This window comes from Kineosporia sp. R_H_3, from assembly GCF_002198675.1.
Lineage (GTDB): Bacteria > Actinomycetota > Actinomycetes > Actinomycetales > Kineosporiaceae > R-H-3.
In genome coordinates this window covers 112,094-168,738 of the sequence record NZ_MWLL01000191.1, presented here as the reverse complement: position 1 = coordinate 168,738, position 56,645 = coordinate 112,094, and the positions used below count along the sequence as shown (strand labels likewise).

The 56,645-nt window shown below is 73.8% G+C and carries 51 protein-coding genes and 1 pseudogene (2 of these 52 running past the window's edge); 33 read left to right on the top strand and 19 right to left on the bottom strand.

Annotated elements, in window-relative coordinates; genetic code table 11:
- The 7 genes from ECOMGDLI_RS23460 to ECOMGDLI_RS23430 all read left to right on the top strand — a co-directional run.
- Nucleotides 1–761: the 3' portion of a zinc-binding alcohol dehydrogenase family protein gene (locus ECOMGDLI_RS23460; RefSeq protein ID WP_088319260.1), read on the top strand. 271 nt of this gene lie to the left of the window's left edge; only the last 761 of its 1,032 coding nucleotides appear in the window; its start codon lies beyond the left edge, outside the window; its stop codon occupies nt 759–761.
- Nucleotides 758–1,075, top strand: a complete 318-nt coding sequence (locus tag ECOMGDLI_RS23455; RefSeq protein WP_088319259.1) for a UxaA family hydrolase — start codon at nt 758–760, stop codon at nt 1,073–1,075. The genes ECOMGDLI_RS23460 and ECOMGDLI_RS23455 overlap by 4 nt, the downstream gene beginning before the upstream one ends.
- Nucleotides 1,072–2,280 carry a UxaA family hydrolase gene (locus ECOMGDLI_RS23450; RefSeq protein WP_198955122.1) on the top strand — a complete coding sequence of 403 codons (1,209 nt, stop codon included), beginning with the start codon at nt 1,072–1,074 and terminating at the stop codon, nt 2,278–2,280. Before ECOMGDLI_RS23455 ends, ECOMGDLI_RS23450 begins: the two co-directional genes overlap by 4 nt.
- The gene (locus ECOMGDLI_RS23445; protein WP_143447876.1) at nt 2,277–3,722 is read left to right on the top strand and encodes a mannitol dehydrogenase family protein; all 1,446 of its coding nucleotides are present in this window, start codon (nt 2,277–2,279) and stop codon (nt 3,720–3,722) included. The genes ECOMGDLI_RS23450 and ECOMGDLI_RS23445 overlap by 4 nt, the downstream gene beginning before the upstream one ends.
- Nucleotides 3,723–3,816: 94 nt before the next feature.
- The gene (locus tag ECOMGDLI_RS23440; RefSeq protein ID WP_233153600.1) at nt 3,817–4,413 is read left to right on the top strand and encodes a bifunctional 4-hydroxy-2-oxoglutarate aldolase/2-dehydro-3-deoxy-phosphogluconate aldolase; all 597 of its coding nucleotides are present in this window, start codon (nt 3,817–3,819) and stop codon (nt 4,411–4,413) included.
- Nucleotides 4,410–5,519 (top strand): sugar kinase, encoded by a 1,110-nt coding sequence (locus tag ECOMGDLI_RS23435; protein ID WP_233153599.1) that lies wholly within the window; start codon nt 4,410–4,412, stop codon nt 5,517–5,519. Before ECOMGDLI_RS23440 ends, ECOMGDLI_RS23435 begins: the two co-directional genes overlap by 4 nt.
- 110 nt (nt 5,520–5,629) lie before the next feature.
- A complete protein-coding gene (locus tag ECOMGDLI_RS23430; protein ID WP_158221116.1) occupies nt 5,630–6,637 on the top strand; it encodes an aldose epimerase family protein in 1,008 nt (335 codons plus the stop codon).
- A gap of 6 nt (nt 6,638–6,643) precedes the next feature.
- On the opposite strand, the gene ECOMGDLI_RS23425 is transcribed toward ECOMGDLI_RS23430, so the two are convergent.
- Nucleotides 6,644–7,630 carry a LacI family DNA-binding transcriptional regulator gene (locus ECOMGDLI_RS23425; RefSeq protein ID WP_088319306.1) on the bottom strand — a complete coding sequence of 329 codons (987 nt, stop codon included), beginning with the start codon at nt 7,628–7,630 and terminating at the stop codon, nt 6,644–6,646.
- Nucleotides 7,631–7,864: 234 nt separating this feature from the next.
- On the opposite strand from ECOMGDLI_RS23425, the gene ECOMGDLI_RS23420 reads away from it, so the two are divergent.
- The 9 genes from ECOMGDLI_RS23420 (at nt 7,865) to ECOMGDLI_RS23380 (ending at nt 19,219) form a co-directional block, all read left to right on the top strand.
- On the top strand, nt 7,865–8,539 hold the full coding sequence (locus ECOMGDLI_RS23420; RefSeq protein WP_088319256.1) for an L-ribulose-5-phosphate 4-epimerase: 675 nt from the start codon (nt 7,865–7,867) through the stop codon (nt 8,537–8,539).
- Between the two features lie 8 nt (nt 8,540–8,547).
- A complete protein-coding gene (gene araA / locus ECOMGDLI_RS23415) occupies nt 8,548–10,068 on the top strand; it encodes an L-arabinose isomerase (protein ID WP_088319255.1) in 1,521 nt (506 codons plus the stop codon).
- Nucleotide 10,069: 1 nt separating this feature from the next.
- Nucleotides 10,070–11,650 carry a xylulokinase gene (locus ECOMGDLI_RS23410; RefSeq protein ID WP_088319254.1) on the top strand — a complete coding sequence of 527 codons (1,581 nt, stop codon included), beginning with the start codon at nt 10,070–10,072 and terminating at the stop codon, nt 11,648–11,650.
- Between the two features lie 273 nt (nt 11,651–11,923).
- Entirely contained in the window at nt 11,924–12,931 is a 1,008-nt protein-coding gene (locus tag ECOMGDLI_RS23405) for an ABC transporter substrate-binding protein (RefSeq protein ID WP_088319253.1), read from the top strand.
- Nucleotides 12,932–12,999: 68 nt separating this feature from the next.
- Nucleotides 13,000–14,580: a sugar ABC transporter ATP-binding protein gene (locus ECOMGDLI_RS23400; protein ID WP_088319252.1), complete on the top strand. Its 1,581-nt coding sequence runs from the start codon at nt 13,000–13,002 to the stop codon at nt 14,578–14,580.
- Nucleotides 14,580–15,638 carry an ABC transporter permease gene (locus ECOMGDLI_RS23395; protein WP_088319251.1) on the top strand — a complete coding sequence of 353 codons (1,059 nt, stop codon included), beginning with the start codon at nt 14,580–14,582 and terminating at the stop codon, nt 15,636–15,638. Before ECOMGDLI_RS23400 ends, ECOMGDLI_RS23395 begins: the two co-directional genes overlap by 1 nt.
- Complete coding sequence (locus ECOMGDLI_RS23390; protein ID WP_088319250.1) at nt 15,635–16,648, top strand: sugar ABC transporter permease YjfF; 1,014 nt, start codon at nt 15,635–15,637, stop codon at nt 16,646–16,648. Before ECOMGDLI_RS23395 ends, ECOMGDLI_RS23390 begins: the two co-directional genes overlap by 4 nt.
- A gap of 62 nt (nt 16,649–16,710) precedes the next feature.
- A complete protein-coding gene (locus ECOMGDLI_RS23385) occupies nt 16,711–18,183 on the top strand; it encodes a sugar ABC transporter ATP-binding protein (protein WP_198955120.1) in 1,473 nt (490 codons plus the stop codon).
- Nucleotides 18,176–19,219, top strand: a complete 1,044-nt coding sequence (locus ECOMGDLI_RS23380) for a LacI family DNA-binding transcriptional regulator (protein ID WP_088319249.1) — start codon at nt 18,176–18,178, stop codon at nt 19,217–19,219. Before ECOMGDLI_RS23385 ends, ECOMGDLI_RS23380 begins: the two co-directional genes overlap by 8 nt.
- Before the next feature lie 27 nt (nt 19,220–19,246).
- Here the strand turns inward: ECOMGDLI_RS23380 and ECOMGDLI_RS23375 are convergent, their stop codons facing one another.
- On the bottom strand, nt 19,247–19,711 hold the full coding sequence (locus ECOMGDLI_RS23375; protein WP_088319248.1) for a phage tail protein: 465 nt from the start codon (nt 19,709–19,711) through the stop codon (nt 19,247–19,249).
- Nucleotides 19,712–19,919: 208 nt separating this feature from the next.
- On the opposite strand from ECOMGDLI_RS23375, the gene ECOMGDLI_RS23370 reads away from it, so the two are divergent.
- Nucleotides 19,920–21,143: a DivIVA domain-containing protein gene (locus ECOMGDLI_RS23370; protein WP_088319247.1), complete on the top strand. Its 1,224-nt coding sequence runs from the start codon at nt 19,920–19,922 to the stop codon at nt 21,141–21,143.
- Nucleotides 21,144–21,159: 16 nt separating this feature from the next.
- Here ECOMGDLI_RS23370 and ECOMGDLI_RS23365 read toward each other — a convergent pair whose 3' ends face one another.
- Nucleotides 21,160–21,831: an alpha/beta fold hydrolase gene (locus tag ECOMGDLI_RS23365; RefSeq protein WP_088319246.1), complete on the bottom strand. Its 672-nt coding sequence runs from the start codon at nt 21,829–21,831 to the stop codon at nt 21,160–21,162.
- Between the two features lie 160 nt (nt 21,832–21,991).
- Here ECOMGDLI_RS23365 and ECOMGDLI_RS23360 point away from each other — a divergent pair, with 160 nt between their 5' ends.
- Together ECOMGDLI_RS23360 and ECOMGDLI_RS23355 are read left to right on the top strand one after the other, a co-directional pair.
- Nucleotides 21,992–22,693: a response regulator transcription factor gene (locus tag ECOMGDLI_RS23360; protein ID WP_233153598.1), complete on the top strand. Its 702-nt coding sequence runs from the start codon at nt 21,992–21,994 to the stop codon at nt 22,691–22,693.
- A 2-nt stretch (nt 22,694–22,695) separates the two neighbouring features.
- The gene (locus ECOMGDLI_RS23355; RefSeq protein ID WP_198955119.1) at nt 22,696–24,387 is read left to right on the top strand and encodes an ATP-binding protein; all 1,692 of its coding nucleotides are present in this window, start codon (nt 22,696–22,698) and stop codon (nt 24,385–24,387) included.
- Nucleotides 24,388–24,410: 23 nt separating this feature from the next.
- Here the strand turns inward: ECOMGDLI_RS23355 and ECOMGDLI_RS23350 are convergent, their stop codons facing one another.
- From ECOMGDLI_RS23350 to ECOMGDLI_RS23325, 6 genes are all read right to left on the bottom strand, one after another.
- Nucleotides 24,411–25,349, bottom strand: a complete 939-nt coding sequence (locus ECOMGDLI_RS23350; protein WP_088319244.1) for a TIGR03619 family F420-dependent LLM class oxidoreductase — start codon at nt 25,347–25,349, stop codon at nt 24,411–24,413.
- Between the two features lie 19 nt (nt 25,350–25,368).
- Nucleotides 25,369–26,361, bottom strand: a complete 993-nt coding sequence (locus tag ECOMGDLI_RS23345) for an LLM class flavin-dependent oxidoreductase (protein ID WP_088319243.1) — start codon at nt 26,359–26,361, stop codon at nt 25,369–25,371.
- A gap of 134 nt (nt 26,362–26,495) precedes the next feature.
- Nucleotides 26,496–28,049, bottom strand: coding sequence for an AMP-binding protein (locus ECOMGDLI_RS23340; protein WP_088319242.1), 1,554 nt, complete (start codon nt 28,047–28,049; stop codon nt 26,496–26,498).
- Between the two features lie 117 nt (nt 28,050–28,166).
- Entirely contained in the window at nt 28,167–29,222 is a 1,056-nt protein-coding gene (locus ECOMGDLI_RS23335) for a GGDEF domain-containing protein (RefSeq protein WP_088319241.1), read from the bottom strand.
- A gap of 129 nt (nt 29,223–29,351) precedes the next feature.
- Nucleotides 29,352–29,918 (bottom strand): HD domain-containing protein, encoded by a 567-nt coding sequence (locus tag ECOMGDLI_RS23330; RefSeq protein WP_088319240.1) that lies wholly within the window; start codon nt 29,916–29,918, stop codon nt 29,352–29,354.
- Nucleotides 29,919–29,982: 64 nt separating this feature from the next.
- Nucleotides 29,983–30,753, bottom strand: coding sequence for a FadR/GntR family transcriptional regulator (locus ECOMGDLI_RS23325; protein ID WP_088319303.1), 771 nt, complete (start codon nt 30,751–30,753; stop codon nt 29,983–29,985).
- Between the two features lie 162 nt (nt 30,754–30,915).
- Between ECOMGDLI_RS23325 and ECOMGDLI_RS23320 the strand changes: the two genes are divergently transcribed.
- The 8 genes from ECOMGDLI_RS23320 to ECOMGDLI_RS23285 all read left to right on the top strand — a co-directional run bounded on the left by ECOMGDLI_RS23320 (nt 30,916) and on the right by ECOMGDLI_RS23285 (nt 38,789).
- Nucleotides 30,916–32,064, top strand: coding sequence for a mandelate racemase/muconate lactonizing enzyme family protein (locus ECOMGDLI_RS23320; protein ID WP_088319239.1), 1,149 nt, complete (start codon nt 30,916–30,918; stop codon nt 32,062–32,064).
- Complete coding sequence (locus ECOMGDLI_RS23315) at nt 32,061–33,002, top strand: amidohydrolase (protein ID WP_088319238.1); 942 nt, start codon at nt 32,061–32,063, stop codon at nt 33,000–33,002. The genes ECOMGDLI_RS23320 and ECOMGDLI_RS23315 overlap by 4 nt, the downstream gene beginning before the upstream one ends.
- A complete protein-coding gene (locus ECOMGDLI_RS23310) occupies nt 32,999–34,024 on the top strand; it encodes a zinc-binding dehydrogenase (protein WP_369812784.1) in 1,026 nt (341 codons plus the stop codon). The genes ECOMGDLI_RS23315 and ECOMGDLI_RS23310 overlap by 4 nt, the downstream gene beginning before the upstream one ends.
- Nucleotides 34,017–34,793, top strand: a complete 777-nt coding sequence (locus tag ECOMGDLI_RS23305) for an SDR family oxidoreductase (protein ID WP_088319237.1) — start codon at nt 34,017–34,019, stop codon at nt 34,791–34,793. The genes ECOMGDLI_RS23310 and ECOMGDLI_RS23305 overlap by 8 nt, the downstream gene beginning before the upstream one ends.
- Nucleotides 34,794–34,882: 89 nt before the next feature.
- Nucleotides 34,883–36,130, top strand: coding sequence for an ABC transporter substrate-binding protein (locus ECOMGDLI_RS23300; RefSeq protein WP_088319236.1), 1,248 nt, complete (start codon nt 34,883–34,885; stop codon nt 36,128–36,130).
- A gap of 10 nt (nt 36,131–36,140) precedes the next feature.
- Nucleotides 36,141–37,091 (top strand): carbohydrate ABC transporter permease, encoded by a 951-nt coding sequence (locus tag ECOMGDLI_RS23295; protein WP_088319235.1) that lies wholly within the window; start codon nt 36,141–36,143, stop codon nt 37,089–37,091.
- Between the two features lie 16 nt (nt 37,092–37,107).
- Complete coding sequence (locus ECOMGDLI_RS23290) at nt 37,108–37,974, top strand: carbohydrate ABC transporter permease (RefSeq protein WP_088319301.1); 867 nt, start codon at nt 37,108–37,110, stop codon at nt 37,972–37,974.
- Between the two features lie 53 nt (nt 37,975–38,027).
- Nucleotides 38,028–38,789 (top strand): SDR family oxidoreductase, encoded by a 762-nt coding sequence (locus ECOMGDLI_RS23285; RefSeq protein ID WP_088319234.1) that lies wholly within the window; start codon nt 38,028–38,030, stop codon nt 38,787–38,789.
- A gap of 89 nt (nt 38,790–38,878) precedes the next feature.
- On the opposite strand, the gene ECOMGDLI_RS23280 is transcribed toward ECOMGDLI_RS23285, so the two are convergent.
- From ECOMGDLI_RS23280 to ECOMGDLI_RS23255, 6 genes and pseudogenes are all read right to left on the bottom strand, one after another.
- Nucleotides 38,879–39,883 carry a sugar phosphate isomerase/epimerase gene (locus ECOMGDLI_RS23280; protein ID WP_088319233.1) on the bottom strand — a complete coding sequence of 335 codons (1,005 nt, stop codon included), beginning with the start codon at nt 39,881–39,883 and terminating at the stop codon, nt 38,879–38,881.
- A 1-nt stretch (nt 39,884) separates the two neighbouring features.
- On the bottom strand, nt 39,885–41,105 hold the full coding sequence (locus tag ECOMGDLI_RS23275) for a Gfo/Idh/MocA family protein (RefSeq protein ID WP_088319232.1): 1,221 nt from the start codon (nt 41,103–41,105) through the stop codon (nt 39,885–39,887).
- Nucleotides 41,102–42,166 carry a substrate-binding domain-containing protein gene (locus ECOMGDLI_RS23270; protein ID WP_088319231.1) on the bottom strand — a complete coding sequence of 355 codons (1,065 nt, stop codon included), beginning with the start codon at nt 42,164–42,166 and terminating at the stop codon, nt 41,102–41,104. Before ECOMGDLI_RS23270 ends, ECOMGDLI_RS23275 begins: the two co-directional genes overlap by 4 nt.
- 104 nt (nt 42,167–42,270) lie before the next feature.
- Nucleotides 42,271–43,218, bottom strand: coding sequence for an ABC transporter permease (locus ECOMGDLI_RS23265; protein ID WP_088319300.1), 948 nt, complete (start codon nt 43,216–43,218; stop codon nt 42,271–42,273).
- Between the two features lie 107 nt (nt 43,219–43,325).
- Nucleotides 43,326–44,837 (bottom strand): sugar ABC transporter ATP-binding protein, encoded by a 1,512-nt coding sequence (locus tag ECOMGDLI_RS23260; RefSeq protein WP_088319299.1) that lies wholly within the window; start codon nt 44,835–44,837, stop codon nt 43,326–43,328.
- A gap of 38 nt (nt 44,838–44,875) precedes the next feature.
- A pseudogene (locus ECOMGDLI_RS23255) lies at nt 44,876–46,009 on the bottom strand (ROK family protein); the annotation flags it as partial.
- 139 nt (nt 46,010–46,148) lie between these two features.
- On the opposite strand from ECOMGDLI_RS23255, the gene ECOMGDLI_RS23250 reads away from it, so the two are divergent.
- From ECOMGDLI_RS23250 to ECOMGDLI_RS23235, 4 genes are read left to right on the top strand one after another with little or no spacing between them, the layout of a single operon-like run.
- The gene (locus ECOMGDLI_RS23250) at nt 46,149–47,453 is read left to right on the top strand and encodes an ABC transporter substrate-binding protein (protein ID WP_088319229.1); all 1,305 of its coding nucleotides are present in this window, start codon (nt 46,149–46,151) and stop codon (nt 47,451–47,453) included.
- Nucleotides 47,450–48,481 carry a carbohydrate ABC transporter permease gene (locus ECOMGDLI_RS23245; protein WP_198955117.1) on the top strand — a complete coding sequence of 344 codons (1,032 nt, stop codon included), beginning with the start codon at nt 47,450–47,452 and terminating at the stop codon, nt 48,479–48,481. The genes ECOMGDLI_RS23250 and ECOMGDLI_RS23245 overlap by 4 nt, the downstream gene beginning before the upstream one ends.
- Nucleotides 48,478–49,368: a carbohydrate ABC transporter permease gene (locus tag ECOMGDLI_RS23240; protein ID WP_088319228.1), complete on the top strand. Its 891-nt coding sequence runs from the start codon at nt 48,478–48,480 to the stop codon at nt 49,366–49,368. Before ECOMGDLI_RS23245 ends, ECOMGDLI_RS23240 begins: the two co-directional genes overlap by 4 nt.
- 25 nt (nt 49,369–49,393) lie before the next feature.
- Nucleotides 49,394–51,694 carry a beta-glucosidase gene (locus ECOMGDLI_RS23235; protein ID WP_233153596.1) on the top strand — a complete coding sequence of 767 codons (2,301 nt, stop codon included), beginning with the start codon at nt 49,394–49,396 and terminating at the stop codon, nt 51,692–51,694.
- 24 nt (nt 51,695–51,718) lie between these two features.
- Here the strand turns inward: ECOMGDLI_RS23235 and ECOMGDLI_RS23230 are convergent, their stop codons facing one another.
- The 4 genes from ECOMGDLI_RS23230 to ECOMGDLI_RS23215 all read right to left on the bottom strand — a co-directional run bounded on the left by ECOMGDLI_RS23230 (nt 51,719) and on the right by ECOMGDLI_RS23215 (nt 55,420).
- Entirely contained in the window at nt 51,719–52,699 is a 981-nt protein-coding gene (locus ECOMGDLI_RS23230) for a LacI family DNA-binding transcriptional regulator (protein WP_088319296.1), read from the bottom strand.
- A gap of 77 nt (nt 52,700–52,776) precedes the next feature.
- Nucleotides 52,777–53,679, bottom strand: a complete 903-nt coding sequence (locus ECOMGDLI_RS23225; RefSeq protein WP_198955115.1) for a helix-turn-helix transcriptional regulator — start codon at nt 53,677–53,679, stop codon at nt 52,777–52,779.
- A 158-nt stretch (nt 53,680–53,837) separates the two neighbouring features.
- Nucleotides 53,838–54,791 carry a cold shock domain-containing protein gene (locus ECOMGDLI_RS36955; RefSeq protein ID WP_088319226.1) on the bottom strand — a complete coding sequence of 318 codons (954 nt, stop codon included), beginning with the start codon at nt 54,789–54,791 and terminating at the stop codon, nt 53,838–53,840.
- 140 nt (nt 54,792–54,931) lie between these two features.
- The gene (locus ECOMGDLI_RS23215) at nt 54,932–55,420 is read right to left on the bottom strand and encodes a DinB family protein (protein WP_143447874.1); all 489 of its coding nucleotides are present in this window, start codon (nt 55,418–55,420) and stop codon (nt 54,932–54,934) included.
- 405 nt (nt 55,421–55,825) lie between these two features.
- Between ECOMGDLI_RS23215 and ECOMGDLI_RS23210 the strand changes: the two genes are divergently transcribed.
- Nucleotides 55,826–56,398 carry a SigE family RNA polymerase sigma factor gene (locus ECOMGDLI_RS23210; protein WP_158221115.1) on the top strand — a complete coding sequence of 191 codons (573 nt, stop codon included), beginning with the start codon at nt 55,826–55,828 and terminating at the stop codon, nt 56,396–56,398.
- Nucleotides 56,388–56,645, top strand: partial view of a non-reducing end alpha-L-arabinofuranosidase family hydrolase gene (locus tag ECOMGDLI_RS23205; RefSeq protein WP_088319223.1) — the beginning only. It continues 1,215 nt past the right edge of the window; 258 of the gene's 1,473 nt are visible here — the first part of the coding sequence; the start codon lies at nt 56,388–56,390; its stop codon lies off the right edge, out of view. Before ECOMGDLI_RS23210 ends, ECOMGDLI_RS23205 begins: the two co-directional genes overlap by 11 nt.

Below are 56,645 nucleotides of genomic sequence, written 5' to 3'. Positions count from 1 at the left end.
GTGCGTGCGTCGCCTGCCGGCGAGGCCGCAGCAACTGCTGCGAACGCATCGAGGTGCTCGGCGTGACCCGTCCCGGCGGTCTGCGCGAGCGGATGCTGCTGCCGGCGGCGCAGCTCTTCCCGGGCGACGGGCTCGCGCTGGAGCAGCTCGTCCTCGTCGAGACGCTCGGGATCGGCTGGCACGCCGTGCGACGGGCGGCCCCCGGCCCCGACGACACGGTGCTGGTCCTCGGCGCGGGACCGGTCGGGCTCGCGGTCGCGCAGGCCGCGCGGCGGACGGCGGCGCGGGTCCTGCTGGCAGACCCCGTGCCCCGGCGGGTCGGCTTCGCGGCAGGCGCCGGGCTGCACGCCTTCGTCGTCGGCGGCGACCTCGTCGCGCGGGTCCGGGAGCACGCCGCCGGTGAGCTGCCCTCCGTGGTGTTCGACGCCAGCGGGAACCACGCCTCGATGGAGCGGGCGTTCGAGCTCGTCGGCCCGGGCGGCCGGCTCGTCTTCGTCGGGCACACCCGGGGCGTCGTCACCTTCGCCAACCCGCGCTTCCACGCGAGCGAGGTGACGCTGCACGCGTCCCGCAACGCGACGGCGCAGGACTGGGAGCAGGTGCTCGCCGCCGTCCGCGACGGGTCGCTGGACGCCACCGCCTGGGTCAACCACCGCAGCACGCTGACTTCCGTCGTCGACGACCTGCCCCGGCTCGCGTCCTCGCCGGGCCACGTCGTCAAGGCGGTCGTCGACCTCGGCCCCGAGGAGGAGCGACCGTGACCGGGTCGCCGGCCGCCGACGGCCCCTACGACCTGCTGCTGCTCGCGACCGGCGACGACGTGGCGGTCGCCGTCCGGGACCTCGCCGCGGGCCCGTGGCGGACGTCGGACGGCCGGGTGCTGCGCACGACCGGGCCGCTGCGCCTGGGCCACAAGGTCGCGGTGCGGGCCATCGCCGCCGGCGAGCACGTCGTCCGGTCGGGGATGTCCATCGGCTCGACGACCGCCCCGGTGGCCGCCGGGGACTGGGTCCACACCCACAACCTCAGGAGCGACTACATCGTGACCTTCGCGCACCGCGGCGGTGAGGAGTGACCACGCCCCCCGCGCCGTTGCTCGGCTACCCCCGGACCGACGGCCGGGTCGGCATCCGCGACGTCGTCGCCGTCGTCTACCTCGTCGAGTGCGCGCGCGCCGTCGCGGACGCCATCGCCGCCGGCCGCGACGACGTCCACGTCATCGGCTTCGGGGGCTGCTACCCGAGCAGCTACGCCCACCGGATGCTCGAGCTGCTCTGCACCCACCCGAACGTCGGTGCCGTGGCACTCGTCTCGCTGGGCTGCGAGGGGTTCGACCGGGAGGGGCTCGCGTACGCCGTGGCCGCCTCCGGCCGACCGGTGGCGACGTTCGTCATCCAGGCCGAGGGCGGCACCCGGGCCACCGTGGCCCGCGGCCGGGCCTGGGTCGACGAGACCCGGGCCCGGTCCGCGGACGCCCGGACGGTGCCGTTCACCCTGGCGGACCTCGTGGTCGGGACCATCTGCGGCGGCTCGGACGGCACGAGCGGGATCACCGCGAACCCCGTGGTCGGCCGGGTCTTCGACCGGCTCGTCGCCGCCGGCGGGACGGCGGTCTTCGAGGAGACCGGCGAGCTCATCGGGTGCGAGCAGCACATGGCCGAGCGGGCCGTCACCGCGGAGCTCGGCGCGCAGATCGTCGCCCGGGTCGAGAAGGCGGCCGCCTACTACACGGCGATGGGGCACGGCAGCTTCTCGCCCGGCAACGCCGAGGGCGGGCTCACGACGCTCGAGGAGAAGTCGCTCGGGGCGTACTCGAAGTCCGGCAGCGGGCCGATCCACGGTGTCGTCACGCCCGGGCAACGGGTCCCGGCGCCCGGGCTGTACCTGCTCGACGTCGTCCCCGAGGGCCCGCCGCGATGGGGGTTCCCGAACATCAACGACAACGCCGAGATCGCCGAGCTCGTCGCCGCCGGGTCGCACGTGGTGCTGTTCACGACCGGGCGCGGGTCGGTGGTGGGTTCGGCGGTGTCGCCGGTGCTCAAGATCTGCGCCAACCCCGAGACCTACCGCCGGATGAGCGACGACATGGACGTCGACGCCGGCCGGATCCTCGAAGGCCGCGAGGGGATCGACGACGTCGCCGACGAGGTCCTCGGCCTGCTGCACGCGGTCGCCGCCGGCCGGCCCACCGCGAGCGAGGAGCTGGGCCACCGGGAGTTCGTGCTCACCTACAAGTCGAGCGAGCCGACCGGGCCGGCGTGCCTGCCGACGGTGCGATGACCCGCCCCCCGCGGTGGACCGGATACGACCGCAGCCGGCTCCGGCCGACCGTCGTCCACATCGGGCCGGGGGTCTTCCACCGCGCGCACCAGGCGGTCTACTGCGACACCGTGCTGCGCACCGGCGAGCGGACCGGCGCCGTGCAAGGCATCTCGCTGCGCTCGCCCGCTGTGCGGGACGCGCTGGCGCCCGACGGTTTCGTCTACCACGTGGTGGAGCGCGGCACGGTGGAGCGGGTCCGGCCCGTCGGGTCGGTCCTCGACATCGCCGTCGCGTCCGAGGACGTCGGGGCGGCCCTGGCCGCGCTGACCGACCCCGCCGTGACGGTCGTGACGGTGACGGTCACCGAGCACGGGTACTGCGCGGTCGCGCCGGGCGGCCCGCTCGACGTCGACCGGCCGGAGGTCCGGCACGACCTCGGCGCGCCCACGGCACCCCGCTCGCTGCCCGGGCTGCTCGTCGAGGCCCTGCGCCTGCGGCGGGCGGCCGGCACGGCGCCGTTCACCGTGGCCTCCTGCGACAACCTGCCCGGCAACGGCGCAGCGGTCGCCCGGGTCCTCGAGGGGTTCGCGGAGTGCCTCGACCCCCGGCTGGCGGAGTGGATCCGTGGCGGGGTGGCCTTCCCGTCGTCCATGGTCGACCGGATGGTGCCGGCGACGACCGACGCCGACCGGGTCCGGCTCGCCGCCGCGGGCGTGGACGACGCCTGGCCCGTCGTCACCGAGCCGTTCTCGCAGTGGGTGCTCGAGGACGTGTTCCCGACCGGCCGGCCGCGGTGGGAGCTCGCCGGCGTCGAGCTCGTCGCCGACGTCACGGCCTACGAGCACGCGAAGCTGCGCGTCCTCAACGCCGCGCACTCGGCGTTCGCCTACTGGGGGCTGCTCGCCGGGCACCGGTTCGTGGCGCAGGCCGCCCGGGACCCGGCGCTGCTGGCCGCCGTCGAGGACCTGCTCGCCCGTGAGGTGCTCCCGACGCTGGAGTGCCCACCGGGCTGGGACCTCCCGACCTACGCCGAGGACGTGCTGCGCCGCTTCTCGAACGCGGCGCTGCCCTACACGACCGCGAAGGTGGCCGGGGACGGCTCGCAGAAGCTCGCCGTGCGGGTGCTGCCGACGGTCCGGGCGCGCCTCGCCGCCGGGCTGGCGGCACCGGTCTGCGCCCGGCTGCTCGCCGCCTGGGTGGTGTGCGTGGCGGGCCCCCGGGCGCCCGGCCTCGGCGTCGTGGACGCCGCCCTCAGGGCCGCCGGGCACCCGCCGGGCGCAGCGCCCTCCCCGGACGTCGCGGCCGACCGGCTCCTCACCCTGCCGGGTCTGCTCGACCCCGCCGACCCGCTCGAGCGGGCGTACCTCGCGCACGTGCGTAACGCCGTCCGCACGCTCTGGGACGGCGCCCCGGCGCCCGTCCCGACGGCACCCGGACCCTCGACCGTGGAAGGAAGGTAGCGCCATCACCGGTCACACCAGCCCCTCCGTCGCCCCCGTCCCGCCGGGCGCCGCCGGCGGCCCGATCACCGACCTGCTCGCCGGCATCCCCGTGGTGCCCGTCGTCGTCCTCGACTCGGCCCGCGAGGTCCCCGAGCTGGCCGCCGCGCTGCGCGACGGCGGGCTGCCGTGCGCCGAGGTCACCCTGCGCACCCCCGGTGCGCTGGACGCCCTGCGCGCCTTCGCCCGCGAGCCCGGCACGGTCGTGGGCGCCGGCAGCGTCCGGACCGGCGCCCAGGTCGACGAGGTGGTCGACGCGGGGGCGCGGTTCGTCGTCAGCCCCGGTCTGAGCGAGCAGGTCCTCGCCCGCTGCCGCGCGCGTGGCGTGCCCGTCCTGCCGGGGGTGGCCACGGCCACCGAGATCATGCGGGCGCTCGACGCCGGCGTCGACGTCGTCAAGGTGTTTCCCGCGGGCCGGCTCGGAGGCCCGGGCGGTGTGCGCGACCTCGCTGCACCGTTCCCGGGCCTGCAGGTCCTGCCGACCGGCGGCGTCCGGGCGGCCGACCTCGCCGAGTACCTCGCGGTCGACGCGGTGGCCGCGGTGGGCGGCAGCTGGATGGTGGCGGCCCCGCTGGTCCGGGCCGGCCGCTACGACGAGGTCCGGCGGCTGACGCAGGAGTGCGTCGCCATCGCCCGCGAGGTCCGGCCGTGACCGGCGGACCGGTCGTCACGACCCGGCCGCCGGACGGGTGCCGTTGGGACGCCGTGGCTCTCGGCGAGGTGATGCTCCGCCTCGACCCGGGCGAGGGCCGGATCCGGACCGCGCGGCAGCTGCGGGTCTGGGAGGGTGGCGGCGAGTACAACGTCGCCCGCGGGCTGCGCAAGTGCTTCGGGCTGCGGACGGCGGTCGTCACCGCGCTGGCGGACAACGAGGTGGGCCGCCTCGTCGAGGACCTCATCTGCACCGGAGGGGTCGACACCGCGCTGGTGCGGTGGGTGCCGTACGACGGGCTGGGGCGCTCGGTGCGCAACGGCCTGAACTTCACCGAGCGCGGCTTCGGCGTGCGGGGTGCCGTCGGCGTCTCCGACCGCGGGCACACCGCGGCCTCCCTCATGCGGCCCGACGACGTCGACTGGGACCACCTGTTCGGCGTCGACAGGGTCCGCTGGCTGCACACCGGGGGCATCTTCGCCGCCCTCGGCGAGCGCACCGCGGACGTCGCCGAGGCGGCCATGTCCGCCGCCCGCCGGCACGGCACCGTCGTCTCCTTCGACCTCAACTACCGGCCGAGCCTGTGGCGCGACTTCGGCGGGCCCGCGCGGGCCCGTGAGGTCAACCGGCGTCTCGTGGAGCACGTCGACGTCCTCATCGGCAACGAGGAGGACTTCAGCGCGGCCCTCGGGTTCGAGGTGCCCGGCCTGGACGCGAGCCTCACCGGCCTCGACGTCGACGCGTTCGCGACGATGATCGACGGCGTCGTCGCCGAGCTGCCGCACCTGTCCGTCGTCGCGACGACGTTGCGGGAGGTGCGGTCGGCGACCCGGAACGACTGGGGCGCGGTCGCCTGGGCCGGCGGCCGGCTGCACCGGGCCACGCCGCGGCCCGACCTGGAGATCCTCGACCGCGTCGGGGGCGGCGACAGCTTCGCCTCCGGGCTCGTCTACGGGCTGCTCGGCGGGCTGGACGTCGCGCAGGCGGTCGAGTACGGCGCCGCGCACGGCGCGCTCGCGATGACGACGCCGGGGGACACCTCGATGGCCACGCTCGCGGAGGTCCGGCGGCTCGTCGACGGCGGGGGTGCCCGGGTCGTCCGGTGAGGCGGCCGGTCGGGCCGCAGGATCCGGAACTGACTGTTGACGCAGGGCTGTTAGCGCTAACTATGCTTTCGCGTGCATCGTCGCCCGCGCCGACCGGAAGAGGCTGCCCCGTGCCGCACCGAGACGAGAACGAGATCGTGACCTGCTCCGCGGGCGGCGTCCTCCTGGAGACCCTGGCGACCGGGGCCCGGGTCCGGCGGCTGCGGGTCGAGGCCGGCACGGGCCCCCGCGAGGTCGTCCTGGGGCACCGGGAGGTGGCCGAGTACGCGGCGGCGGGCGACCACATGGGCGCGACGGTGGGGCGGTTCGCGAACCGGATCTCGGGGGCCCGCCTCGAGCTGGGCGGTCGCTCGTACCCCCTGTCCGCCAACGAGAACGGCAACACGCTCCACGGCGGCGCGGCCGGCTTCGGGGCCCGGGTCTGGACGGTCGTGTCGTCCACGGCGGACCGGGTGGAGTACGCGCTGACGAGCCCGGACGGCGACCAGGGCTTCCCCGGTACGGTGCACGCGACGTCCGTCTACCAGGTGCACCCGGACGGCGTCGGGCTCGAGCTGCGGGCCACCTGCGACGCGCCCACGGTCGTGAGCCTCACCAACCACGCCTACTTCAACCTGGCCGGTCGCGGCTCGATCGACGACCATCTGCTGACGGTCCCGGCCGACTCGTACACGCCCACGGACGACCTACTCATCCCGACCGGCGAGGTCGCCCCCGTCGCCGGGACGGCGCTCGACCTGCGCGTGCCGACGCGGATCGGCACGGCGGTCCGGCGACCGGACGACGACGTGCTCACCGCCCCCCGGGGGATCGACCACAACCTCGTCCCCGACGGCACGGGGCTGCGGGTGGTGGCCGTGCTCGAGGTGCCGGACCTGCGCCTGACCGTCCACAGCGACGCACCGGGGCTGCAGGTCTACACGGGCAACTTCCTCGACGGGTCCACCCGCGGGCTCGACGGTGCGCCGATCCGCCAGGGCGACGGGCTCTGCCTGGAGCCGCAGGACTTCCCGGACACGCCGAACAAGCCGGCCTTCGGGTCGTGCGAGCTGCTCCCCGGGCAGACGTGGCTGCGCCGGATCCGGTGGACCTTCGAACCGCTCGTCCCCGGCGCGTAGCGGGCGTCAGCCCCGGGGCGGCGGAGCCGTCGAGGCCCGGACGACGAGCTCGGGGCGGATCGTCGTCCGGTGCGGCCCGGTGGGCTCGTGGACGTGGCCCAGCAGGACGTCGAGCGCCGTCCGGGCCAGGGCCGCGAAGTCCTGCCGGACCGTCGTCAGCGGCGGGCGGAAGTAGGCCGACTCCGGGACGTCGTCGAAGCCGACCACGCTGACGTCCTCGGGGACCCGCCGACCGTGCTCCCCGAGCGCCCGCAGGATGCCCAGGGCCAGGTGGTCGTTCGCGGCGAACACGGCCGTCACGTCGGGCATGCGCGCGATGACCTGGCCGGCCTCGTAGCCCGCGGCCGCCGTCCAGTCCGCCGGCAGCAGCGGAGGCACCTCGCGGCCCGCCTCCTCGAGCGTGCGCCGCCAGCCCTCGATCCGGCCCGTGCTGTCGAACCAGCCGGCGGGGCCGCTGACGTGCCACACGGTCTGGTGCCCGAGCCCGAGCAGGTGCTCGGTCGCGAGCCGGGCGCCGAGCGCCTGGTCGACCGAGACGACGCTGCGGTCGACGTCCGGGCCGGCGTCGATGAGGACCAGCGGCAGGTCCCGCGCGATCGACGCCAGCGCGAGGTCCGGCGTCGCCACCGGGGCGAGGATCGCGATCCCGCAGACCTGCTGCGCCAGCAGGCTGTCGATCCCCTGCGAGATCGACGCGCCGTCGAGCTCGCGCAGGCTCGCCACGCTCACCGCGAACCCGGCGTCCGCCGCGGCCTGGCCGAAGGCGGTCTGCATGGAGGCCGGGCCGTAGAGGGTCGACCCCTGGGCGATGATCCCGACCGTGTCCGAGCGCCCGGTCGCCAGTGCCCGGGCGGCCCGGTTGGGCCGGTACCCGAGCTCCTGGATCGCCGCGAGCACCCGCAGCCGGGTGCGGTCGCTGACGTTCGGGTGGTCGTTGAGCACCCGGGACACCGTCTGGTGGGAGACCCCCGCCAGCCCTGCGACGTCGGCCATGGACGGGTCGCGCGTCTGCTTGCCGCCGGTCATGCCGGACGGCCCGGGGCGGCTCTGGGTCACGGCTGCATGATAGCCAGCCGCCTGTTAGTGCTCACTACGAGACCCGGACCGTCGTCCTGGTCCGGCCTCCGACGGCTCGCGAAGCGTTGACCGGTCGGCGATTGCTTCTTGACGACGGAATTGTCGAGCGCTAACAATCTGCGCAGGACGACCGACGCGGGACGGAGTGGCATGAGCGTGATCGCGGACGTCGCGGCGACGGTGGCGCGACTGCGGGCCGAGGTGTCGGCGCTGCACGCGGAGCTGACGCGCTACGGGCTCGTCGTGTGGACGGCCGGCAACGTGTCGGCCCGGGTGCCCGGCGCCGACCTGCTCGTCATCAAGCCCTCCGGGGTGTCGTACGACGAGCTCTCGCCGGACGCGATGGTCGTCACCGACCTCGACGGCGTCCTCGTCGACGGCGGGCGGACGCCGTCCTCCGACACCGCGGCGCACGCCTACGTCTACAAGCACCTGCCGCAGGTCGGCGGCGTCGTCCACACGCACTCGACGTACGCGACCGCCTGGGCCGCGCGCGGCGAACCCGTGCCGTGCGTCCTCACGATGGCGGCGGACGAGTTCGGCGGCGACATCCCGGTCGGGCCCTTCGCGCTCATCGGCGACGACTCGATCGGGCGCGGCATCGTCGAGACCCTGCGCGCGAGCCGCTCCCCGGCCGTCCTCATGCGCAACCACGGCGTCTTCACCGTCGGCGCGACCGCGAGGGCCGCGGTCAAGGCCGCCGTGATGTGCGAGGACGTGGCCCGCACCGTGCACGTCGCACGACAGCTCGGCGACCCGCTGCCGATCGACCAGAGCGACATCGACTCGCTGTACACCCGCTATCAGAACGTCTACGGACGCTAGGAGCCGTCGTGTCCCAGGCAAAGACGCCGAACAAGACCGTGTGGTTCGTGACCGGCAGCCAGGCGCTGTACGGGCCCGAGACGCTCGAGCAGGTCGCCGAGCAGTCGCGGCAGGTGGTCGGGCAGCTCGCGGACGGGCTGCAGGCTCCCGTCGAGCTGGTCTGGAAGCCTGTCGTCCTCACCGCTGACCAGATCCGGCGCACGCTGCTCGACGCGACGTCGGACGACGACTGCGTCGGGGTCGTCGTCTGGATGCACACCTTCTCGCCGGCGAAGATGTGGATCGCCGGGTTCGAGGTGCTGCACAAGCCGCTGCTGCACCTGCACACCCAGGCCAACCAGTCCCTGCCGTGGTCGACCATCGACATGGACTTCATGAACCTCAACCAGGCGGCCCACGGCGACCGCGAGCTGGCGCACCTCGCGGCCCGCGCCAACGTCGCCCGGACGATCGTCGTGGGGCACCCGACGAGTCCTGCGGTGGCGGCCAAGGTCACCGACTGGGCCCGGGCCGCCCTGGGCTGGCACACGATGCGCACCCTGCGGCTGGCCCGGTTCGGCGACAACATGCGCTTCGTCGCCGTCACCGACGGGGACAAGACCGGCGCCCAGCTCGCGCTCGGGATGTCGATCGAGCAGTACGGCGTCAACAGCCTCGTCGACGCCGTCGCCGAGGTGACCGACGCCGACGCCGAAGCCCTCACCGGGGAGTACGAGGAGCTGTACGACGTCGCACCCGAGCTGCGCCGCGGCGGGGACCGGCACGAGAGCCTCGTCTACGGCGCGAAGATCGAGATCGCCCTGCGCCACCTGCTCACCGCCGGCGGCTTCGGTGCCTTCACCAGCAACTTCGAGGACCTCGGCGGCCTGCGCCAGCTCCCGGGCCTGGCCGTGCAGCGGCTGATGGCCGACGGGTACGGCTTCGGCGGCGAGGGCGACTGGAAAACCTCCGCGCTGCTCGCGACGATGAAGGCGATGACCACGCCCGGCGGCGGCACGTCCTTCATGGAGGACTACACGTACCACTTCGGGCCGGGGCCGGAGCGCGTCCTCGGCGCCCACATGCTCGAGGTCTGCCCGAGCATCGCCGACGGCACGCCCCGCATCGAGATCCATCCCCTGGGCATCGGCGGCCGTGAGGACCCGGTCCGGATGGTCTTCACCGGGCGGCCGGGCCCCGGCCGGGTCGTGTGCCTCGTCGACCTGGGCGACCGCTTCCGGTTCGTCGCCAACGAGATCACCGTCGTCGCGCCGGACGAGGCGCTGCCGAACCTGCCCGTGGCCCGCGCGGTCTGGGAGCCGGCGCCGGACCTCGCCACCTCCGCCGAGGCCTGGATGCTCGCCGCGGGCAGCCATCACACGGTCCTCACGACGGACGTCCCGCTCGCGGCGGTGGAGCACCTGGCGCGGATGGCCGCCTCCGAGCTCGTGGTCATCGACAGCGGGACGACGATCCGTCGGCACCGCGCCGACCTCGAGGCGGGCGCGGCCTACCACCGGCTCGCGGCCGGGCTCACCGGGGGCCGCTGACATGTCCCGCGACGTGATCGCCGGCGGTCGCGCGGTCCTCGGCATCGAGCTCGGCTCCACCCGCATCAAGGCCTGCCTGGTCGACGGCGGAGGCGCCGTGCTGGCCACCGGGAGCCACCAGTGGGAGAGCAGCCTCGTCGAGGGCGTGTGGAGCTACTCCCTCGACGAGGTCTGGGCGGGCCTGCAGGACTGCTACGCCTCGCTCGTCTCCGAGACCGAGCGCCGGTACGGCGTCCGCCCGTCGAGCTACCGGGCGATCGGCGTCTCGGCCATGATGCACGGCTACCTGGCGTTCGGGCCCGACGACGAGCTCCTCGTGCCGTTCCGCACCTGGCGCAACACCTCGACCGCGGCCGCCTCGGCCCTGCTCACGCAGACCCTCGGGCAGAACATCCCGATGCGCTGGTCGGTGGCGCACCTGTTCCAGGCGGTCCTGGACGACGAGCCGCACGTCGCGCACCTGGCCCGTCTGACGACCCTGGCCGGCTACGTGCACGAGCGGCTGACCGGGCGCAGGGTCCTCGGGGTCGGCGACGCCTCGGGGATGTTCCCGGTGGACCCGGTCACGTGCACCTACGACGCCGGCATGCTCGCGGTCACGGACCGCCTGCTGGCCGCCCACGGGGACCTGCCGCCGCTCGCCGACCTGCTGCCCGAGGTCCTCCCGGCGGGCCGGCAGGCGGGCACGCTCACCGCTGAGGGAGCCCGGCTCCTCGACCCCGGCGGCACGCTGCGGCCGGGTGCCCCGCTGTGCCCGCCGGAAGGCGACGCAGGCACGGGCATGGTCGCCACCAACGCCGTGAACCCCCGGACGGCCAACGTGTCGGTGGGGACGAGCATCTTCGCCATGGTCGTCCTCGACGACCTCCTGACCGGCGCCGACGCCGCGATCGACCTCGTCACCACCCCGGCGGGCCTGCCTGTCGCGATGGTGCACTGCAACAACGGTGCGCACGAGATCGGTGTCTGGACCGGGCTGTTCACCGACTTCGCCGCGGCCCTGGGGCTCGACGTCGACGCGGACCGGACCTACGCCGCCCTGCTGCGCGCGGCGCTCGACGGCGAGCCCGACGCAGGTGGCGTGCTGTCGTACAACTATCTCGCCGGTGAGCCGGTCACGGGCCTGGCGGCGGGCCGGCCACTGGTCGTCCGGACGCCCGACGCGCGGTTCACCCTGGCCAACGTCATGCGTTCCCAGGTGTACGCGTCGTTCGCCACCCTCGCCCTCGGGATGCGCCTGTTGCGCAGCCGGGGTGTCAAGGTCGCCGTGATGCACGCCCACGGCGGCCTGTTCCGGACCGAGGGCGTCGCGCAGCGGCTGCTCGCCGCCTCGATCGACACCCCCGTGTCCGTCGCCCGGACCTCGGGCGAGGGCGGGGCGTGGGGGATCGCGCTCCTCGCCGGCTACCTGTCGCACGCGGCGGCGGCCGACCTCGGGACGTACCTCGACGAGCAGGTCTTCGCCGCGTCCGCCGGCAGCGTCGTCGCGCCCGACCCGTCGGACGTCGCCGGGTTCGGCGCGTTCCTCACGCGCTTCGAGGCGGGCCTGGAGGTCGAGCGCGCCGCCGTCAGGGCGCTCTAGGCACCGCCACGGTCGGCCCCGACGGCTGCCCGACGGCTGCCCGGCGGAGCGGGGTCAGGTGAGCCATCACATCGCTGATGTGATGGCTCACAAGCGATGCTCCAGCACGCGTTTGTGGCAGCGACGAGCACGAAGGTGTTACCGAAGTGTTACCGCGCACAATCTGCCGCGGGGCCAAATGTGAGGGCTAACATTCGGCAGGCGCCGAGCGCGTCAGACCCTCTTCCAGAAGGCAGTCCGGCATCGAGGCCGGTGTGACCAGGAGGTTCCACAATGAAGGTGAAGCTCTTGTCGGGAGTCGCGACCGTGGCCGTCCTGGCCATGGCGTTGACGGGCTGCGGCGGCGGGTCCTCCAGCGGCGGCGCGTCCGGCGGCGGTGCGTCCGAGGGTGGCGCGGGGGCGGCCAAGACCATCAAGGTCGGGTTCGCGCAGACCGGCTCCGAGTCGGGGTGGCGGGCCGCGAACACCAAGTCCATGAAGGAGGCCTTCTCGAAGGAGAAGGGCTTCGACCTCGTCTTCAACGCGGCCGACAACGACCCTGCGGCGCAGATCGCCGCCGTCCGCAGCTTCATCAGCCAGGGCGTCGACGCGATCGTCATCGCGCCGATCGTCTCGGACGGCTGGGACGACGTCCTCAAGGAGGCGCAGTCGGCCAAGATCCCGGTGATCCTCGAGGACCGCACGGTGAGTGCCTCGGAGGACCTCTACGCGGCGTGGGTCGGTGACGACTTCAAGAAGGAGGGCGAGACGGCCGGCAAGTGGGCCGCCGAGAACCTCGGCACGGCCGACACGAACATGGTCGTCCTCGAGGGCACGACCGGCTCCGCGCCCGCCAACGACCGCGCCGAGGGCTTCTCGTCCGCGATCGCCGGCACGAAGATCAAGACCGTCGCGAGCCAGACCGGCGACTTCACCCGGGACGGCGGCAAGAAGGTGATGGAGGGCTTCCTGCAGAAGTTCGGCGCCGACGGCATCGACCTCGTCTTCGCCCACAACGACGACATGGCGCTGGGTGCGATCGAGGCGATCGAGGCGGCCGGTGCGAAGCCGGGCACCGACATCAAGATCGTGTCCATCGATGCGGTCAAGGACGGCATGCAGGCCCTGGCCGACGGCAAGATCAACTACATCGTCGAGTGCAACCCGCTGCTCGGCGACCAGGCGGCCGAGCTCGTCAAGAAGGTCGTCGCGGGCCAGCCGGTCGAGAAGACCACGTACGCCGTGGACGGTGCGTTCGACCAGGAGGCCGCCAAGGCCGCCCTGCCGACCCGGGCCTACTGAGCCACCCGCCGAAGGCACCCCGCCCCTGCGACGAGCGGCCCGCCCGATCCAGGAAGAGGTTCCCACCGATGAACCCGGCGAACCCGACGGCTCCGGCCGCCCCCGCCGTCGCTGCGCGGCCCGTGGTCGAGATGCGCGGTATCACCGTGCGCTTCCCGGGCGTCCTCGCGCTCGACGAGGTGGACCTGCGACTGCGTCGAGGCGAGGTCCACGCGCTGCTCGGCGAGAACGGCGCCGGCAAGTCGACGCTGGTCAAGGCGCTCACCGGCGTCCACGGCATCGACGGCGGGAGCATCACCGTCGACGGCGTCGAGCGGACCTTCGCCTCCACGGCGGACGCGCAGGCGGCCGGCATCGCGACCGTCTACCAGGAGGTCAACCTCTGCCCGAACCTGTCGGTCGGGGAGAACATCACCCTGGGCCACGAGCCGCGCCGGCGCGGTCTCATCGACTGGCGGGCCGCGCACGAGCAGGCCGCCGGCCACCTGCGCCGCTTCGGCCTCGACATCGACCCGCGATCGGCCCTGAGCAGCCACCCGCTCGCCGTCCGCCAGCTTGTCGCCATCTGCCGCGCCATGGTCCTCGACGCCGGTGTGCTCATCCTCGACGAGCCGACGTCGAGCCTGGACCGCAGCGAGGTCGAGCGGTTGTTCGCGGTCGTCCGCGACCTGCGCGACCAGGGCGTCGCCATCGTCTTCATCAGTCACTTCCTCGACCAGGTCTACGAGATCTCCGACCGGATCACGGTGCTGCGCAACGGTCGCCTCGTCGGCGAGCACGTCGCCGCCGACCTGCCGCGCGGCGAGCTCGTCAGTGCGATGATCGGCCGCGAGCTCGAGGAGCTCGAGACGATCGGGCGCAGCGCCGCCCGTAGCGTCGACCGGACGACGACGCCGGTCCTGCGGGCCAGCGGCATCGCGCGCTCGCGGGCCCTCGAGCCGGTCGACGTCGACGTCTACGCCGGCGAGGTCGTCGGCCTCGCCGGGCTGCTCGGGTCCGGCCGCACCGAGCTCGCGCGACTGCTCGCCGGCGCGGACGCCGCGGACGCCGGGACCGTCGCGGTGCACGGCACGCCCGTCCGGCTGACGACCCCGCACCGCGCGCTCGCACGCCGGATCGCCTTCTCCTCGGAGGACCGCCGCGGCGAGGGGGTCGTCGGCGACCTCACGGTCGCGGAGAACATCCTGCTCGGGCTGCAGGCCCGGCGCGGCTGGCTGCGCCCCATCCGCAGGGCCGAGCGGGCCGCCGTCGTCGCCGAGTACGTCAGTGCCCTCGGCGTCCGGCCTGCGGACCCGGACATGCTCGTGCGCAACCTGTCGGGGGGCAACCAGCAGAAGGTGCTCCTGGGCCGGTGGCTCGCCACCGCCCCCGAGCTGCTCATCCTCGACGAGCCCACCCGCGGCATCGACGTCGGCGCCAAGGCCGACATCCAGCGCAAGGTGGCCGATCTCGCCGAGAAGGGCCTGTCGGTCCTGTTCATCTCCTCCGAGCTCGAGGAAGTGCTTCGATTGGCCCAGCGCATCGTCATCCTGCGCGACCGCCGCCGCGTCGGCGAGGTGGAGTCCCGCGAGACCGACCTCGACGGGCTCGTCGGTGTCATGGCCCAGACCCCGGGTGCCACCGCGGGTGTCACGAGGGAGGTGCTGTGATGGCCGGCGTCGTCCGGCACCGGCTGTTCTGGCCGGTGGTCTCGTTGCTCGCGCTCGTCGTCGTCAACGCCGCCGCGCGGCCCGGCTTCGTCAGGGTGACCGTCCGGGACGGGCACCTCTACGGCGCTCTCGTCGACATCCTGCGGCAGAGCGCGCCGCTCATGATGGTCGCCCTCGGCATGACGCTCGTCATCGCCACCCGGGGCATCGACCTGTCGGTCGGAGCCGTCATGGCCGTCTCCGGCGCGGTGGCGCTCACGCTCATCGACCGCTCGGCCGACCCCGGAGCGGTCGGCACGGTGCTCGTCGCGATCGCCGCAGGCGTCGGGATCGGCGTCGTCCTCGGCATGTGGAACGGGTTCCTCGTCACGGTGCTGCGCGTGCAGCCCATCGTCGCCACGCTCGTCCTCATGCTCGCCGGCCGCGGCGTCGCGTTGCTCGTCACGGGCGGCTTCATCACCACGGTGACGAGCCCGCCGTTGAAGTTCGTCGCCAGCGGTTACGTGTTCGGCCTGCCGTTCGCGCTGTGGCTGTCGGCGACCGCGGTGGCGGTCGTCGCCGTCGTCCAGCGCCGCACGGCCCTGGGCCTGCTCACCGAGGCGGTCGGGATCAACCCCGAGGCCAGCCGGCTCGCCGGCGTCCGGTCGCGCGGCATCGTCTTCACCGCGTACGTCGCGAGCGGTGGCCTCGCGGGGCTGGCGGGCATCCTCTACAGCTCGAACATCATGGCCGCCGACGCGAACGCCGCCGGGGAGTTCATCGAGCTCTACGCGATCGTCGCCGTCGTCCTGGGCCGCACCTCGCTGCTCGGCGGCAAGTTCAGCATCGCGGGCACCGCGGTCGGGGTGCTCGTCATCCAGACCCTGCAGTCCACCGTGCTGTTCCTCGGGGTGCCGTCGGCGCAGAGCCCGGTCTTCTTCGCGTTCGTCGTCGCCGTCGTCGTCCTCGTCCAGTCCCCGCAGCTGCACCGCCGCCTCGGGCGGCTCTCGCGCCGGCACCGCGGACCGGCGCCGGCGACCGCGCAGCAGCCCGCCCGTGACATGGAGGTGTCCGCGTGACCGTGATCGAGGCCCCCGCACCCGCCGGCCGCGCCGGCACCGTCAACCGGTTGCTCGACAGGCACGCGTCCGCGCTGCCGAGCGCGGCCGCCGTCGTCATCCTCCTGCTGCTGCTGGCCGGTGCGCAGGCGTACTTCGGCAACTTCGTCACCCCGCGCGTGCTGTCGGCACTTCTGCTCGACAACGCCTACCTCGTCATCCTCGCCGTCGGGATGACGATGGTCATCCTCACCGGCGGCATCGACCTGTCCGTCGGGTCGGTGCTGGCCTTCACCGGGATCCTCGGCGCGAGGATGCTCGCGGGCGGTACCTCCCCGCTGCTCGTGGTGGCCGTCATGGTGCTCGGCGGTGCGGCGATCGGGCTCATGATCGGCGTCCTCGTCCAGTACTTCGACGTCCAGCCATTCATCGCCTCGCTCGCCGGCCTGTTCCTCGCGCGCGGCCTGGCGTTCGTCGTCAGCCTGCAGTCGGTCAAGGTGACCAGCCCCGGCATCCTGTGGCTGCAGTCGACCCGGTTCCAGGCGGGCGACTGGTACGTCACCCCGACCGGTCTGCTGGCGCTCGCCGTCCTGCTGATCGGGGCCTTCACGCTGGCGTACACCCGGTTCGGCCGGACCGTCTACGCGATCGGCGGCGACGAGCAGTCCGCCCGGCTCATGGGCCTGGACGTCGCGCGCACACGGGTGCTCGTCTACGTCGTCAGCGGCGTGTGCAGCGGCCTCGGCGGGCTCGTGCTCACCGCCTACTCTGGTGCGGGGTACCCGCGCAACGGCATCGGCACCGAGCTCGACGTCATCGCCGCGGTGGTCATCGGCGGGACGCTGCTGAGCGGCGGTGTCGGGTACGTCCTCGGTTCGCTGGTCGGTGTGCTCGTGTATGGCACCATCAAGACCATCATCTCGTTCAAGGGGGCCGAGCAATCCTGGACCCAGATCACCATCGGGATGCTGCTGCTGGTCTTCATCGTGGTCCAGCAGGTGATCGTCGTGCGATCGGCCCGGCGACGCTAGCGACCAGCCCCTCCGCGTCGGCAGCGGCCGCGCAACCCCTGCTGGAACTGGCGGGCGCCTGCGTGGCGCTCGGCGGCGAGCTGGTCCTCCAGGACGTCGACTTCCGGCTCCTGCCCGGCGAGATCCACTCGCTCATGGGCGAGAACGGGGCCGGCAAGTCGACGCTCGTCAAGGCGGTCACGGGCGCGCTGCCGCTCGCGGCCGGCGTCATGACCCTCGACGGCCGGCCCCGCACGTTCCGCAGCCCGCAGCAGGCGCAGCAGGCCGGCATCTCCGCGGTGTACCAGGAGATCGACCTGCTGCCGAACCTCACCGTCGCGGAGAACATCTGCCTCGGCAGGGAGCCGCGGCGGTTCGGGCTCGTCGACTGGCGGGCCATGCGAGAGCGGGCCCGCGAGGCGTTGGACACCCTGGGCGTCGGGATCGACGTCACGTCGAGGCTCGGGACGCACTCCCTCGCCGTCCAGCAGCTCGTCGCGATCGCCCGGGCCGTCTCCGCCGATGTCCGGGTGCTCGTCCTCGACGAGCCGACGTCGAGCCTGGACGCCGACGAGTGCGCCGAGCTGTTCCGGGTCGTGCGGCAGTTCCGGTCCCGCGGCGCGGCCGTGCTGTTCGTGTCGCACTTCCTCGAGCAGGTGTACGACCTGTGCGACCGGGTCACCGTCCTGCGCGACGGCCGGTTCGTCGGGGAGTACCTGACCCGCGAGCTGCTCCGCAGGGACCTCGTGCAGGCGATGCTCGGCGACCGGCACATCCCGCGGCGGATGGCGCCCGCCCTGCGGGTGGCCGGCCCGCAGGAGCCGCCCTGGCTCAGCGTCCGCGGCCTCGTGGTTCCGGGCGTCGCCGGTGCCGACCTCGACCTGCTGCCGGGGGAGGTCCTCGGCGTCGCCGGCCTCCTCGGCTCTGGTCGCTCCGAGCTCGCGCGGGCGGTGACCGGCGTCGACCGGGTGCTCGACGGCACCCTGCAGGTCCGCGGGGAGGAACGGTCCTTCACCGGGCCGCGCGAGGCGATGGCCCTGGGCGTCGTCTACTCCTCGGAGAACCGTCGGACCGAGGGGATCATCGGCGACCTGAGCGTGCTCGACAACATCACCCTGGCGCTGCAGGCCGAGCAGGGCGTGCTGCGCCGCCTGCCCGAGGAGCGGCGCCGCGAGCTCGCGGCCAGCTGGGTCGAGGCGCTCGGGATCCGCCCCGCGGACCTGGACCGTCCGGCCGGCACGCTCTCCGGCGGCAACCAGCAGAAGGTCCTCCTGGCCAGGCTCCTCGCGCTCGCACCCCGGGTGCTCGTCCTCGACGAGCCCACCCGCGGCATCGACGTCGGCTCCAAGGTCGAGGTGCAGAACCTCGTCCGCGAGCTGGCCGACAACGGGGTCGCGGTGATGTTCATCTCGGTCGAGCTCGACGAGGTGCTCCGGGTCGGCAACCGGGTCGCGATCCTGCAGAGTGGGCGGGTGCTGGAGACGCTGGCGGCGGAGGACCTCACGGTCGACTCGTTGACGGCGCTCGTCACGGGAGCCGACGAGGTCGATGGCTGAGCCCGACGCGACCGCGGTGCCCGGACGCCGGGAGCGCGACGCCAACATCTTCGACGTCGCGCGCCTCGCAGGCGTGTCGCACCAGACCGTCTCGCGTGTCATCAACGACCATCCGAGCGTCCGGCCGGCGACGCGGGCCCGGGTGCAGAAGGCCATCGCCCAGCTCCAGTACAGCCCCTCGCCGGCAGCGCGGGCCCTGGTCACCCGGCGCACCCGGACGATCGGGCTCGTCACGCCCGGGGTGTCCGACTACGGGCCGACGTCGATCGCCGTGCACTTCAGCTTCGCGGCCCGGGCCGCGCGCTACCACGTGCAGTCGGTGAGCGCGCCGGACGACCCGCAGGCGGTGCGCGAGGTCATCGACGGGCTGCTGCGCCAGCGGGTCGACGGCCTCGTCCTCGTCGTGGCCGACGTCTCGGTGCTCGAGGCCGTCAAGGGTCTCGACCTGGCGGTCCCGCTCGTCGCGGCGGCGTCCACCGCCCGGCGCGGACCGCTCGTCGTGTCGATCGACCAGTACCGGGGGGCGCGGTCCGCCGTGCGTCACCTCGCCGAGCTCGGCTACGAGCGGATCCTGCACCTGGCCGGCCCGCCCACGGCGCTGGACGCCATCGAGCGCGTCCGCGGCTGGCGGGACGAGCTCGGCTCCCGCCGCCTCGAGGTGGTCGAGCCCGAGCACGGCGACTGGAGCGCCGAGAGCGGCTACCGCCTGGGCCTGCAGCAGCCGCTCGGGCCGGGGGACGCGGTCTTCGTGGGCAACGACCACATGGCCATCGGCCTGCTGTCGGCGTTGCGGGAGCGTGGGCTCGCGGTCCCGGAGGACGTCGCCGTCGTCGGGTTCGACGACGTGCCGGAGGCCGGGTACCTGTACCCGGCACTGACGACCGTGCGGCAGGACTTCGAGCAGCTGGGCCGGCTCATCATGCAGAAGGTGCTGCTGGCGGTCGAGGAACCGCTCACGGTGACCGAGGACACGCCGATCCCGACCCGCCTCGTCCTGCGGGCGTCCACCCCGGCACCGGCGCGCGGCGCTCGCTGAACCTCGCGGTCGCGTGCACCGCGCTCGTCAGTGCTCGCCCTTGATGACGAAGAACGAGCCGCGGATGGTGCCGGCCAACGTGGACCTCTGGGTCGCGAACTTGAACCGGGAGGCGAGCTCGTCGGGGACCGGCATGCCCTCGGACAGCTTGAACCCGACCGCGCGCTTGGCGCCGTCCTCGAGCCCGTACATGACGTTGACCGCGAGCCCCGACTCGTAGAAGACGTACGCGAAGCGGGTCCCGCCGGTGACGAAGGCGGAGGCCTCGAGCGGGCGCGACGCGATGACGATGTCGCGCTCGGTCTCGAGGACGCCGTGCACCCAGGCGACCGTCTCCGCCGCGTCACCCGCGGCCTCGACGGTGAAGACGTGGTCGTACTTGTTCTTGAAGTACCGGGCCTCGTTGGCCCGCAGCCCGGCGAGCGCGTCCGCGACGGGGGAGGACTCCAGGCCGGCCGTGGAGACCGCCTTGAAGTCGACGACATGCGGCACAGGGCACCTCCGAGGTCCCGGCGGCGGAGCCGGGCTCGTTCCGGGGACACGACCGCACAGATGGTAGTGGCGGCGGCTGGTGGTGGCGGCTGCGCGACGCTCTGCGGCGGACCTGTGCATCGGGGCCTGCCGGGACACCTGCCGTGGGATGCTTAACACGACGCCCCGCCGGACCCCGGGGGCGCAGCGATCTGCGAGGTGCGCGGGCGTGGACGCAACGGACAGCAGGCCCGACTTCCGGACGGTTCCCCGCGGCTACGACCGCGGTGAGGTGGACGCCGCCGTGGCCCGTCTCGAGGCGGCCGTCGCGGACGCCCGGGCGCGGGTCGAGGCGATCGACCACCGGGCCGAGGGTCTCGCCGACCAGGTGGCCCAGGCCCGCGGCCAGGTGCTCGAGGTGCAGCGGGTCTCGCGCAGCAGCGGCCTCGGCGCCGGGGTGGACCGGCTCCTGCGGCTGACCCAGGAGCAGGCCTGGGACGTCGTCCAGCTCGCTGCCGCGGACGCCGCCCAGATCGAGGGGGACGCCGCCGTCCGGGCCCGTGCCCTGCGCGACACGGCCCGCAGCGAGTCCGCGGACCTCAGGGTCGCGGCCCACCGGGAGGCCGAGCAGCTGCGCCGGTCAGCCGCCGAGCACGCCGAGCAGGTCGTCGCCGCTGCGAACCGGGAGGCGGCCGGGCTTCTCGCGGGCGCCGAGCGGGACGCGGCAGCGCTCCGGTCCGCCGCGGAGCAAGAGGCAGCCGCGCTGCGGACCGCGGTGAAGCGTGAGCTCGCCCCGCTGCGCGCCGCCGCCGAGCGCGACGTCGCCGAGCTGCGGGCGGCAGCACGCCGCGACGTCGACGCGCTGCGGACCGCGGCCGCCGCGGAGGCCGCCGAGCTGCGGGCCGCCGCCACCGCGCACCACGAGCAGACCCTCGCCGACGCGGCCCGGACGACCGCCGACCTGGAGGCCGACCTCGCCGCGCGCGAGGCGGAGGCCGACCGGCTCGCACGCGAGCGCCAGGAGCAGTCCGTCGCCGGGACGACCCGGCAGCTCGCGGACGCGACGGCGCGGCGGGAGACGGCCGAGCAGGAGGAGGCGACGGCGATCGCGCGGGCGGAGAAGGCCCGCCGGGACGCCGAGGAGTACGCGACGACCCTCGTCGCCGACGCGCAGCAGACGGCGGACCAGCTCCTCGCCGAGGCCCGTGCGCTCGCCGACCGGACGACGACCGAGGCCGACACCGAGGCCGGGTCGGTCCGCGGTACGGCCGAGGACGAGGTCGAGGCGCTGGTCCGGCAGCGGGACGAGATCGCGACGCAGATCGACCAGCTCCGCGGGATCCTCGGCCCGGCGGCGACGGTGGGTGCCGACGCGGGTGACGACGCGGGTGCCGACCCCGGTGCGGGCGGCGCCGTCGTCCTCGATCAGGAGCAGGCGGGGTCCACGGCGTAGCCGGGCCGGCGCGGCGTCACCGGGCCAGCAGCCGGGCCAGCGGACGTGGCTGCGCGAGCGCCGCGCAGTGCCCGGCGTCGAGCTCCTCCGGGACGACGCCGAGCCGCTCGCGGACGACGCGACGCTGGAAGGCCGCCGGGAAGAGGCGGTCCTGCGTGCAGAGCACGAACCGGGTCGGCACGTCCGGCCAGGCGTCGAGCGGCCAGGGCTGCGCGCAGGCGGCGGGCGACGGGTGCGCGCGCTCGCGAGCGAGCGCCTCGGTCGCGACGGCGTGCGGGACGTCGTGGTAGTAGCAGACCCGCGGGTCCTCGTGCCCGGTGAGGCCGCCGTCGGCCGCTGCCTGCTCGCGGGCTGCGTGCGCCCAGCCGGTGGCCGTCCACCAGTCGTCGGGCGGTTCACCGGGCGCGGGCACCATCCCGGCCAGCAGGACGAGCCCCCGGACCGGCAGCGCGGCCGCGACGAGCGGTGCCGTGAACGCCCCGAAGGAGTGGCCGACGACGACGACGTCCTCGCGGTCGCGTACCGCGTCGACGACGACGTCGGCGTAGTCGCTCAGCGTCGCCGTCGCGGCGTCCGCCGGGAGGTCCGGGGCCACGGCGTCGTGTCCCAGGGCCCGCAGCTCGGCCTCGAGGAGGTGCCAGTCCCAGCCGCTGCCGCCGGCGCCGTGCACGAGCGCGAAGGTGGTCATGGTCCGGCAGCCTCCTCCCGGGGGCGGTCCCCGTCGAGGGTCCGATCGTTCCTGCGCCTGCACGGACGGGCATCTCGATCACCCGGCCGCGGGCCGGCCATTGCCGCGGAGCCGCCGGCCCGGCACGATCAGGGCACGCCTCGACGGTGAGGAGGTGCCGGTGGCCGCCGCGACCCGCGTGCTCGTCGTGGACGACGACGAGCGGATCCGCACGCTCCTGTCCTGGAAGCTCGAGGACGAGGGCTACGCCGTGGTCTGCGCGGCGGACGGCGCCGCGGCGCTCGAGCGTCTCGGCGCGGACCGGCCCGACCTCGTCGTCCTGGACCTGTCGCTGCCGCGTCTGGGCGGCCTCGACGTCCTGCGTCGGGTCCGTGCCGGGCAGGACGGCGGCCCGCCCGTCATCATCCTGTCGGGGCGCAACGGCGAGACGGACCGGATCATCGGGCTGGACCTCGGGGCCGACGACTACCTCGTCAAGCCGTTCTCGCCCGCCGAGCTCGCGGCCCGGGTCCGGTCGGTGCTGCGCCGGGCCGCCCGCCCCGCACCGGCGGCGGTGCCCGCGCCGGATCCCGGTGTGGGGCTGCGGGTCGACGTCCAGAGCCGTGAGGTCTTCGTCGACGGCCGGGCCGTCGAGCTGACCGCCCGTGAGTTCGACCTGCTCGCCTTCCTCGTCGCGCACCCCCGGGAGGTCTTCACCCGGGCCCAGCTGCTGACCCGGGTCTGGGCCAGCGACGCGGGCTGGCAGGGCGAGGCGACGGTGACCGAGCACGTCCACCGGATCCGGTCGAAGGTCGAGCCCGACCCGTCCAGACCCCGCTGGCTGCGCACGGTCCGCGGGGTCGGCTACCGGGCGGAGCCCTGACGGTGACGCCCGCGGAGACCGTGCGCGTCACCGCCGCCGCGCCGGGCGGGCTGGCGCGGGACGACACGCTGCGCCTGCTCGACTCCCAGACCCGGGTCCTCGAGCTCATGGCCGGCGGCGCGGCCCTGGCCGAGGTGCTGTCGGCGGTCGTCACCGCGCTCGAGGACCTGCTCGACGGCGCGCGCTGCTCCGTCCTGCTGCTCGACCCGGCGACCCGGACGCTGCGGCACGGCGCCGCCCCGAGCCTGCCGGCGCAGTACGTCGCGGCCATCGACGGCCTGGGCATCGGCGCCGACGCCGGGTCCTGCGGGACCGCGGCCCACCTGGGGCACCCCGTCGTCGCCGAGGACGTCCTCACCGACCCGCGCTGGCAGCGCTACCGCGAGGCCGCGCGCCCGCACGGGCTGCGTTCGTGCTGGTCGACACCGATCCGGGCCCGCTCGGGCATCGTCGGCACGTTCGCCGTCTACACCGGGCAGCCGCACCGGCCGGGGCCGCGCGAGGAGCTCCTCGTCGAACGGCTCACCCACCTCGCGTCCGTCGCCATCGACCACGCCGGCCTGTTCGGCGCGCTCGCGGAGAGCGAGGAACGGTTCCGGCACGCGTTCGAGGACAACGCCGTCGGGATGGCGCTCAGCGACCTCGACGGCCGCTTCGTCAAGGTCAACGCCGCGCTCGCCAGGATGCTGGGCCGCACCGAGGGCGAGCTGCTCGGCACGGCGCTCGCGGACGTCGTGTCGCCCGTCCCCGCGGGCGAGCCCGGTGCGGCGGCCCCGGTCGCCGGGATCGTCGCGGCGGCCACGCAGGGGAGCGTGCACCTCGAGGCGCTGGCCCGCCGTCCGGACGGGAGCGTGCTGCGGCTGGCGGTCACGGCGTCCGCGGTCCGGGCGGCGGACGGTGCCCCGCGGCTGGTGAGCCTCAACCTCCTCGACGTCACCCAGCGGGAGATCGCCGAGGCCGAGCGCCGCGGCCGCCGTGAGGCCGAGGTGGCCCGCAGCGTCGCCGAGGCGGCCAGCCGGGCCAAGACGGACTTCCTCTCCGCGATGAGCCACGAGATCCGCACGCCGCTGCAGGCCATCCGCGGCTTCACCGAGCTGCTGCGCACCCTGGACCTGCCGCCGGAGCGGCGGGCCGCCGCGCTCGAGCACATCGAGGGGGCGTCCGCGCACGTCACCGCGCTCGTCGACGACGTCCTCGACATCTCCCGGATCGAGGCCGGTGCGCTGCCCGTGGAACAGGTCCGGGTCGACGTGGGACGGCTGTTCCACGAGGTGGTCGAGCTGCTCGCCCCGGTCGCCGCGGCGGCCACCGTCACGCTCGTCGTCGGGCCGGGCCCGCGCGGGCACGCCCGCGCGGACGAACGCCGGCTCCGCCAGGTGCTCATCAACCTGGTGTCGAACGGGATCCGCTACAACCGGGCGGGCGGAGCGGTGACGCTCATGGCCGCCGGGCCGGACGACGCGGGGTGCGTCGTCCTTCGGGTCGAGGACACCGGCCGCGGCATCCCCGAGGAGCTGCGCGAACGGCTCTTCGTCCCGTTCGACCGGCTCGGCAGCGAGCTGGCCGCGGACGGCGGGATCGGGCTCGGGCTCTCGCTCGCCCACGGCCTCACGACGACGATGGGCGGCCGGCTCGGGATCGACAGCGTCGTCGGCGTCGGGACGACGGTCACCCTCACGCTGCCGGCGGGCTGAGGCCCGCGACGTCTCGGCTCGGTCTACTGCGGACGGCGGACCGGGGCGAACACGTCGAGCACGTGCTCGGCGTGGTCGAGCGACGCGTGCTCGTCGGCGTCCGCGGCGCTGACCCGGGGCGAGAGGTTGAGGTCGAGGAAGACCTCGGTGACGCCCCGCGCGCGCAGGGCGGCGAGGTCGTCGAGCACCTGCTCGCGCGTCCCCTGCAGCGGTCGGCGGGTGCCGCCGGGGTCGCGGTCGACGAGGTCGACGACGCCGCGCACGACGATCCGCACCGCGCCCGGGTCCCGGCCCGCCTCGCGCGCGCCGTCGCGGACGGCCGCGACGCAGTCCGCGATCGTGGCGGGGTCGTGCCGGCTGCTGCCGATCCAGCCCTGGGCGAGCCGGCCCGCGCGGCGCAGCGCCGGCGCCGCGGTGCCACCGAGCAGCACCGGCGGGTGCGGGCGCTGCACCGGCGGCGGTCCCGTGCGCGAGCGGGGGACCGTGTAGAACTCCCCGGAGAACTCCACCGGGTCCTGCGTCCACAGCGCGAGGAGGCAGCGCAGGTACTCCTCCATCCGCGCGCCGCGGCGCTCGAACGGCACGCCGGCCGCGGCGTACTCCTGCGGCAGCCAACCGATCCCGAGCCCTGCGGTGAGCCGGCCGCCGGACACGACGTCGAGCGACGTCAGCGTCTTGGCCAGCACGACCGGCGGTGTGAACGGCGCGCAGATCGTCGCCGTCCCGAGCCCGATCCGCGTCGTCCGCGCGGCCGCGAGCGTCAGCGCGACGACGGGGTCGAGCACGGCGCGGTGCGCCGGCTCGAGGTCCGCGTCGTCCGGGCGGAGCAGACGCTGGAAGGTCCACAGCGCCGCGTACCCGAGCGCCTCGGCCCGCCGGGCGACCCGGCCGATCGTGGCCGGGGTCGCCCAGCTGCCCGCGACGGGGAGCCCGAACCCCAGCAGGGGCAGGGCATCCGTCACGCGCGTGGCCCGGTGCGGGTCAGCTCGCCTCGACCTTCGGCATGATCTCCTCGGTGAGGCGCTTGAGGTCGTCGAGCGTCTTGGAGACGGGCACGTCCTGGAACGGCGGCCACAGCAGCGGCATCGTCAGGCCCGCCTCCTTGTAGCGCTTGAGGGTGTCGGTGATCTGCGCCGCGGTGCCGGCGAGCAGGTTCGTGCCCTTGCCGGCCGGGGTCTGGTCGGTCTCGGTGTCGGTGATGACGAACCAGATCATGCTGCAGATGTCGAGGTCCTCGACCGACCGTGCGCTGCCGATGTCCTCGAGCTCGCGGTGGATCGCCGTCCGCCAGTTCGCGAGCTCCTCGGGCGTGTCCTGGATGCCGATCCAGCCCGCCAGGTCGTACTTGGCGATCCGGGCCGCCGAGCGCTTGGGGTCCTTGAGCCCGCTGAAGTAGATCGGCGGGTGCGGGTCCTGCAACGGCTTGGCGCCGAAGCCGCAGCGCTCGAAGTCGGCGAACTCGCCGTGGTACTCGAAGAGGTCGTTGCCCCAGATGCCCTGCATGATCTCGATGGTCTCCCGCACGTGCGCGTGCCGGCGGGGGAACAGGTGCGCGGCGCTGGACGCCGCGAACTCCTCGGGCATCCAGCCGGAGCCGATCCCGACGTTGAGCCGCCCGTTCGACAGGTGGTCGACGGTCGCGAGCTCGGCCGCGAGGACGCCGGGGGCGCGGTAGGGCGTGTCGATGATGCTCATGCCGATCCGCACCTTCGACGTCTTCGCCGCCAGCCAGGGGATCAGCGGCCAGCCCTGGTACCACTCGCCGCGCGAGGACACCGGCAGGGCCTTGGGGAACTCGGTCATCATCCCGAACGGGAACTGCAGCTCCCCGCGGTCCGAGGCCTCCGGGACGACGATCCGGTCGAGGGTCCAGACGGAGTCGAAGTCGAGCTCCTCGGCGAGGGCGGTCAGGTCCTCGAGCTCGGAGACCGTGACCTTGTCGCGGAAGTTGGGCAGGTACAGGGCGAGCTTCATGACGACCTCCGGACGGCGCTGTACGGGATCTCACGGCCCGGTGCTGCCACGGGCGCGACGCCCGGCGACCTGGCCTGCTGCCGGGGACATTAACAGCGCGCCCGGTGCAGCGGAACGGCCCGCGGCAGCGTTGTTCAACCGTTGAGGAAAGCGCCGCCGGCCTCGTCCCGGAGCTGCTGCCGCAGCTCCCGTTTGACCACCTTGCCGTAGTTGTTCGTCGGGAGGGCGTCGACGAAGCGGTACTCCTTGGGGCGCTTGTAGCGGGCGATCCGGTCCAGGCAGGTCCGGTCGAGGTCGGCGGGCGGCGGCGCGGCGCCGCCGTCGCTCACGACGAAGGCGACGACGGCCTCGCCCCACTCGGGGTCCGGCCGGCCGACGACCGCGGCCGCGCGCACGCCCGGGTGGGTGAGCAGCGCCTCCTCGACCTCGCGCGGGTAGATGTTCATGCCGCCGCTGATGATGAGGTCCTTGGACCGGTCGCGCAGGGTGAGGTAACCGTCGGCGTCGAAGCTGCCGACGTCCCCGGTGTGCAACCAGCCGCCCCGCAGCGTCTCGGCCGTCGCCGCGGGGTCCTCCCAGTAGCCGGCCATGACGACGTCGCCGCGGACGACGATCTCGCCGGGCTCGCCGGCAGGCAGCTCACGGTCCTCGTCGTCGACGACCCGGACCTCGACGTCGGTGCGCGGGGTGCCGACGCTCTGCATCCGCGTGCGCCAGCGCGGGTCCTCCCGGTCGGCGTGGTCGGCCTTCGAGAGCGCGGTGATCGTCATCGGGGTCTCGCCCTGCCCGTAGATCTGGGCCAGCCGCGGGCCGAAGACCTCCAGGGCGTCCTCGAGGTCGGCCAGGTACATCGGCGCCCCGCCGTAGATGATCGTCTTGAGGTGGTCCCGGGCGACGGCGGCCACGGCCGGGTCGCCGGCCAGCCGCTTGACCATCGTCGGGGCGGCGAAGAACGACGTGCCCGGCCAGCGCTGCAGCAGGGCCGCGATCTCCGCGCCGTCGACGCCGCCCGACCTCGGGACGACGCTCACGGCGCCCCGGGCCACGTGCGGCAGGCCGTACAGGCCGGAGCCGTGCGACAGCGGCGCCGCGTGCAGGACGGCGTCCTGCGCCGAGACGGGGTCGATGTCGGCGAAGTAGCTGAGGGAGGCCATGAGCAGGTTGCGCGCCGTGAGCGTGGCTCCCTTGGGCCGCCCGGTGGTGCCGCTGGTGTAGAAGAGCCACGCCGGGTCCTGCGGCCGCAGCGTCGCCGGCGGGACCGCGGACGCGGCGGTGAGCCGGGTCCATGCCTCGCCGGGGGCCACCACCCCCGCCCGCAGGGACGCGACCTCACCGACCAGCGAGCGGACGTCGTCCGCGTGCTCCTCGTCGGTCAGCACGACGGCCGCGGCGCTGTGCCCGAGGATGTACGCGAGCTCGTCGCGGTGGAGCCGGGCGTTGACCGGCACGGCGGCCAGACCCGCGTGCCAGACGGCGAACAGCGCCTCGAGGTACTCCGGCCGGTTGCGCATGACGATGGCGACCCGGTCGCCGGGCGCGAGGCCGAACCCGGTCCGCAGACCGCCGGCGACGGCGGCCACGGTCGACGCCCAGCCGGCCCACGTGGAGTGCACCTGCTCGCCCTCGGCGAGCGCCGGGCGGTCCGGCCGCTGCCGGGCGTGCCGCTCCACCCAGGAGGCCGGGTTCACCGCCGGCCCCCGGCCCCGACGGTGCAGCCCGGACGCGCATGCTGAGGTCGCCGCTCCACGAGGGGATGGTAGGGCCGCCTGTCGGCGCGCGGGAGACCCCGGGCGACGGGCGGGCGGCTACCCGGAGACCTCGGCCCCGGCGTCGGTGCCGCCGGGCCCGGGCAGGACGGTCCGGTTGCGGCCGGCCCGCTTCGCCTCGTACATGCGGGCGTCCGCCAGACGGACCAGCGTGTCGAGCAGCTCGTGGTCGTCGAGGTCGGGGGCGGCCCAGGCCGCCCCGATGCTCACGGTCACCGGGCGCAGGGCGTCCGCCTGCTCGACCGTGCGCCGGACGCGCTCGGCAGCCGCCCGTACCTGTTCCACGGGGGCGACGAGGACGACGGCCAGCTCCTCGCCCCCGAAGCGGACGACGACGTCCTCGGCCCGTACGGCAGCGGCCGTCGCCGCTGCCACCGAGCGGAGCACCTCGTCACCGGCCAGGTGCCCGAGCTCGTCGTTGATGCGTTTGAAGTGGTCGACGTCGGCCAGCAGGACGGTGACGGGCATGCCCGCCCTGCGCGCCCGGGCCACGGCCGACGGGAAGGCGGCGTCCAGCCCCCGCCGGTTGAGCAGCCCGGTCAGGGGATCGGTGACGACGGCCCGGTCCAGCTGCCGGCGTAGCAGGACCACGATGACGGCGGGGCACGAGCACGCGACGACCAGGACGGCCGTGCGGATGAGGTGGACCTCGGGCCGGGCGGGGACCAGCGCGTTGATCGCCCAGGCACTGCCCGTGGCGATCGCGATCTGGACCTTGAGCCACCGCGGTGGGAGGAACGTGCCGGTGAACAGCGTCGGCAGGCTCAGCAGGGCGCCGGCGGTCGTGCCGTTGCGGTCGGTCGACGCGTAGCCGGACAGGACGATCGCGATGTCGCCGAACAGCACGATGCCGACCATCCCCGCGCGGCCGAGGCGACCACGGCGCACGAGCAGCGCGCCCAGGACGATGCACGGCACGCCCGTCAGGCCGAAGGCCAGGGCCCAGTCACGGCGGATGTAGTCGGGGACCGCGAGGGAGAGGTAGATCAGAGCGGCCGAGGAGAACAGGAACGCGGCGGCAGCGAGCGGCGCGGCGTCCGCGTGGACGGTGCGCCGGGGCTGTCGCCGCCTCGTCGTGCTCGCCAGACCCGGCACCGTAGAGGGATCGGCGAGGTCGTGCAAGGGCTTGAGCAGGTCGCGGCCGTTCCCGCCGGTCAGGCGTACACCCCAGGTCGCGGTCGGCCGCCCCGACGGGCCCTTCCGGGGCCCGGACGGCCGACGCCGTCAGCTGATGCCCTCCTGCAGGTAGCGCGGCGCGGCGACGACGCGTCGCAGCACCGGCTCGAAGTGCTCGACGGGCAGCGTGTCGTAGTCCGGGTCGAAGCAGTTCTGGTCGTACTTCTCGCAGAACTCGGCGCACGCGTCGAAGTGCGGCGAGTCCCGGAACCGGTCGCGGGCGTTCCGGTCGGCCCCGACGTGGTGGCCGTAGTAGAAGAGCTGGAACACCCCGTGGTGCTTGACGACCCAGGTCAGCTCGGGGCGGACGTACGGCTTCAGCACGGCCGCGGCGAGCTCGCCGTGGGTGTACGGCGCGAGGTCGTCGCCGATGTCGTGCAGGAGCGCGGCGACGACGTACTCCTCGTCGCGGCCGTCGCGCTCGGCCCGCGTCGCCGCCTGCAGCGAGTGCTCGAGCCGGGTGATCCGGTACCCGCCGAGCGAGGACCTCAGCGCGTCGAGGGCTTCGAGCAACCGGTCCGGCAGGGCGGCGACGAAGCCGTCCTCGTGCTTCTTGAGCAGGGCGTAGTCCTCCTGCGTGCCGTCGGCCATGGCGGTGAACGAGACGGTCTCCATGCGCCCAGCCTGTGCCCCCGACCGGCCCGGCACAAGGTGTCGGCCCGCGCGGCCGCCGTCCGCCTCAGCGGGCCAGCCTGGTCGCGTCCCCGCGGCCTTCGCGCCGGACGAGCCAGGCCTCGGTGATGTGGGTGAACATCGCCTCGGACGCCTGCTCCGACCGGTGGGCGGCGATGGTCTCGTAGATCCGGCGGTGGCCGCGGTTCGAGGCGACGCACTGCTCGCGGTACGGGTGGCCCATGTAGCGCACGGTGTTGACGACCTGGCTCTCCAGCGCGCGCACGACCGCCCGGGCGATCCGGTTGCCGGACGTCTGCATCACCAGGTCGTGGAAGGCGCGGTCGTGCTCGGCGTAGGCCACGTGGTCGTCGACCAGCTCGTCCATCCGGTCGACGAGGGCCCGCAGCCGGTCGACGACGTCGTCGTCGGCCAGACGCGCGGCCACGAACGCCATGTCGGACTCCAGCAGCCGCCGGGTGACCACGAGGTCGTCCAGCGCCGCCAGCCCGTCCTCCTGGCCGATCGTCGCCGCGAGCACCAGCTCGTCGAGGAGGTTCCACAGCGCAGGCTGGGTCACGGTCGTCCCGGACCCCTGACGGACCTGGACCAGGCCTTTCTCCTGCAGCATCTTCACCGCCTCGCGGACGACGGTGCGGCTCACCGAGAACGTCTCGCACAGCACGGGTTCGGTCGGCAGCGGTGAGCCCGGCGGGTGCGCGCCGCCGACGATCCTGGCGACGAGCTCCGCGGCCACCGCGCTGGCGAGGTTCGCCGGACGGCGGGCCCACGGCGGCGCGGCGCCCGCGGTCGCGGGTGCCTGGTCCGATGCCGTCATGGTCCCTCCGGTCGTGCCGCCGGACACCCGAGTCCGGTCGCGCCGAGTATAGCCACCCCGGGCGTTGACATCATTCGTCATACGACTTACGTTTACCGCCGATGTCGGCGGCGCGCCGTCGCCGGCATCCGGGCACGACGTCGACGGAGCAGGAGGGACGCCATGCGGGTCACGGGCTACCGGGCCCTGACGACGCTCCAGCGCTGGGGCCGTCCCGTCGGGGACGCCAACGGGGCGTTCGCCGACGGCCTCGTCCCGGTGCCGCTCGTGCTCGTCGACACCGACGAGGGCGTCACCGGGGTCGGGCTCGGCCCGCACGTCGAGCTCGACGGCGTGTTCGCGGCGATCGAGGGCGAGGACCCGCGCTGCGTCACGGCGCTCTACGACCGGATGCTGCGCCGCACCTTCAAGGCCGGGCACGCCGGAGCGGTCTTCGGCACGATCGGCGCCCTCGACACGGCCCTGTGGGACATCAAGGCCCAGCTCGCCGGCGAGCCGCTGTGGCGCCTGCTCGGTGGTCGGGACCGCACCGTCACCGCCTACGCGTCCGGCCTCGACATGGGGCTGCCGGACGACGCCCTCGTCGAGGTCTACCGGGCGTACGCGGAGCGGGGCGTCCGGGCCGCCAAGCTCAAGGGCGGCCTCGACGTCGACGAGGACCGGCGCCGGCTCGGCCTCGTCCGCGACGTGCTCGCGGACGCGTCCGGCGGCGCGCGCCCCGGGCTCATGCTCGACGCCAACGAGTCCTGGACGCGCAAGCAGGCCGTGCGGCACGTCCACGAGCTCGAGCGCACGCTCGACCTCATCTGGGTGGAGGAGCCCGTACGGCGCTGGGACGCCGAAGGGCTGGCCACCGTCGGGCGCGGGATCAGGGCGTCGGTCGCGACCGGCGAGAACCTCACCGGGCTCGAGCAGTTCCGCCCGCTGCTCGCGGCCGGGGCCGTCGACATCGTGCAGACCGCGGCGGTCTGGGGCGTCACGCACTTCCTGCGCGTCGCGGCCCTCGCACAGGCGCACGACCTGCCGGTGAGCCCGATCGGGACGACGCCGACGGGTCTGCTGCACGCCGCCACCGCGGTGCCGAACCACATCGCCAGCGAGCTGCAGGACCTCGTGCCGCCGGTCGGGCTGCTCGTCGACGTCCGGGTCGAGGACGGCGCCTTCGTCCTCGGCGACAGCCCGGGCCTCGGGATCGTCGTCGACGAGGCCGCCGTGGCGGCCGTCGCCGCCGGTGAAGGGCCGCGCCCGTCCGGCCCGCACGTCCGGCCGGCCCGTGCCGGTCACCGCCTCGTCCCGGACCGGACGTCGTGAGCGCCGCCCCGACCGGCCCCCCGGGGCGCGGCGCCCGGGACGGCGCGCGCCCCGGCTACGTCGACGCGCACGTCCACCTGTGGGACCCCGGGCTCCTCACGTACCCGTGGCTCACCGGCACCGCTGGGCTGGACCGGCCGTTCCACGCCCCCGACCTGCTCGCCGCCGCCCGGTCCGCCGGTGCCCCGCCGGCCGGGGTCGTCGTCGTCGAGGCCGACCGGCTGCCCCGGCAGGCGCTCGCCGAGGCGCGGTGGGTGCTCGCGGCGTCGACCCCGGAGCTGCCCGTCGTCGGTGCCGTGGCGCACGTCCCGTTCGGGCCCGGCACCGGTCCTGCCACCACCGCCGCGGCGCTGGACGACCTGGCGGGCCTGGACGGCCTCGCCGGGGCCCGTCGGCTGCTCCAGGACGAACCGCCGGGCTTCCTGGCCCGGCCGGAGGTCGTCGCCGGGGTCGCGGCGATCGGTGCGCGCGGGCTGCCGTTCGACCTGTGCGTGCGCAGCCGGCAGCTGCCGGAGGCGGTCGACCTGGTCCGGCGCCTGCCGGCCGTCGAGTTCGTGCTCGACCACCTGGGCAAACCGCGGATCAGCGCGGACACCTACGGCCCGTGGGCGGATGACCTGCGGCGGCTGGCGGCCCTGCCGAACGTGCGGTGCAAGCTCTCCGGTCTCGCGACGGAGGCCGACCCGGACCACCGGGCGGCGTCCGACCTGCTGCCCTTCCTCCGTCACGCGCTCGACGTCTTCGGCCCCGGGCGCTGCCTGTTCGGCAGCGACTGGCCGGTGCTGACGCTCGCGACCACGTACGACCACTGGCTCGACGTCGTGCTGCAGGCGGTCGACGACCTCGACGCCGCGGAGCGCGACCTCGTCCTGCGGGGCAACGCGGTCGCCACGTACACCCGCCCCCTCGTCACGGCCCCAGGACGGAGGTGCTCGTGATGCGCGCCGTGCACTACACCGGAGCCGGTGCCCTCGAGGTCGCGGACGTCGAGGACCGCCCGCCCGGCCCCGGGCAGGTCACGGTCGACGTGGCCTACACCGGGATCTGCGGGACCGACCTGCACGTGCTCCACGGCGAGATGGACGCCAGGGTCACGACCCCCGCCGTCCTCGGGCACGAGATGTCCGGCCGGGTCCGGTCGGTCGGGACCGGTGTCGCCGGGTGGGCGACGGGCGACCCCGTCACGGTGATGCCGCTGCGCTGGTGCGGCAGCTGTCCCGCCTGCCGCCGCGGGTTCAGCCATGTCTGCCAACGGCTCGACTTCGTCGGGATCGACTCCCCGGGCTCTCTCCAGGAGCGCTGGACGGTGCCCGCCGAGCTGCTCGTCCGGCTGCCGGACGGCCTCGCGCTGCGGGCCGCCGCGCTCGTCGAGCCGACCGCCGTCGCCGTCCACGACGTCCGGCGCGCCGCGCCGCGGCCTGGGGAGCGCGCCCTCGTCGTCGGAGCCGGGCCGGTGGGTCTGCTCGTCGCGCTCGTCGCCAGGGCCGCGGGCGCCGAGCCCCTCGTCGCCGAGGTGGACGCCGTCCGCCGTCACCAGGCGCAGGCGCTCGGTCTGCAGGTCGTCGACCCGGGGGCGGCGTCCGTCCCGGAGGTCGTCGCGCAGTGGTCGGCGGGTGCGGGGGCGGACCTGGCGTTCGAGGTCTCGGGCTCGGGCCCCGGTCTCGACGACGCGGTGCAGTCCCTCGCGGTCCGCGGCCGGCTGGTCGTCGTGGGCATCCACCCGCAGCCGCGGCCCGTGGACCTGTTCCGGGTGTTCTGGCGCGAGCTCACCCTGCTCGGCGCGCGGGTGTACGAGCGGGCGGACGTCGAACGTGCCGTCGGGCTCGTCGCCGACGGCGTCGTCCCCGCCGACCGACTGGTCACCCGGGTCGTGCCCCTGGAGGAGGCGCCGGACGCCTTCGCCCGGCTCGATGCGGGCGGGGAGCTCAAGGTCCTCGTGAGGTGCGGGTCCGATGGCTGAGCCGACCACGAACCCCTTCGACCTCACCGGTCGGCTGGCCGTCGTCACGGGCGCGCGCCGCGGGCTCGGGCTCGCCATGGCCACGGCCCTCGCCGCGGCCGGCGCCGACGTCGTGGGGGTCTCGGCCCACCTCGAGCCGCAGGGCAGCGACGTCGGGCGCGCGGTCGAGGCGCTCGGCCGGACCTTCACCGGCTACCAGGTCGACCTCGCGGACCGGGCAGCCGTGGCCGACCTCGCCGAGACGCTCTGCGCCGGGGACCGCCCCGTCGACGTGCTCGTCAACAACGCCGGGACGATCGAACGGGCCCCGGCCGTCGACCACACCGACGAGATGTGGGACCGCGTGCTCGAGGTCGACCTGTCCAGCCAGTTCGTCCTCACCCGACGGGTCGGCCGGGAGATGGTGCGCCGGGGCCGCGGCAAGGTGCTCTTCACCGCCTCGCTGCTCAGCTTCCAGGGCGGGCTGAACGTCGCGGCGTACACCGCGGCCAAGTCCGCGCTCGCCGGGCTGACCAAGGCGCTCGCGAACGAGTGGGCACCGCACGGCGTCAACGTCAACGCCGTCGCCCCCGGGTACGTCGCGACCGACAACACCCGGGCCCTGCGGGACGACCCGGCCCGCGCCCGGTCGATCCTCGACCGGATCCCGGCCGGGCGCTGGGGCACCCCCGCAGACCTCGCCGGCGCGACCGTCTTCCTCGCGTCGGCCGCCTCCGACTACGTCCACGGGGTCGTGCTCCCCGTGGACGGCGGGTGGCTGGGGCGATGAGCGCCCCGGCCGCCGCGCCCCACCGCCGGCCCGCCCGGCTCGCTCCCCCACCGCCGTCGCGAGACGGCACTCACGAGAGGAACACCCAGATGCCCACACCTCGAAAGCGCGTCCGCGTCCGGCAGGTCCTCGCCGGTGCCTGCGCGGTGCCGCTGGCGCTGTCGGCCTGCGGGGGAGGCAGTGACGCCCCGGCCGGCGGCAGCAGCGGCGGGGCGGCGGTGACCGCCCTGCGCGTCCTGGACTACTACGCCAACGAACCCGACAACACCGTCGTCCAGCAGACCGTGGAGGCCTGCGGCACCCAGATCGGCGTGAAGATCGAGCGCGAGGCGGTGCCCGGCGACAAGCTCATCGCCAAGGTGCTCCAGCAGAGCTCGTCGAAGACGCTCCCCGACGTCCTCATGCTCGACAACCCCGACCTGCAGCAGATCGCGGCCTCCGGCGCGCTCGCCCCGCTGGACGACTTCGGGCTGAAGGCCGACGGCTACCAGCAGGGTGTCGTGGACGCCTCGACCTACGAGGGCAAGCTGTACGGGCTGCAGCCGGTGACCAACACGATCGCCCTCATCTACAACAAGGACATCCTCGCCGAGGCGGGCGTGAGCGTCCCGACGACGTGGGAGGAGCTCGAGGCGGCCTCGAAGCAGCTCACGAAGGGCGACCGCTACGGCGTCGCGTTCTCCGCGATCAACACCTTCGAGGGGACTTGGCAGTTCCTGCCCTTCATGTGGTCGAACGGCGGTGAGGAGAAGGACATCGCGACCCAGCAGACCGCGGACGCCCTCCAGCTGTGGGTCGACCTCGTCAAGGACGGGTCCGCCTCCAAGTCGGTCGTCACGTGGTCCCAGGCCGACGTGAACGACCAGTTCAAGGCCGGCAAGGCCGCCATGATGGTCAACGGGCCGTGGCAGTTCCCGGTGCTCGACTCGGTGGCCGGCCTGAACTACGACGTCGTGCCGATCCCCGTGCCCAAGGCCGGGATGACGTCGGTCGCGCCGCTCGGCGGCGAGACCTGGACCGTGCCGCAGACGGGTGACAAGGCCCGTCAGGCGGCGGCCGCCAAGGTCGTGGCGTGCCTCAACTCCGACGCCAACCAGCTCGCGCTCGCCAAGGCCCGGCAGACCGTGCCCACCAAGACGAGCCTGCTCGCCGAGTTCGTGGCGCAGAACCCGAAGATGAAGGGCTTCACCGACGCGGTGCAGACGGCCCGCTCCCGGACCGGCCAGCTCGGCCCGGACTGGCCGAAGGCCGCGACGAAGATCTACACCGCGATGCAGGCGGCGATGACGAGCGGCGAGGCTCCGCTGTCGGCGCTGCAGCAGGCACAGGCGGGCTGACGGCCCGGGCATGAACGCGCTGGAGACGCCGGTGGGCGGGAGAACGGCCCCCGCCCACCGGCCGCCCCTCAGGACCGGTCGCAGGGCGCAGCACCTGGGGCGGGTGCTGTTCGTCGCGCCCGCCGCGCTGTACATGCTGGCCTTCTACGGGTACCCGCTCGTGAAGAACCTCGTCATGGGCTTCCAGGAGTACACGACGCGCACGTTCTTCACCGGCGAGGCGCCCTGGGTGGGCCTGGCGAACTACGAGCAGGTCATGGGCTCGCCGATCTTCGGCAAGTCGCTCGTCAACACCCTCCTGTTCACCGCGGGCTCGATCCTCGGGCAGTTCACGATCGGCCTGGCGCTCGCGGTGTTCTTCCGGCGCACGTTCCCGGGCGCCGGGATGCTCCGCTCCCTGCTGCTGCTGCCGTGGCTCATACCGCTCATCGTGTCCGGCGCGGTGTGGAAATGGATCCTCGACCAGGACAACGGGGCGCTGAACCGGGTGCTCCGGGCCACGCCGCTGACCGACGCCCGCCCCGGCTGGCTGACCAGCACCACCCTCGCGCTCGCCGCGGTCGTCATGGTGAACATCTGGATCGGCATCCCGTTCAACGCCACGATCCTCTACGGCGGCCTGCAGGACATCCCCGACGAGCTCTACGAGGCCGCCGCGCTGGACGGCGCGACCGGGTGGCGGGCGTTCCGTCACATCACCTGGCCGCTGCTGCGCCCGGTCGTCAACGTCGTGCTCGTGCTCGGCGTGGTCTACACGCTCAAGGTCCTGGACATCATCCTCGGCCTGACCAAGGGCGGGCCGGCCAACGCGACGCAGACCCTGGCCACGCAGGCCTACCAGCTGTCCTTCGTCGAGTTCGACTTCGGGCAGGGGGCCGCGACGGGGAACCTGCTCATCGTCGTGTCGCTCCTCTTCGCGCTGCTCTACCTGCGCCTGAGCCGGCAGCGGGCGGAGGGCTGACGCCATGGCGACCGCGATGACGACCACCACGACGACCGCGACGACGCCGACGACGTCCGCATCCTCCGTGGGCCGGGGCCGTGGCGGCTGGGGGTCGACCGCCGTGGCGGTGCTGCTCGTCTCGGTGATGCTCTTCCCGGTCTACTGGATGCTCAACGTGTCGCTGCAGCCCGGTGGCGGCGGTGCCGTCGCGAGCCCGTGGCTGCCCCTGCACCCGGACGTGTCCGGCTACGCCAAGGCGCTGCGGGACCAGGGCCCGCACCTGCTGACCAGCCTGGTGGTGTCGCTCGGCAGCGTCGTCGTGAGCCTCGTCCTGGCGACGCCCGCCGCGTACGCCCTCGCCCAGTTCCGGCTGCGGTTCACCGACGCGTTCCTGCTGGGGATCCTCGTCAGCCAGATGGTGCCCGGCATCGTCGTGGCCAACGCGCTCTACGGCGTCTACAGCGACCTGGGCCTGCTGAACTCGTTGCCCGGGCTGGTGCTCGCCGACTCCAGCGCCGGGATCCCGTTCGCCGTGCTCGTGCTGCGGGCCTTCATGGCCACGGTGCCGGGCGAGGTCGTCGAGGCCGCACGGGTGGACGGCGCGGGCGAGCTGAGGACGTTCTGGTCCGTCGTCGTCCCGATGAGCCGCAACGCGCTCGTCACGGCGGGGCTGTTCACGTTCCTCTTCACGTGGAGCGACTTCCTCTTCGCACTGACGCTCACCACGACGGACGACGTGCGGCCCGTGACCCTGGGGCTCTACCAGTACATCGGGTCGTACGTGCAGGACTGGAGCGCCGTCATGGCGACCGCCGTCCTCGCGTCCCTGCCTGCCGTCGTCCTGCTTCTCGTGGCGCAGAAGTACGTCGCCGCCGGCGCGACGGCGGGGGCGCTCAAGTAGCCCGACGCCCCGGCGCGGGTGCGCCGGGGTCACGTTCCGACCGGAGGATGACGATGTCCCAGCCAAGCGCACCCACCCCCTACCCGAACGGCACGTACCCGGCCGAGGACCTCACCGGGAGGGCCGCGGTGATCAGCGGAGCGAGCTCGGGCATCGGGGAGGCTCTCGCGCACGCGCTCGCCGCCCGTGGTGCCCGGGTCGCCCTCCTCAGCCGCAGCGGCGGCGGGCCGGACCTGCCGGGTGCGCTCCGGCTGGCCGTCGACGTCACGGACTCCGCGGCGGTGGACGCCGCCGTGGGCGCTGCCGCCGCCGAGTTCGGGGGCCTCGACATCGCCGTGGCGAACGCCGGGGTGGGCTCGTACGGCGGCTTCCTCGACGTCCCGCGGCGTCACGACACCGAGATGGTCGCCACGAACGTGACGGGCACGATCAACCTCTACCGAGCGGCGGTCCCCTTCCTGCTGGAGCGCGGCCGCGGAGACCTCGTCACCGTGACGAGCGAGGCGGGCCGGCGAGGGTTCCCTGGCGAAGCGGTCTACTGCGCGACCAAGTTCGCCCAGGTGGGGCTGACCCGGGCGCTCGACGGGGAGCTGCGCGAGCACGGGATCCGAGCGACGAACATCTGCCCGGGCGGCGTCTGGACGAACTTCGCCATGGGGGACGGGCGGGGTCGTCAGCACGGCAGCACCCAGGTCGAGGACATGATGCGCGCGGACGACGTCGCCGAGCTCATCGTCTTCGTGCTCACGCGCCCGCGGCACATGCGCATCCTCGAGAGCGCGCTGCGGCCGATGTCGGAGCAGCAGTGGGGATGACCCCGGACGCGCAGCGGACCTGACGGTGGTCGGGGGCCGCCTCACGGCGACCCCCGACCACGGCCCTGCGAGGAGCCGCCGGGAGCCGGCTACTCGGAGGAGAAGGCGGCGTCGAACGCGGCGGACGGCGGGTCGAACGCGAGCCGGCGGACGAACTCCAGCGCCTCGGGGGCGCCGACGAGCCGGTCCATCCCGGCGTCCTCCCACTCGACCGAGATCGGGCCGGTGTACCCGATCGTGTTGAGCATCCGGAAGCACGCCTCCCACGGCACGTCGCCGTGACCGGTGGACACGAAGTCCCAGCCGCGGCGGGGGTCCGCCCAGGCGAGGTGCGACCCCATCCGGCCGTTGCGCCCGTTGCCGACCTGGCGCTTCGCGTCCTTGCAGTCCACGTGGTAGATCCGGTCGCGGAAGTCCCACAGGAAGCCCACCGGGTCGAGGTCCTGCCAGACGAAGTGGCTGGGGTCCCAGTTGAGGCCGAACGCCGGGCGGTGCCCGATCGCCTCCAGGGTGCGGACCGTCGTCCAGTAGTCGTAGGCGATCTCCGACGGGTGCACCTCGTGGGCGAACCGGACCCCGGCCGCGTCGAACGCGTCGAGGACCGGGTTCCACCGGTCGGCGAAGTCGGTGTACCCGCGGTCGACGAACTCCTGGGTCGCGGGCGGGAACATCGCGACGGCCTTCCAGATGCTGGAGCCCGTGAAGCCCACCACGACGTCGACGCCGAGCGCCTTCGCCGCGTGCGCGGTGGCCTCCATCTCCCGGGCGGCGCGCCCGCGCACGCACTCGGGGTCGCCGTCGCCCCAGATCCGGGCGGAGACGATGCCCCGGTGCCGCTCGTCGATCGGGTCGTCGCAGACGAGCTGACCGGCCAGGTGGTTGGAGATCGCCCACGTCCGCAGCCCGTGACGCTCGAGCACGTCGCGCCGGCTCCGGACGTAGGCGTCGTCCTCGGTGGCCCGGACGACGTCCAGATGGTCGCCCCAGCAGGCGATCTCGAGCCCGTCGTACCCCCATCCGGAGGCGAGCCGGGCCACCTCCTCGAAGGGCAGGTCCGCCCACTGGCCGGTGAAGAGCGTGACAGGTCGAGCCATCTCACAACCTCCTGTTCGTCGCTGCGGTGCCCGCTGCGGGGTCGTCGCCGCACCCGGTCCACCGACCCTCGTCCGCCGCGGACTCCTCGACCGCGGCGAGCACGCGCTGCACCTGGAGCCCGTCGGCGAACGACGGCTCCGGGTCACGGCCGGCGGCGATGTCGCCCAGCAGGTCGACGACCTCGTGCGTGAACGTGTGCTCGTAGCCGATGAGGTGACCGGGCGGCCACCAGGCCGCCATGTACGGATGCGTCGGCTCGGTGACCTGGATCCGGGTGAACCCCGCCTCGTCGGCCGGCGCGGAGCCGTCGTACACCTGCAGCTCGTTCATCGCGTCGAAGTCGAACACCAGCGAGCCCTTGCTGCCGTTGACCTCCAGCCGCAGTGCGTTCTTGCGGCCGGTGGCGAAGCGGGTGGCCTCGAAAGAGCCGAGCGCACCGCCGTCGAAGCGGGCGAGGAACAGCGCGGCGTCGTCGACGGTGACCGGGCCGGTGGCGTCGGACCCGGCGGACGCCGACAGGCCGGCGGAGGCGGTCGGCAGCGGTCGCCGCCGGACGAACGTCTCCGTCATCGCGTTGACGCCCCGGATCCGCTGCCCGATGACGAACTGGGCCGCGTCGACGATGTGCGCACCGATGTCGCCGAGCGCGCCCGAGCCGGCGCGTTCCTTCTGGAGACGCCACACCAGCGGGAACGTCGGGTCGACGATCCAGTCCTGCAGGTACTGCGCGCGCACGTGCCGGATCTCGCCGAGCCTGCCGGCCGCGACCAGCTTCCGGGCCAGGGCGAGGGCCGGCACCCGCCGGTAGTTGAAGCCCACCATGGACCGCACCCCGCGGCCGGCGGCCCGCGCCGCGGTCGCGGCCATCCGCTCCGCCTCGGCGACGGTGTTCGCGAGCGGCTTCTCGCAGAGCACGTGCTTGCCGGCCTCGAGCGCGGCCACCGCGATCTCGGCGTGGCTGTCCCCCGGGGTGCAGATGTCGACGAGCTGGACGTCGTCCCGGTCCAGGAGGGCGCGCCAGTCGGTGACGACCTCCGTCCACCCGAGCCGGGAGGCCGCCGCGGTGGCGGCCTCCCGGTCCCGGCCGCACAGCACGCGCCGGTCCACCTCGTAGGGCAGGTCGAAGAACCGGCCCGCGGTGCGCCAGGCCTGGGAGTGCGCGGCCCCCATGAAGGCGTAGCCGACGAGCGCCACCCCGAGCCGGGAAGGCGGCGCGCTCACGACGCGAAGCCGAGGGGGAGGTACTTGTCCACGTTCTCCTTCGTCACGGTGGCGCTGGCGAGCGTGATGGATGCGGGGATCTCGTTCTCCACGAGGTCGCCCATACCGTTGCCCTGGGCCACGAGACGCGCCAGGTTGATCGCCGAGGACGCCATCGTCGGCGGGTACGTCACGGTGCACTTGAGCACGCCGGAGTCGGCCTTGATGAGGTCCATGGCGTTGCGCGAGCCGGCGCCGCCGACCATGAAGAACTCCTTGCGGCCGGCCTGGTCGATCGCCGCGAGCACACCGATGCCCTGGTCGTCGTCGTGGTTCCACACGGCGTCCAGCTTCGGGGCCGCCTGGAGCAGGTCGGCGGTCACCTTCTGCCCGGACTCGACGGTGAACTCGGCCGAGACCTGGCGCGAGACCTTGAACCCGAACGTTCCCAGCGCGTCCGCGAAGCCCTTGGAACGCTCCTGGGTCAGCTGGAGGTTCGCGATACCCTGGATCTCCCCGATCACGGGGTTGCTGACGCCCTTGGCCTTGAGCTGCTCGCCGATGTAGCGGCCGGCGGCAACACCCATGCCGTAGTTGTCCCCGCCGATCCACGTCCGGGAACCGCGCGGCGAGGCGAAGATCCGGTCCAGGTTGATGACCGGGATCCCGGCCTCCATCGCCGTGATGCCGATCTCGGTGAGGGCGTTGCCGTCGAACGGCAGGATCACCAGCGCGTCGACCTTCTTGTCGATGAGGGTCTGGACCTGGCTGATCTGCTGGTTGACGTCGTTGCTGCCCTCGACCGCCTCGAGCGTCACGTCGCCGAACGTGGCGGCCTGGCTCTTCGCGTTCGTCGTGATCGCGGCGATCCAGCCGTGGTCGGCCGCCGGCGCCGAGAACCCGATCGTGACGGGGGTTCCGGCCGCGGCCGCGGACGTGGTGGCTGCCGCCGCGGCGGTCGTCGCGCTCTCGGCAGGGCTGTTGCTCGTGCAGGCCGCGAGCGCGGCACCGGCACCGAGCGCGCCGGCGCCGAACAGGAGGCGGCGTCGGTCGATCAGGGGCTGGGCGGGGTTCTCGGACATGGCGGGACACACCTTTCGCGTGGATGGGGACACGGGGAACAGGCAGTGCCGTGCGGGACGGGACAGGACGTGACGCGACGGGAAGGACGGGATTCCGTTGAGCCTCAGGTGGTCACGGGGGCCGACCGGGTCGGCGTGCGGCGCTGGATCAGCACGGCGGCGACGATGATCGCTCCCTTGGCGATGTTCTGGACGTCGGTCGAGAGGTTGTTGAGGATGAAGATGTTCGTGATCGTCGTGAAGACGAGCACGCCGAGGAGGGCGCCGACGATGGTGCCGCGACCACCGGTCAGCAGGGTGCCGCCGATGATGGCCGCCGCGATGGCGTCGAGCTCGTAGAGCGAGCCGTGGGTGCTGGAACCGGTCGTGGTGCGCGCCATGATCATCACTGCGGCGATGCCGCAGCAGACGCCGGAGATGACGTACAGGCTCGCCGTGACGCGCCGCACGTCGATCCCGGCCAGCCGGGCCGCCTCGCTGTTGCCGCCCACCGCGATCACCCGGCGCCCGAAGGTCGTGCGCTCGAGGATGAACCAGCCGACGAGGCCGGTGGCGAGCAGCACCAGGACGAGCGCGGGGACGCCGAGGACGTCGGTCGTCGCGATCCGCTTGATCGCGTCCTGGGTCACGAGCTGGGTGCGGTTCTCGGCCATCCGCGCGGCGAGCCCCCGGGCCGCGACGAGCATCGCCAACGTGGCGATGAACGGCACCAGGCGGCCGTAGGAGATGAGCACCCCGTTGACCAGACCGGCCCCGGCACCGACCAGGACGGCGCACAGGACCATCACCACCGGCCCGTACGACTGCGTCTGCAGGGTCGTCGCCCACACGGAGGCCAGCGCCACGATCGCACCGACGGACAGGTCGATGCCGCCGCCGATGATGACGAGCGTCGCCCCGACCGTGACGACGCCGATGACCGAGGAGCTGACCAGGATGTTGCGCAGGTTGCTGCCGGTGAGGAAGGCGTCGCTCGTCACCGTGCCGGCCACGACGAGCAGGACGAGGACGACGACCAGGCCCGCGTCGGCGAACCTCAGGCTCCGCACCAGGCCGCCGCGAGCGGGACGCGCCGTGACCTCGTCCCGGGCGGGACCGGGAGGGGACCCGGCGGCCCCGACGCCCTCTGCGACGGTCGGTCCCGTGACTCCTGCGTCGTTCACACCGGGCTCCCTTCCATGAGGAGGTTGAGGACCGCGTCCTCGTCGAGGTCGGCCGCGGGCGCGTCGTGCACGATGTGCCCGTCACGCATGACGAGGACCCGGTCCGACAGCCCCAGGACCTCGGTGACGTCGCTCGACACGAGCAGGACGCCCATACCGTCGTCGGCGAGCCGGCGGATGAGCTCGTAGAGCTCGAGCCGGGCGCCGACGTCCACGCCACGCGTGGGTTCGTCGAGCAGCAGCAGGCGTGTGGACCCCAGCAGCCAGCGGGCGAGCACGACCTTCTGCTGGTTGCCGCCGGACAGGTTCCGGGCGGGCCGGGTCACCGCGGGCGGGCGGATCTCCAGGTCCGCCACGGACCTCGCCGCCTGCAGGCGCTCGGCGCGACGGTCGAACCAGCCTGCGCGGGCGAAGCGGGACAGCGACGCGAGGGTGATGTTCCGGGAGACGGGCTGGTCGAGCAGCAACGCCTGCGCCTTGCGCTCCTCGGGGGCCAGCCCGAGACCGGCCCGCACGGCCGCCGTGACCGCTCCGGGGCGCAGCGGCCGGCCGTCGACGAGCACCTGCCCCGCGGTGCGCCGTCGCGCGCCGTAGATGGTCTCCAGCAGTTCGGAGCGCCCGGAGCCGACGAGCCCGGCGATGCCGACGACCTCACCGGCGGCGACGGTCAGGTCGACGTCGCGGAGCACGCCGTCCAGGGCGAGGCCGTGGACCTCCAGCAGCGTCGTGCCGGGCGCCGCCGGGGCGTCCGGCCGGTCGTCGCCGGCCGCCGGACGCCGCTGCGGGAAGGCCCGCTCCATCGTGCGGCCCGTCATGAGGCCGACGATCTGCCGCGTCGGCGTGGTCCGGGCCGGCAGGTCCGTCGCGACGGTGCGGCCGTCCTTGAGGACCGTCACGACGTCCCCGACCCGGCGGATCTCCTCGAGCCGGTGCGAGATGTACACGACGGCGACACCGGCCGCGGTGAGCTCGCCGATGACCCGGAAGAGGTTGTCGACCTCGGCCTGCGCCAGCGCGGCCGTCGGCTCGTCCATGACGATCAGGCGTGCGTCGTGGACGAGTGCGCGGGCGATGCTGACGATCTGCCGGCTCGCGGGGGACAGGTCGACGACCTCGCTGTCGGGGTCGATGTCCTGGTGCCCGAGCCGGCGCAGGGCCTGCGCGGTCGCGCGTCGCTGCGGGCGGCGGTCGAGCACACCGCCGCGGGACCGCTCCTGGCCCAGGTAGACGTTGTCGGCGACCGTGAGGCCGTCGACGAGGTCGAGCTCCTGGTAGATGGTGGCGATCCCCTGCCGCAGGGCGTCGCTCGGTCGGGCCAGCACGAGCTCCGAGCCCCGCCAGAGGATCTCGCCCGCGTCGGGCCGCTGCGCACCGGAGAGGATCTTGATGAGGGTCGACTTGCCCGCGCCGTTCTGCCCGAGCAGGCAGTGCACCTCGCCGGGGTGCACCGTCAGGTCGATCCCGTCGAGGGCCCGGACGCCGGGGAACTGCTTGACGATGCCCCGCATCTGCAGCAGGGGCCCCGCTTCCGCGACCCCGGGCTCGGTCACGGGACGGCTCCGGGGGTGCGGCGCGGTCGCGGGTCCGCCTCCGCCAGGGTGCTGAACGCAGAGTCGGAGACGAACCGCGCCGCGCCGACGACGCCCGCCGTGCCGCCCAGCTCGGAGAGCACGATGGGCAGGTTCCCGGTGGCCAGCGGCAGGGACCTGCGGTAGACGACGCTGCGGATCTCGGCGAGGAGCCGGTGCCCGAGCCCGGCGACGCCCCCGCCGATGACGACCATGGCCGGGTTGAAGAAGCTGACCAGCGTGGCGAGGGCCGCACCCAGCCGGGCGCCGCCGTCCCGGATCAGGGCGACCGCGGCCGGGTCGCCGGCCGCTGCGGCCTCCCCGACGTCCCGCGCCGTCAGCCGGCCGGTGGCACGCAGGCGTTCGGCGAGCATGTCGGAGCGCCCGGACCGGGCGGTCGCCTCGGCGTCGCGCGCGAGCGCGGCGCCTCCGAAGTAGGCCTCGAGGCAGCCGGTGTTGCCGCAGCTGCACGTCGGGCCCGACTCGTCGACGGCGATGTGGCCGATGTCCCCGGCGCAGCCGCCGACGCCCCGGTAGACCTCCCCGTGGACGACGATGCCGCAGCCGATCCCCGTGCCGACCTTGACGAACAGGAAGTCCCGGACGCTTCGGGCCGTGCCGGCGTGGAGCTCGCCGAGCGCCATGATGTTGACGTCGTTGTCGACGAGCACCGGTGCGCCGAGCCGCGCCGACAACGTGTCGCGGACGGGGAAGTGGTTCCAGCCCGGCATGATCGGCGGGAACACCGGAGCGCCCTCGCGCTGGCTCACAGGGCCGGGCACGCCGACGCCGATGCCGTGCAGCTGCGGGGCGGCCCCGTCGGCCCGTAGCTTCTCGACGAGGCTGACCGCGTGCTGCAGGACGGCGACGGGCCCCTGCCGGATGTCGATCTCGTCCGCCGCGTGGGCCAGGATCCGCAGCTCGCCGTCGGTGATCGCGACGTCGACCGACGTCGCCCCGATGTCGATGCCCACGAACCGCAGCCCGGCGCTCAGGGACACCAGATGGGACCGGCGCCCGCCGCGCGACCTCGCCAGCCCTGGCGTCTCGACCAGACCGAGGTCGGTGAGCCGGTCCAGCTCCAGGGCCACCTTCGAGCGGGACAGGCCCACCCCCGGGCGACGGCACCTCCCCGACGGTCGCGGTGCTGGCTCGCGCCTTTACGATAACGTTATCGATAACGATTGACGAGACGATCGCCGCAGTGTCACGGTGGCGGCGTCAACTCACTCAAGGACGAGGAGCGTCACGATGAGGCGGACTTCGGTCACGCGGGCCCTGGCGTTCGGAGCTGCGGTGGCGGTACTCGCCGCATGCGGCACCGGCGGCGAAGAATCTCCTGCCGACGCACCCGCGTCGAGCGGTGCGGCGACCACCATCACGTGGTGGCACAACTCCAACACCGACCCCGGCAAGGGCTACTACGCCGAGGTCGCGAAGAAGTTCGAGGCGGCGAACCCGGGCGTGACCGTCGAGGTCAGCGCCCTCCAGCACGAGGACATGCTCACCAAGCTCGACGCGGCCTTCCAGAGCGGCGACGTCCCGGACGTCTACATGGAGCGGGGCGGCGGCGAGCTCGCCGACCACGTCGAGGCGAACCTGGTCAAGGACATCTCGGCCCCCGCCGCCGACGTCATCTCGACCCTCGGTGGCTCCGTGGCCGGCTGGCAGGTGGACGGCAAGACGTACGCCCTGCCGTTCTCCGTCGGGGTGGTGGGCTTCTGGTACAACAAGGACCTCTTCGAGAAGGCCGGGATCACCACGCCCCCGGCGACGATGGACGACCTGCTCGCGGCCTCGGACAAGCTCCGGGCAGCAGGTGTCGACCCCATCTCGGTCGGCGCGGGTGACAAGTGGCCCGCCGCCCACTACTGGTACTACCTGGCGCTGCGGGCGTGCCCGCAGCAGGTGCTCCAGGACGCCGTGAAGAGCCTGGACTTCTCGAACCCGTGCTTCGTCACGGCGGGCCAGGAGCTCGAGAAGGTCGTCAAGGCGAAGCCCTTCAACCGCGGCTTCCTGTCGACCCCGGCCCAGACCGGCCCGACGAGCGCCTCCGGCCTGCTGGCCACGGGCAAGGTGGCGATGGAGATGCAGGGCCACTGGGAGCCGGGCGTCATGCAGGGCCTGACGGCCGACAAGAAGGGCCTGGGCGACAAGCTCGGCTGGTTCCCGTTCCCGTCGGTCGCAGGCGGTCAGGGTGACCCGGCGGCGGCTCTCGGCGGCGGCGACGCGTGGGCCGTGTCCAAGAACGCCCCGGACGCTGCGGTCGACTTCGTCAAGTACCTGCTGTCCGACGAGGTCCAGAAGGGCTTCGCGGAGCGTGACATGGGTCTGCCGACGAACCCGTCGGCCTCGGGGTCGGTGAAGGACCCGGCGCTGGCCGGCCTGCTCAAGGTCCGTGACGACTCGCCCTTCGTCCAGCTGTACTTCGACACCGCGTTCGGTCAGGCGGTCGGTGGCGTGATGAACGACCAGATCGCCCTGCTGTTCGCGGGCAAGGCCACCCCGCAGGACATCGTCGCGAAGACCCAGACCGCGGCGGACGCCGAGAAGTGACGTCCGTCGTCCGCCGCTCCGACGCCGCCCCGCACACGGGGACCGGCGTGAGCAACGGTGCCGCCGACCGCGCTCCCGCGCGGTCGGCGGCCCGCCGCAACGCGTCCGCCCGCAGCGGGTCCGGCCTGCGGACGGCGCTGGAGGTGCTGTTCTTCGTGGGGCCGGCCCTGGCCCTGTTCGTCGTCTTCGTCGTGTGGCCGGTGGCCCGGGCCGTGCAGTTCTCGTTCTACCGCTGGAAGGGCTTCGGTCCGCTGGAGGACTTCGTCGGCCTGCGGAACTACGTGACGGTGCTCCAGGACGACGTGTTCGTCGCGGCCTTCACCCACAACATGGTCATCATCGTGCTGTCGATCCTCGTCCAGCTGCCGCTGGGGCTCGCCATCGCGTTGCTGCTCAACCGGAAGATCCGCGGCCAGGGTGTGCTGCGCACCGTCATCTTCGTCCCCTACGTCCTCTCCGAGGTCATCGCGGGCGTGGTCTGGTTCCAGCTGCTCCAGCCGCAGTACGGAGTCATCGAGGGGATCCTCGGCGTCGTCGGCATCCCCGGCCCGGAGCAGGGCTGGCTCGGGACGCCCGACATCGCGCTGTTCACAGTCTTCGGGGTGCTCACGTGGAAGTACCTCGGGCTCGCGGTGCTGCTGTTCCTCGCCGGCCTGCAGGGAGTCCCCGACGAGCTGATCGAGGCCGCGCAGATGGACGGCGCGTCGTGGTGGCAGGTGCAGCGGCGGATCACCGTCCCGCTGCTCGGCCCGACCGTCCGCACCTGGGCGTTCCTGTCGATGATCGGTTCCATCCAGCTCTTCGACATGGTGTGGATCCTCACCGGCGGAGGGCCGGCCAACGCCACCACGACGATGGCGACCTACCTCATCAACGAGGGCACCAAGCGCTACAACTACGGCATCGCGACCGCCGCCTCGGTGATCCTCTTCGCCGTCGCGCTCGTCTTCGCCCTGCTCTACCAGTTCCTCGTCCTGCGGCGTGACGTGGCCGAGGCCGACGCGAGCGCCCGGAGGGGAGTCCGATGACCAGCGCGACCGCCGTCCGGGGCGGGGATGCCGGCATCGGCGCGCCCCGGCCCCGCAAGGCCTCCGGGCCGTCCCGCGGTGCCTCCCCGCTGGTGTACCTCGTCGCGCTCGTCGTCGTGGGGTTCACCCTCGGCCCCGTGCTCTACGCCGTCCTCGGCGGGTTCCGGACGAACGCCCAGCTCGCCGAGTCACCGGCGGGCCTGCCGAACCCCTGGGTCCTGGACAACTACATCCGGGTGCTGACCGACTCGTCGTTCTGGTCGTACGCACTGAACTCGACCGTGATCGCGGTCGTCACCACGGTCGTCGCCGTGACGTTCGGCCTGATGGCCGCATATCCGTTGGCGCGGTACCAGTTCCGTTGGCGCGAGCCGCTCTACACGGTCTTCGTCCTCGGTCTGCTGTTCCCGGCGACGGTCGCGATCATCCCGCTGTTCGTCATCATCACCCGCCAGCTCCAGCTCGGGAACACCTGGTGGGGGGTGGCGCTGCCGCAGGCCGCGTTCGCGCTGCCGACGACGATCATCATCCTGCGGCCGGTGCTCATGGCCATCCCGACCGAGCTCGAGGAGGCGGCCGTCCTCGACGGGGCCAGCCGGATCCAGTTCTTCTGGCGGATCGTGGTGCCGCTGTCGGGGCCCGGTGTCGTCACCGTCGGGGTGCTCGCGTTCGTCGCGTCGTGGAACGCGTACCTCCTGCCGCTGCTGCTGCTGCAGGAGGACCGCAAGACCCTGCCGCTCGGGGTCGCGGACTTCTCGTCGCAGTACTCCTCCGACACGGCGGGAGTGTTCGCGTTCACGACGCTCGCCATGGTCCCCGCACTCGTCTTCTTCCTCGCCATGCAGCGCCGCATCGTCAGCGGGCTGCAGGGCGCCGTCAAGGGCTGAGCCCGAACCGTCGGAAGGTTGCACCGTGACCCAGCTGCACCACGCCCCGGGGGCGTCCGCACCCGACCGCGGCCCTGCTCCCGCTCCCACCGACCGCATCGGCGACCTCGTCGCCCGGATGACGCTCGAGGAGAAGCTGGCGCAGATCGTCGGCTTCTGGGACAAGGGCACGGGCGAGGCCGTCGCACCGATGCAGGACGACTTCGCGGCCCCGGCGCTGCTGGACGACGTCGCCCGCGAAGGTCTCGGACACCTCACACGGGTCTACGGCACCCGCCCCGTGGACCCCGACGAGAGGCTGCGCTGGCTGTGGGACCGGCAGCGCCGCTTCGTCACCGGGACCCGGCTCGGCATCCCGGCGATCGTCCACGAGGAGTGCCTGACCGGGCTCGCCGCCTGGGGGGCGGCGACCTTCCCGGCGCCCACGGCCTGGGGTGCGGCCTTCGACCACGAGCTCGTCGAGCGGATGGGTGCGTCGATCGGTCGCGTCATGCGCGCCCTCGGCGTCCACGTCGGCCTGGGGCCGGTCCTCGACGTCGTCCGCGACCCGCGGTGGGGACGGGTCGAGGAGTGCGTCTCCGAGGACCCCTACCTCGTCGGCACGGTCACCACCTCCTACGTCCGCGGCCTGCAGTCCGAGGGCGTCCACGCCACCCTCAAGCACTTCGCCGGTCACTCCGGTCCCCAGTCCGGACGCAACTTCGCGCCGGTCCACGCCGGGCCGCGGGAGCTCCGGGACGTGTTCCTGGTGCCGTTCGAGATGGCCGTGCTGGACGGCGGCGCCCGCTCGGTGATGCCGGCGTACAACGAGATCGACGGGGTCCCGGTGTCCGCCGACAAGGGGCTGCTCACCGACGTCCTGCGCGGTGAGTGGGGCTTCGACGGGACCGTGCTCGCCGACTACTTCGCCGTCGCCTTCCTCCACGTGCTGCACAAGGTCGCGGCCGACCTCGGCGACGCGGCGGGCCAGGCCCTGGAGGCCGGTATCGACGTCGAGCTCCCGACGGGCGACGCGTACCTCGCTCCGCTGGCCGCCGCGGTGCGCAGCGGCGCCGTCGACGAGGCGCTCGTGGACCGGGCGGTCCGCCGGGCCCTGCGGCAGAAGCAGGAGCTCGGGCTGCTCGACGCGACCTTCGAGGGCGAACCCCCTGCGGCGCCGGACCTCGACGACGCCGAGCACCGTGAGATCGCCCGCCGGCTCGCCGAGGAGTCCGTGGTGCTCCTCGCCAACGACGGCACGCTCCCGCTCGCCGGCCCCCGTCGGGTCGCCGTCCTCGGCCCCAACGCGGACCGGCTCGAGGCGATGTTCGGCTGCTACTCCTTCGTCAACCACGTGCTGCCGCACCACCCCGGGACCCGGACCGGCCTCGTCGTCGCGACCGTGCTCGACGCGCTGCGCACCGAGCTGGCCGGGTCCGACGTCGTGCACGTCGCCGGCTGCGACGTCGAGGGCGACGACACCTCGGGTCTGGCGGCCGCGCGGGCCGCGGCGCAGGACGCCGACGTGGCCGTGGTCGTCGTCGGCGACCAGGCCGGGCTCTTCGGCCGCGGGACGGTCGGCGAGGGCAACGACCGGGAGGACCTCGAGCTGCCGGGCGTGCAGCGCCTCCTCGTCGAGGAGGTCCTGGAGTCCGGCACCCCGGTCGTGCTCGTGATGCTGACCGGCCGCCCCTACGCGGTCGGCTGGGCCCTCGAGCGGTGCGCCGCCGTCGTCCAGGCGTTCTTCCCCGGCGAGGAGGGCGGTCCGGCCGTCGCCGGCGTCCTCACGGGGCGGGTCAACCCTTCCGGCCGCCTACCCGTGAGCATGCCCCGGCCTGCCGGGGGGCAGCCCTTCTCGTACCTGCGCCCGCGGCTGGGCACCGACAGCGAGGTGACCAGCCTGTCCAGCGCTCCCGCCCTGCCCTTCGGGCACGGCCTGTCGTACACGCAGTTCCGGTACGAGGAGCTCACGGTCCTCGGTGAGCCGACGACGGACGCCGGTGTGGTCGTCTCGGTGCGGGTCTGCAACGCGGGGGCGGTGCCCGGCGACGACGTCGTCCAGCTCTACGGCCACGACGTCTACGCGAGCGTCACCCGGCCGGTCGCCCAGCTGCTCGGCTACCGGCGGGTCCACCTCGGGCCGGGGGAGGGGACCGTCGTCAGGTTCCGCGTCCCCGCGGGCCGTCTCGCCTTCACCGCGCGCGACGGACGCCGTGTCGTCGAGCCCGGCGAGCTCGAGCTGTGGGTCGGGACGTCCGCGGACCGCGCGGTGCAGACGTCGACGGTGCTCGGGGGAGGGGTGCACCCGGTGACCACGGCGGACGGGCGGTGGACCGTCACCGAGTAGGGGACGTCGCGATCCGGACGGGGCTCAGAGCGCCCGGCAGGAGGCCCGCTCGACCATGGTCGTGGGCAGCCGGACGTGCGCCGGGGCCGGCGTCGCGCCGTCGAGCATCGTCACGAGCATCTGCAGCGCTGCCGCGCCGATCGCCTTGAGCGGCTGCGCGATCGTCGTCAGCGGCGGTGTCGCCAGTGCCGACTCGGGGACGTTGTCGAAACCGATGATCGACAGGTCCTCCGGGATGCGCAGACCGAGCGACCGGGCGACCTCCATCGTCCGGATCGCCGACAGGTCGTTCGCCGCGAACACCGCGGTGGGGCGGTCCGGCCCCGACAGCAGCTCGCGGGCCGGGCCCTCGGCCGACTCGGCGCGGAACCCGCCGACCACGACGAGCCGCTCGTCGACCTCGACGCCGGCGCGTGCCATCGCCTCCCGGAACCCGCGCTCCCGCAGCCTGGCGGACTCCAGGTCCGGGCGGCCGCTGAGGTGCGCGATCCGACGGTGACCGAGACCGAGCAGGTACTCGGTGGCGATGACGCCGCCCGCGTAGTTGTCGGCGTCCACGGTCGGGACGTCGACCGGGCCGGTGTGCGGATCGACGGCGACCACGGGGATCCCGCCGATCTCCGCGTCGACGATCGTCGGCGTCACGACGATGGCGCCGTCGATGACGGAGCCGGCCAGCCGCACGAGCGACCGGCGCTCCCAGCCCACGGTCTCCCCGTGGTGACGGCCCGAGTAGGCGATGAGCTCGTACCCGGTGCTGTCGATCGCGTCCGACACCCCCTTGAGGAGCTCCGTGCTGAACGGCTCGAACTCGGCGACGAGCACGCCGATGACGTTCGTCCGCAGGCTGCGAAGGCTCCGGGCGCCGAGGCTCGCCTCGTAGCCGAGGTCCGCGATCACGCCGAGGACCTTCTCCAGGGTGGCCCGGGAGACGCCGTACCGGCCGTTGACGACCTTCGAGACCGTCGCGACGGAGACACCGGCCTCGCGGGCGACGTCGGCCATCTTGACGCGCCCTACGGTCTCCACACCCGGGATAGTACCGATGCGCGGTGGACAACGTTATCCACCGGTCGTCCTCGTCAGGTGACGTGGCGCCCTGCGTCGGCGGTCGCCGGTGGGCTCTTCCGGCGTCGTTCCCGGCCCTCGACGAGCTCGGTGAGGAGGTCGATGGTCTCCGCGTGCGTCAGGCTGAGGTCGCCGAGGCGGTCGTACACCTGGGTGTACCGCTGCACGTGGTCGTGGCGGTCGATGTAGAGGGCGCCGAGGAGGTGCTCGACGTACACGACCTCCGGCAGGTCCTCCTGGTGGAAGCGCAGCATGGTGAAGGCGCCGCAGCCCGCCGCGTGCACGGAGCGTTCGACGGGGAGCACCTGGAGGGTCGTCGTCGACGCCTTGGCCAGTGCGAGGAGGTGCTGCAGCTGCTCCAGGCGCACCTGCTCGGATCCGACGGGACGTCGCAGCGCCGCCTCGTCGACGATCGCCCGGATCTCGGGGGCGTGCGCCGAGGTGACCAGGCGCTTGCGGCGGCTGCGCAACGCAACGGCCCGCTCCACGTCGGCCTCCGACGGTGCGGGCAGCCTCGAGGAGATGACGGCGCGGCTGTAGTCGTCGGTCTGCAGGAGGCCGGGGACGAAGTGGGTCTCGTACGCGCGTATGGATCGCGCGGCCTGCTCCAGGCCGATGTAGTCCTGGAACCAGCCCGGCAGGACGTCCTCGTACTCCCGCCACCACGGGGGCCGGTTCGCCTCGCGGGCCAGCTGCAGCACCGCCGCCCGCTCGGCCGGGTCGGTCACGCCGTAGAGGATCAGCAGGTCGGCGACGTCACGCTCCTTGAAGGAGACCTTCCCCAGCTCGAGCCGGCTGATCTTCGACTCGGAGGCCCGGATCGTGTAGCCCGCTTCGGACCGGGTGATGTTGTGCCCTTCGCGCAGCCGCCGCAACCGGACGCCGAGCATCATCCGTCGTGCGGTGACACTCCCCACGGTGTGCTCGCTCACAAGTCCCCCCTGAGTGACCTGGGCGGCCCGTGAACGGTTGGTGCGTGGCGGTTTTCTGGGCCGCCTCCAGCCTAGTCGATCTACGCGTAAGGGCCCGTCGACACCTCGACGGTGCAGCGGTGCGCGCCGTGGCGGGCGCCTGCTCAGAGGCGCTCGACGCGGTCTGCCTGCGGACCGCGGTCGCTCTGTCGCACGGCGTAGCGGACCCGCTCGCCCTGCTGCAGAGGCGCGGCGCCGGCCACGACCGAGACGTGCACGAACAGGTCGGCGCCGCCGGCGTCGGGGGTGATGAAGCCGAACCCGCGGTCGGCGTCGAACCGTGCGACGACACCTTCCCCGCCGCGGGCAGGGCCGGCCTGGGCCGGCCCGTCGGCCGGCCGGCGCCGGGCGGCCGGTTCGTGCCGGGCCGGCGGAGGCCCGCCCGTGCCGCCGCTGCCCTGGACCAGGTGGACGTCCCGCGCCTGCGGGCCCCTGTCCCCCTGGACGACCTCGTACGTGACCCGGTCGCCCTCGGACAGCCAGGTCAGACCCTCGCCGAGCGCCCGGGCGTGGACGAAGACGTCGTCACCACCCGAGTCGGGGGTGACGAAGCCGAAGCCCTTGCCCTCGTCGTACCAGGAGACGGTGCCGTCGGCTCCGTCGCCGGCGGCGGGCCGGGCGACGTCGGCGGCCAGCGGCAGCAGGTTCTCGGCCTGCGGGCCGCGTTCGCCCTCGCCGACGAGGAAGGCGACCCGCTGCCCCTCGCTGACGACACCGCCGGTGACGATGGCGGAGCTGTGGACGAAGATCTGCGGTCCGCCGTCGTCCGGTGCGACGAAGCCGTAGCCCTTGCTCGGCTCGTACCAGACGACCGTGCCCAGCAGACCGAGCGCGGAGTCCGGGGCCGCCTCACCGGTCACGCGGACGCGGAGCGCCTGCGGGCCACGGTCTCCCTCACCGATCTCGAACTCGACGGCCTGGCCCTCGCGAAGGATCTTCGGGCCGCCGGACGAGGCGATCTCGGAGGCGTGGACGAACAGGTCCTCGCCGCCGTCGTCGGGGGCCAGGAACCCGAAGCCCCGGTCGGGGTCGAACCAGCGGACGACTGCATGCGGCACTGAGGGCTCCACGTGGAGGTTTCGGGTGCGGCCTCGGCCTCGCGTCGTCACGACGACAGACTCCGGCCCGGCACGTCCGATGCTACCGGGCGGGGCCGCGGTCCGTGGGAGCCGACCGGAGCGGCCCCCGGTGCCCGAGGTCAGCGGGCGAGGAGGGCGAGCGTCCGTTCGACCTGCTTGACGTGCGGGCGCTCGTGCCGGGCGAGCCGCTCGGCGTAGGTGTGGACCGTCCGGGGCACCGGCCTCCCGGCACCGACGAGGATCCCGGTGCGCTGCCAGTCCTCGGGGGACAGGGGTTCCAGGACGGCGAGCAGGGCCCTGCGCTGACGGACGAACGCCCGCAGCGACGGGGCGAACTGCAGGTCGGGGTAGTCGGTCCTGGTGATCCAGACCCGCGGCTCGGTGCCCCGGATCCGGGGCTCGTCCTCCTCGACGATCCTGGTCGCCGCCTCCCCCCACCGGTCGGCGCACGCCCGCAGGTGCGCCAGCACGTCGTTCGCCGACCACTCGTCCGGGGCCGGCGCCGTCCGGAGCACTTCCGGGGCAACGCCCCTGCTGAGGTCGCGCAGCCGCGCGGGCGTCGACCGGAGCTGGGCCAGCACCTGCTCGACCGTCATCGGCTGGGGCACGGTCCTCCCTCGGTTCCCGGGTCGACCAGGATGCTAGGGCGGGATCCGGACGTTCTCCGTCCGGGTGTGCACCGCCGCCGGCGCGGCCCCACCGGCGGCGGGTGCACGATGATGAGTGCTCCGGATCGGCGACGCAGGTTTCCCCGACCGCGGAAACGGCGGGTCCGAGCCCTGCGCGACCGTCCCGGCGGTGCGGATCGTGACGACGGGCACGCGCTCGGTGACCGCAGGGGACCCGGGGAAGAAAATCCGCCGACCGGGGAAACCTTTCCCCCCACCTCGACGCACTGATGCATGTGACCGATGGGTGGGCGGGGAGCTGTCGTGGGCGTCGCACGGGATGGGCGCGGGCCGAACGACGTGGACCGCGGAGCCGTCGGTGAGGCAGCGTTGACCACGGGCACCATGTCGCCCCCACGGTCGACGGCCGAAGAGTTCGCCGAGTTCGTCACCGCCCACGCACGGGGCCTCGGCCGGCTCGCCTACCTCCTCGTGGCGGACGCGCACGCCGCGGACGACCTCGTCGCCGACGTCATGCTCGCCGCCTGGAAGCAGTGGGACCAGGTGCGCACCGCGAACCATCCCGTCGCGTACCTGCGGCAGGTCATGGTCAACCAGGCGGCGGCGCGCCACAAGCGCGTCATCCGGGAGCGGCTCGGGCTCGAGCGGCTGCGGGACTTCGTCCCGCGCAGCAGCCCCGCCCCCGACAGCGACGCGGTCGTGGACGTCCAGGCGGTGCTGCAACGGATCCCGCCCCGCCGACGGGCGTGCCTCGTCCTGCGCTACGCGTTCGACCTCAGCGACCGTGAGGTCGCCGAGATGCTCGGGGTGACCGTCGGCGCGGTCAAGAGCCAGACCTCGAAGGCGGCCGCGCAGTTCCGCCGCGAGCTGGAGAACGGTGCGATCCGCACTCCGCAGCCGAGGGAGTCCGGGGAACGCGTGCGCTCCCGGGCGGAACGGAACGGTCATGTTCGCTGACGACCTCTCCGGTCCGGACCCCGCGGACGACGGCCGGGACCGCCCCGCGAGCGACGACGGCCGCGCCATCGGCGACGTCCTGCGCGCGCACGCCGACGGATACTCGGTGGACGTCGACGCGCTGCTCGTCCGGCTGTCCGCGGAGTGCGGGCCGCTGCGGCCGGAGCCGTCGTCCCCGCCGACGACGGTCCTGCGCCGGGTGGCGGTCGTCCCCGACCCGACCCTCGCCGTGCGGCGGCGCGCCCGG

Excerpts from the sequence above, each read along its gene's own strand:
- ECOMGDLI_RS23445 (WP_143447876.1), top strand. The coding sequence starts at position 2,277 with ATGACCCGCCCCCCGCGGTGGACCGGATACGACCGCAGCCGGCTCCGG.
- ECOMGDLI_RS23425 (WP_088319306.1), bottom strand. The coding sequence starts at position 7,630 with ATGGCCGACGTCGCAGGGCTGGCGGGGGTCTCCCACCAGACGGTGTCC.
- ECOMGDLI_RS23420 (WP_088319256.1), top strand. The coding sequence starts at position 7,865 with ATGAGCGTGATCGCGGACGTCGCGGCGACGGTGGCGCGACTGCGGGCC.
- ECOMGDLI_RS23410 (WP_088319254.1), top strand. The coding sequence starts at position 10,070 with ATGTCCCGCGACGTGATCGCCGGCGGTCGCGCGGTCCTCGGCATCGAG.
- ECOMGDLI_RS23405 (WP_088319253.1), top strand. The coding sequence starts at position 11,924 with ATGAAGGTGAAGCTCTTGTCGGGAGTCGCGACCGTGGCCGTCCTGGCC.
- ECOMGDLI_RS23400 (WP_088319252.1), top strand. The coding sequence starts at position 13,000 with ATGAACCCGGCGAACCCGACGGCTCCGGCCGCCCCCGCCGTCGCTGCG.
- ECOMGDLI_RS23395 (WP_088319251.1), top strand. The coding sequence starts at position 14,580 with ATGGCCGGCGTCGTCCGGCACCGGCTGTTCTGGCCGGTGGTCTCGTTG.
- ECOMGDLI_RS23380 (WP_088319249.1), top strand. The coding sequence starts at position 18,176 with ATGGCTGAGCCCGACGCGACCGCGGTGCCCGGACGCCGGGAGCGCGAC.
- ECOMGDLI_RS23365 (WP_088319246.1), bottom strand. The coding sequence starts at position 21,831 with ATGACCACCTTCGCGCTCGTGCACGGCGCCGGCGGCAGCGGCTGGGAC.
- ECOMGDLI_RS23345 (WP_088319243.1), bottom strand. The coding sequence starts at position 26,361 with ATGAAGCTCGCCCTGTACCTGCCCAACTTCCGCGACAAGGTCACGGTC.
- ECOMGDLI_RS23330 (WP_088319240.1), bottom strand. The coding sequence starts at position 29,918 with ATGGAGACCGTCTCGTTCACCGCCATGGCCGACGGCACGCAGGAGGAC.
- ECOMGDLI_RS23325 (WP_088319303.1), bottom strand. The coding sequence starts at position 30,753 with ATGACGGCATCGGACCAGGCACCCGCGACCGCGGGCGCCGCGCCGCCG.
- ECOMGDLI_RS23320 (WP_088319239.1), top strand. The coding sequence starts at position 30,916 with ATGCGGGTCACGGGCTACCGGGCCCTGACGACGCTCCAGCGCTGGGGC.
- ECOMGDLI_RS23305 (WP_088319237.1), top strand. The coding sequence starts at position 34,017 with ATGGCTGAGCCGACCACGAACCCCTTCGACCTCACCGGTCGGCTGGCC.
- ECOMGDLI_RS23300 (WP_088319236.1), top strand. The coding sequence starts at position 34,883 with ATGCCCACACCTCGAAAGCGCGTCCGCGTCCGGCAGGTCCTCGCCGGT.
- ECOMGDLI_RS23295 (WP_088319235.1), top strand. The coding sequence starts at position 36,141 with ATGAACGCGCTGGAGACGCCGGTGGGCGGGAGAACGGCCCCCGCCCAC.
- ECOMGDLI_RS23290 (WP_088319301.1), top strand. The coding sequence starts at position 37,108 with ATGACGACCACCACGACGACCGCGACGACGCCGACGACGTCCGCATCC.
- ECOMGDLI_RS23285 (WP_088319234.1), top strand. The coding sequence starts at position 38,028 with ATGTCCCAGCCAAGCGCACCCACCCCCTACCCGAACGGCACGTACCCG.
- ECOMGDLI_RS23280 (WP_088319233.1), bottom strand. The coding sequence starts at position 39,883 with ATGGCTCGACCTGTCACGCTCTTCACCGGCCAGTGGGCGGACCTGCCC.
- ECOMGDLI_RS23270 (WP_088319231.1), bottom strand. The coding sequence starts at position 42,166 with ATGTCCGAGAACCCCGCCCAGCCCCTGATCGACCGACGCCGCCTCCTG.
- ECOMGDLI_RS23260 (WP_088319299.1), bottom strand. The coding sequence starts at position 44,837 with ATGCGGGGCATCGTCAAGCAGTTCCCCGGCGTCCGGGCCCTCGACGGG.
- ECOMGDLI_RS23250 (WP_088319229.1), top strand. The coding sequence starts at position 46,149 with ATGAGGCGGACTTCGGTCACGCGGGCCCTGGCGTTCGGAGCTGCGGTG.
- ECOMGDLI_RS23240 (WP_088319228.1), top strand. The coding sequence starts at position 48,478 with ATGACCAGCGCGACCGCCGTCCGGGGCGGGGATGCCGGCATCGGCGCG.
- ECOMGDLI_RS23230 (WP_088319296.1), bottom strand. The coding sequence starts at position 52,699 with ATGGCCGACGTCGCCCGCGAGGCCGGTGTCTCCGTCGCGACGGTCTCG.
- ECOMGDLI_RS23210 (WP_158221115.1), top strand. The coding sequence starts at position 55,826 with ATGTCGCCCCCACGGTCGACGGCCGAAGAGTTCGCCGAGTTCGTCACC.